55 protein-coding genes and 1 tRNA gene (1 of these 56 running past the window's edge) are annotated in these 57,428 nt (G+C 53.6%); 32 read left to right on the top strand and 24 right to left on the bottom strand.

Annotated elements, in window-relative coordinates; all coding sequences use genetic code 11:
- Window positions 1-65: 65 nt before the first annotated feature.
- A complete protein-coding gene (locus F7R27_RS10165; protein ID WP_151704159.1) occupies window positions 66-1,613 on the top strand; it encodes an IS1182 family transposase in 1,548 nt (515 codons plus the stop codon).
- A 102-nt stretch (window positions 1,614-1,715) separates the two neighbouring features.
- On the opposite strand, the gene F7R27_RS10170 is transcribed toward F7R27_RS10165, so the two are convergent.
- Window positions 1,716-1,991, bottom strand: a complete 276-nt coding sequence (locus F7R27_RS10170) for a hypothetical protein (RefSeq protein WP_151704160.1) — start codon at window positions 1,989-1,991, stop codon at window positions 1,716-1,718.
- A 32-nt stretch (window positions 1,992-2,023) separates the two neighbouring features.
- Window positions 2,024-2,644: a ribonuclease T gene (rnt, locus tag F7R27_RS10175; protein WP_151704161.1), complete on the bottom strand. Its 621-nt coding sequence runs from the start codon at window positions 2,642-2,644 to the stop codon at window positions 2,024-2,026.
- A gap of 191 nt (window positions 2,645-2,835) precedes the next feature.
- Between rnt and F7R27_RS10180 the strand changes: the two genes are divergently transcribed.
- The 11 genes from F7R27_RS10180 to F7R27_RS10230 all read left to right on the top strand — a co-directional run bounded on the left by F7R27_RS10180 (window position 2,836) and on the right by F7R27_RS10230 (window position 16,130).
- Window positions 2,836-3,696, top strand: a complete 861-nt coding sequence (locus F7R27_RS10180) for a flagellar protein MotY (RefSeq protein WP_151704162.1) — start codon at window positions 2,836-2,838, stop codon at window positions 3,694-3,696.
- A gap of 160 nt (window positions 3,697-3,856) precedes the next feature.
- Window positions 3,857-5,083, top strand: coding sequence for an argininosuccinate synthase (locus tag F7R27_RS10185; protein ID WP_151704163.1), 1,227 nt, complete (start codon window positions 3,857-3,859; stop codon window positions 5,081-5,083).
- 153 nt (window positions 5,084-5,236) lie between these two features.
- Complete coding sequence (locus F7R27_RS10190) at window positions 5,237-6,814, top strand: response regulator (RefSeq protein WP_151704164.1); 1,578 nt, start codon at window positions 5,237-5,239, stop codon at window positions 6,812-6,814.
- Between the two features lie 127 nt (window positions 6,815-6,941).
- A complete protein-coding gene (locus F7R27_RS10195; protein WP_151704165.1) occupies window positions 6,942-7,979 on the top strand; it encodes a hydroxymethylglutaryl-CoA reductase in 1,038 nt (345 codons plus the stop codon).
- Window positions 7,976-9,031, top strand: coding sequence for a type 2 isopentenyl-diphosphate Delta-isomerase (fni, locus tag F7R27_RS10200; RefSeq protein ID WP_151704166.1), 1,056 nt, complete (start codon window positions 7,976-7,978; stop codon window positions 9,029-9,031). Before F7R27_RS10195 ends, fni begins: the two co-directional genes overlap by 4 nt.
- Window positions 9,032-9,046: 15 nt before the next feature.
- Entirely contained in the window at window positions 9,047-10,213 is a 1,167-nt protein-coding gene (locus F7R27_RS10205; RefSeq protein WP_151704167.1) for a hydroxymethylglutaryl-CoA synthase, read from the top strand.
- A complete protein-coding gene (locus F7R27_RS10210; RefSeq protein WP_151704168.1) occupies window positions 10,213-11,259 on the top strand; it encodes a mevalonate kinase family protein in 1,047 nt (348 codons plus the stop codon). Before F7R27_RS10205 ends, F7R27_RS10210 begins: the two co-directional genes overlap by 1 nt.
- The gene (gene mvk, locus F7R27_RS10215; RefSeq protein ID WP_240776340.1) at window positions 11,237-12,205 is read left to right on the top strand and encodes a mevalonate kinase; all 969 of its coding nucleotides are present in this window, start codon (window positions 11,237-11,239) and stop codon (window positions 12,203-12,205) included. The genes F7R27_RS10210 and mvk overlap by 23 nt, the downstream gene beginning before the upstream one ends.
- Window positions 12,192-13,184: a diphosphomevalonate decarboxylase gene (gene mvaD, locus F7R27_RS10220; RefSeq protein WP_151704169.1), complete on the top strand. Its 993-nt coding sequence runs from the start codon at window positions 12,192-12,194 to the stop codon at window positions 13,182-13,184. The genes mvk and mvaD overlap by 14 nt, the downstream gene beginning before the upstream one ends.
- Window positions 13,185-13,200: 16 nt before the next feature.
- Complete coding sequence (locus F7R27_RS10225; RefSeq protein ID WP_338088397.1) at window positions 13,201-15,588, top strand: DNA polymerase II; 2,388 nt, start codon at window positions 13,201-13,203, stop codon at window positions 15,586-15,588.
- Between the two features lie 26 nt (window positions 15,589-15,614).
- A complete protein-coding gene (locus F7R27_RS10230; RefSeq protein ID WP_151704170.1) occupies window positions 15,615-16,130 on the top strand; it encodes a retropepsin-like aspartic protease family protein in 516 nt (171 codons plus the stop codon).
- 161 nt (window positions 16,131-16,291) lie between these two features.
- Here the strand turns inward: F7R27_RS10230 and F7R27_RS10235 are convergent, their stop codons facing one another.
- Complete coding sequence (locus F7R27_RS10235) at window positions 16,292-17,158, bottom strand: LysR family transcriptional regulator (RefSeq protein WP_151704171.1); 867 nt, start codon at window positions 17,156-17,158, stop codon at window positions 16,292-16,294.
- Window positions 17,159-17,265: 107 nt separating this feature from the next.
- Between F7R27_RS10235 and F7R27_RS10240 the strand changes: the two genes are divergently transcribed.
- Window positions 17,266-17,928 (top strand): glutathione S-transferase, encoded by a 663-nt coding sequence (locus tag F7R27_RS10240; protein WP_151704172.1) that lies wholly within the window; start codon window positions 17,266-17,268, stop codon window positions 17,926-17,928.
- 46 nt (window positions 17,929-17,974) lie between these two features.
- Here the strand turns inward: F7R27_RS10240 and F7R27_RS10245 are convergent, their stop codons facing one another.
- The 3 genes from F7R27_RS10245 to F7R27_RS10255 are packed head-to-tail and all read right to left on the bottom strand — an operon-like array spanning window position 17,975 to window position 20,861.
- Complete coding sequence (locus tag F7R27_RS10245) at window positions 17,975-18,631, bottom strand: LutC/YkgG family protein (protein ID WP_151704173.1); 657 nt, start codon at window positions 18,629-18,631, stop codon at window positions 17,975-17,977.
- Complete coding sequence (locus tag F7R27_RS10250; protein ID WP_151704174.1) at window positions 18,631-20,043, bottom strand: LutB/LldF family L-lactate oxidation iron-sulfur protein; 1,413 nt, start codon at window positions 20,041-20,043, stop codon at window positions 18,631-18,633. The genes F7R27_RS10245 and F7R27_RS10250 overlap by 1 nt, the downstream gene beginning before the upstream one ends.
- A gap of 11 nt (window positions 20,044-20,054) precedes the next feature.
- Window positions 20,055-20,861: a (Fe-S)-binding protein gene (locus F7R27_RS10255; protein ID WP_206060469.1), complete on the bottom strand. Its 807-nt coding sequence runs from the start codon at window positions 20,859-20,861 to the stop codon at window positions 20,055-20,057.
- Window positions 20,862-20,974: 113 nt separating this feature from the next.
- Here F7R27_RS10255 and F7R27_RS10260 point away from each other — a divergent pair, with 113 nt between their 5' ends.
- The 4 genes from F7R27_RS10260 to F7R27_RS10275 all read left to right on the top strand — a co-directional run bounded on the left by F7R27_RS10260 (window position 20,975) and on the right by F7R27_RS10275 (window position 24,920).
- Window positions 20,975-21,697 carry a FadR/GntR family transcriptional regulator gene (locus tag F7R27_RS10260; protein ID WP_151704175.1) on the top strand — a complete coding sequence of 241 codons (723 nt, stop codon included), beginning with the start codon at window positions 20,975-20,977 and terminating at the stop codon, window positions 21,695-21,697.
- Between the two features lie 127 nt (window positions 21,698-21,824).
- Entirely contained in the window at window positions 21,825-22,826 is a 1,002-nt protein-coding gene (locus F7R27_RS10265; RefSeq protein ID WP_151704176.1) for a Bug family tripartite tricarboxylate transporter substrate binding protein, read from the top strand.
- 94 nt (window positions 22,827-22,920) lie between these two features.
- Window positions 22,921-23,397 carry a tripartite tricarboxylate transporter TctB family protein gene (locus F7R27_RS10270; protein ID WP_151704177.1) on the top strand — a complete coding sequence of 159 codons (477 nt, stop codon included), beginning with the start codon at window positions 22,921-22,923 and terminating at the stop codon, window positions 23,395-23,397.
- Between the two features lie 44 nt (window positions 23,398-23,441).
- Entirely contained in the window at window positions 23,442-24,920 is a 1,479-nt protein-coding gene (locus tag F7R27_RS10275) for a tripartite tricarboxylate transporter permease (protein WP_151704465.1), read from the top strand.
- Window positions 24,921-24,996: 76 nt separating this feature from the next.
- On the opposite strand, the gene F7R27_RS10280 is transcribed toward F7R27_RS10275, so the two are convergent.
- From F7R27_RS10280 to F7R27_RS10290, 3 genes are all read right to left on the bottom strand, one after another.
- The gene (locus tag F7R27_RS10280) at window positions 24,997-25,689 is read right to left on the bottom strand and encodes a response regulator (protein WP_151704178.1); all 693 of its coding nucleotides are present in this window, start codon (window positions 25,687-25,689) and stop codon (window positions 24,997-24,999) included.
- Complete coding sequence (locus F7R27_RS10285) at window positions 25,686-27,275, bottom strand: ATP-binding protein (protein ID WP_151704179.1); 1,590 nt, start codon at window positions 27,273-27,275, stop codon at window positions 25,686-25,688. Before F7R27_RS10285 ends, F7R27_RS10280 begins: the two co-directional genes overlap by 4 nt.
- 96 nt (window positions 27,276-27,371) lie before the next feature.
- Window positions 27,372-28,085 carry a Crp/Fnr family transcriptional regulator gene (locus F7R27_RS10290; RefSeq protein ID WP_151704180.1) on the bottom strand — a complete coding sequence of 238 codons (714 nt, stop codon included), beginning with the start codon at window positions 28,083-28,085 and terminating at the stop codon, window positions 27,372-27,374.
- Window positions 28,086-28,404: 319 nt separating this feature from the next.
- Here F7R27_RS10290 and thrS point away from each other — a divergent pair, with 319 nt between their 5' ends.
- From thrS to F7R27_RS10335, 9 genes are all read left to right on the top strand, one after another.
- Complete coding sequence (thrS, locus tag F7R27_RS10295) at window positions 28,405-30,321, top strand: threonine--tRNA ligase (RefSeq protein WP_151704181.1); 1,917 nt, start codon at window positions 28,405-28,407, stop codon at window positions 30,319-30,321.
- Between the two features lie 66 nt (window positions 30,322-30,387).
- Complete coding sequence (gene infC / locus F7R27_RS10300) at window positions 30,388-30,879, top strand: translation initiation factor IF-3 (protein WP_476739167.1); 492 nt, start codon at window positions 30,388-30,390, stop codon at window positions 30,877-30,879.
- Window positions 30,880-30,984: 105 nt separating this feature from the next.
- The gene (gene rpmI, locus F7R27_RS10305; protein WP_151704183.1) at window positions 30,985-31,179 is read left to right on the top strand and encodes a 50S ribosomal protein L35; all 195 of its coding nucleotides are present in this window, start codon (window positions 30,985-30,987) and stop codon (window positions 31,177-31,179) included.
- Between the two features lie 44 nt (window positions 31,180-31,223).
- Window positions 31,224-31,580: a 50S ribosomal protein L20 gene (gene rplT / locus F7R27_RS10310; protein ID WP_151704184.1), complete on the top strand. Its 357-nt coding sequence runs from the start codon at window positions 31,224-31,226 to the stop codon at window positions 31,578-31,580.
- An 88-nt stretch (window positions 31,581-31,668) separates the two neighbouring features.
- Complete coding sequence (gene pheS, locus F7R27_RS10315; RefSeq protein WP_151704185.1) at window positions 31,669-32,652, top strand: phenylalanine--tRNA ligase subunit alpha; 984 nt, start codon at window positions 31,669-31,671, stop codon at window positions 32,650-32,652.
- Window positions 32,653-32,703: 51 nt separating this feature from the next.
- Complete coding sequence (pheT, locus tag F7R27_RS10320) at window positions 32,704-35,082, top strand: phenylalanine--tRNA ligase subunit beta (protein WP_151704186.1); 2,379 nt, start codon at window positions 32,704-32,706, stop codon at window positions 35,080-35,082.
- Between the two features lie 16 nt (window positions 35,083-35,098).
- Window positions 35,099-35,410: an integration host factor subunit alpha gene (ihfA, locus tag F7R27_RS10325; protein WP_151704187.1), complete on the top strand. Its 312-nt coding sequence runs from the start codon at window positions 35,099-35,101 to the stop codon at window positions 35,408-35,410.
- Complete coding sequence (locus F7R27_RS10330) at window positions 35,382-35,744, top strand: MerR family transcriptional regulator (RefSeq protein ID WP_151704188.1); 363 nt, start codon at window positions 35,382-35,384, stop codon at window positions 35,742-35,744. Before ihfA ends, F7R27_RS10330 begins: the two co-directional genes overlap by 29 nt.
- Window positions 35,745-35,935: 191 nt before the next feature.
- Window positions 35,936-36,012: transfer RNA gene (locus F7R27_RS10335), tRNA-Pro, on the top strand.
- Between the two features lie 123 nt (window positions 36,013-36,135).
- Here the strand turns inward: F7R27_RS10335 and F7R27_RS10340 are convergent.
- The gene (locus tag F7R27_RS10340; RefSeq protein WP_151704189.1) at window positions 36,136-36,483 is read right to left on the bottom strand and encodes an FKBP-type peptidyl-prolyl cis-trans isomerase; all 348 of its coding nucleotides are present in this window, start codon (window positions 36,481-36,483) and stop codon (window positions 36,136-36,138) included.
- A 33-nt stretch (window positions 36,484-36,516) separates the two neighbouring features.
- The gene (locus F7R27_RS10345) at window positions 36,517-36,906 is read right to left on the bottom strand and encodes a hypothetical protein (RefSeq protein WP_240776341.1); all 390 of its coding nucleotides are present in this window, start codon (window positions 36,904-36,906) and stop codon (window positions 36,517-36,519) included.
- 350 nt (window positions 36,907-37,256) lie between these two features.
- Here F7R27_RS10345 and F7R27_RS10350 point away from each other — a divergent pair, with 350 nt between their 5' ends.
- From F7R27_RS10350 to F7R27_RS10365, 4 genes are all read left to right on the top strand, one after another.
- The gene (locus tag F7R27_RS10350) at window positions 37,257-37,841 is read left to right on the top strand and encodes a LemA family protein (RefSeq protein ID WP_151704190.1); all 585 of its coding nucleotides are present in this window, start codon (window positions 37,257-37,259) and stop codon (window positions 37,839-37,841) included.
- Window positions 37,842-37,964: 123 nt separating this feature from the next.
- Window positions 37,965-39,005 carry a DUF3137 domain-containing protein gene (locus F7R27_RS10355; protein WP_168927478.1) on the top strand — a complete coding sequence of 347 codons (1,041 nt, stop codon included), beginning with the start codon at window positions 37,965-37,967 and terminating at the stop codon, window positions 39,003-39,005.
- A 10-nt stretch (window positions 39,006-39,015) separates the two neighbouring features.
- Window positions 39,016-39,501 carry a DUF3592 domain-containing protein gene (locus F7R27_RS10360; RefSeq protein ID WP_151704192.1) on the top strand — a complete coding sequence of 162 codons (486 nt, stop codon included), beginning with the start codon at window positions 39,016-39,018 and terminating at the stop codon, window positions 39,499-39,501.
- Between the two features lie 43 nt (window positions 39,502-39,544).
- Complete coding sequence (locus F7R27_RS10365; protein ID WP_151704193.1) at window positions 39,545-40,786, top strand: NAD(P)/FAD-dependent oxidoreductase; 1,242 nt, start codon at window positions 39,545-39,547, stop codon at window positions 40,784-40,786.
- Window positions 40,787-40,792: 6 nt separating this feature from the next.
- Here F7R27_RS10365 and F7R27_RS10370 read toward each other — a convergent pair whose 3' ends face one another.
- The 3 genes from F7R27_RS10370 to F7R27_RS10380 all read right to left on the bottom strand — a co-directional run bounded on the left by F7R27_RS10370 (window position 40,793) and on the right by F7R27_RS10380 (window position 43,986).
- Window positions 40,793-41,200 (bottom strand): DUF3429 domain-containing protein, encoded by a 408-nt coding sequence (locus F7R27_RS10370; RefSeq protein WP_151704194.1) that lies wholly within the window; start codon window positions 41,198-41,200, stop codon window positions 40,793-40,795.
- A 167-nt stretch (window positions 41,201-41,367) separates the two neighbouring features.
- Complete coding sequence (locus F7R27_RS10375) at window positions 41,368-43,287, bottom strand: trypsin-like serine peptidase (protein WP_151704195.1); 1,920 nt, start codon at window positions 43,285-43,287, stop codon at window positions 41,368-41,370.
- Between the two features lie 144 nt (window positions 43,288-43,431).
- Window positions 43,432-43,986: a TetR/AcrR family transcriptional regulator gene (locus F7R27_RS10380; protein ID WP_151704196.1), complete on the bottom strand. Its 555-nt coding sequence runs from the start codon at window positions 43,984-43,986 to the stop codon at window positions 43,432-43,434.
- Window positions 43,987-44,121: 135 nt separating this feature from the next.
- Here F7R27_RS10380 and lpdA point away from each other — a divergent pair, with 135 nt between their 5' ends.
- Entirely contained in the window at window positions 44,122-45,552 is a 1,431-nt protein-coding gene (lpdA, locus tag F7R27_RS10385; protein ID WP_151704197.1) for a dihydrolipoyl dehydrogenase, read from the top strand.
- Between the two features lie 205 nt (window positions 45,553-45,757).
- Window positions 45,758-48,043 carry a putative bifunctional diguanylate cyclase/phosphodiesterase gene (locus F7R27_RS10390; protein WP_151704198.1) on the top strand — a complete coding sequence of 762 codons (2,286 nt, stop codon included), beginning with the start codon at window positions 45,758-45,760 and terminating at the stop codon, window positions 48,041-48,043.
- 15 nt (window positions 48,044-48,058) lie between these two features.
- Here F7R27_RS10390 and gntR read toward each other — a convergent pair whose 3' ends face one another.
- The 10 genes from gntR to F7R27_RS10440 all read right to left on the bottom strand — a co-directional run.
- Window positions 48,059-49,090, bottom strand: a complete 1,032-nt coding sequence (gene gntR / locus F7R27_RS10395; protein ID WP_151704199.1) for an HTH-type transcriptional regulator GntR — start codon at window positions 49,088-49,090, stop codon at window positions 48,059-48,061.
- A gap of 41 nt (window positions 49,091-49,131) precedes the next feature.
- A complete protein-coding gene (locus F7R27_RS10400) occupies window positions 49,132-49,716 on the bottom strand; it encodes a gluconokinase (RefSeq protein ID WP_151704200.1) in 585 nt (194 codons plus the stop codon).
- A gap of 117 nt (window positions 49,717-49,833) precedes the next feature.
- On the bottom strand, window positions 49,834-50,856 hold the full coding sequence (locus F7R27_RS10405) for a TRAP transporter substrate-binding protein (protein WP_151704201.1): 1,023 nt from the start codon (window positions 50,854-50,856) through the stop codon (window positions 49,834-49,836).
- A gap of 53 nt (window positions 50,857-50,909) precedes the next feature.
- Entirely contained in the window at window positions 50,910-52,187 is a 1,278-nt protein-coding gene (locus F7R27_RS10410; RefSeq protein ID WP_206060470.1) for a TRAP transporter large permease, read from the bottom strand.
- A 10-nt stretch (window positions 52,188-52,197) separates the two neighbouring features.
- A complete protein-coding gene (locus F7R27_RS10415) occupies window positions 52,198-52,737 on the bottom strand; it encodes a TRAP transporter small permease (protein WP_151704202.1) in 540 nt (179 codons plus the stop codon).
- 203 nt (window positions 52,738-52,940) lie between these two features.
- Entirely contained in the window at window positions 52,941-53,951 is a 1,011-nt protein-coding gene (locus F7R27_RS10420) for an oligopeptide/dipeptide ABC transporter ATP-binding protein (protein ID WP_151704203.1), read from the bottom strand.
- Window positions 53,948-54,919: an ABC transporter ATP-binding protein gene (locus F7R27_RS10425; protein ID WP_151704204.1), complete on the bottom strand. Its 972-nt coding sequence runs from the start codon at window positions 54,917-54,919 to the stop codon at window positions 53,948-53,950. Before F7R27_RS10425 ends, F7R27_RS10420 begins: the two co-directional genes overlap by 4 nt.
- Complete coding sequence (locus F7R27_RS10430) at window positions 54,916-55,761, bottom strand: ABC transporter permease (protein ID WP_151704205.1); 846 nt, start codon at window positions 55,759-55,761, stop codon at window positions 54,916-54,918. Before F7R27_RS10430 ends, F7R27_RS10425 begins: the two co-directional genes overlap by 4 nt.
- Window positions 55,758-56,702: an ABC transporter permease gene (locus tag F7R27_RS10435; RefSeq protein ID WP_151704206.1), complete on the bottom strand. Its 945-nt coding sequence runs from the start codon at window positions 56,700-56,702 to the stop codon at window positions 55,758-55,760. The genes F7R27_RS10430 and F7R27_RS10435 overlap by 4 nt, the downstream gene beginning before the upstream one ends.
- 66 nt (window positions 56,703-56,768) lie before the next feature.
- Window positions 56,769-57,428 carry the 3' portion of an ABC transporter substrate-binding protein gene (locus F7R27_RS10440; protein ID WP_151704207.1) on the bottom strand. Its footprint extends 927 nt past the window's final position, so 660 of the gene's 1,587 nt are visible here — the last part of the coding sequence; the start codon falls outside the window, past its right edge; it ends in the stop codon at window positions 56,769-56,771.

The raw sequence follows: 57,428 nt of genomic DNA on the forward strand, positions 1-57,428 counted from the left end.
TTGGCTGACGCGACAGACAAAGGCTAGAATCAGGTAACAGAACTTTACCTCACAGGTGGCAAGGGATGGCGCGGTATAAACACTACGATTACAACCAAACCAAGATGATCCCGCTGCGGTTTGCGGATCAGATCCAGCCTGGCACATTCGAATATACACTCAATCATGTCGTGGATAACGATCTCGATCTGAGTGTGTTTGAATCCCGCTATCGCAATGATTACAACGGTGCCCCGGCCTATGATCCGGCGATTCTGCTGAAGGTGGTATTGTTCGCCTACTCCAGAGGCATCACCAGCAGCCGTAAAATTGCACAGGCTTGCCGTGAGAATGTCCAGTTCATGGCCCTGTCAGCCGATAGCCAGCCGCATCACAGCACGATTGCCGACTTTATTTCCCGCATGGATGAAGTGATTGCACCGCTGTTCATGCATGTTCTGATGGTGTGTGATGGCCTGAACCTGATCGGTCGGGAGATGTTTGCCATTGATGGCTGCAAGATGCCATCCAATGCGGCCAAGGAGTGGAGCGGTACGCGTGCAGAGTTGAGCCGTAAGCAAGCCAAGATCGACCGTGCTGTGGAGCGGATGCTGAAGGCGCACCAGCAGGGCGATCAGCAGGATCAGCCAGTTGACATCACCGCTCGTGAACAGGCCCAGATCGAAAAACTGGAAAAGGTGTCAGCCAAGATAAAAAAGCACTTGGAGACTGCCCCTGAACGGCTTGGCCAGCGGGGTACACCAGTCAAAGGGAATATCACCGATCCTGACAGTGCCAAGATGAAGACATCGAAAGGCGTCATTCAGGGCTATAACGGCGTCGCCGCAGTGGACAGCAAACACCAGATCATTGTTCATGCCGAAGCCTATGGCGCAGGGCAGGAACAGCACACTCTGAAGCCGATGTTGCTGGGCATTCGGCGTCAGTTCAAGCAATGCGCGGGTGATGAGCACATCCTGCAACAGGCCCGGATCACGGCGGACAGCGGCTTTCACAGTGAAGCCAATATGAAGCTGATCTATCGCCTCGGTATCGATGGTTACATTGCTGACAATCAGTTCCGCAAACGTGATCCCCGGTTCACAGACTCCATCACCTTCAATGAGGCTAAAGCCCAGCGCCGCAAAGAGCGTGGCGGTCAGGTGGCGAAGCGCTTTACACCGGGCGACTTTGACTATGATCCGGTGACGGAAACCTGCCGCTGCCCGGCTGGTAAGCCGATGTGGAAACGCTTCAAGGGGCAGATAGCCGAGCAGGACACGATCAGCTTCCAGGGGTATCGGCAGCACTGCGGGGCATGTGCGTTGAGGCATCAATGCCTGCGTCGGGCCGATCAAGTGGATGGACGTCAGGTGCGCTTTATCCTGAGTGATCGCAAGACAGTGCCGGGCTTTATCGAGAAAATGAAGCAGAAGATCGACAGCCCGATGGGACGGCATATCTACAGCCAGCGACTAGGCACGGTGGAACCGGTGTTTGGCAATCTGGAAAGCAACAAGGGGATGAATCGGTTTACTCTGAGAGGCAAAACCAAGGTCAACGCCCAATGGATGATGTACTGTATGGTGCATAATATCGAGAAGATCGCGACACAGGGGCAGCAAAGCCATTAAGTGGCAATTGGTGCTGCTAATGGTGCGTTGAGCGCATCAAGTTCTGAATACAGGCTGTTTGAATGGGTGATTGAGTTTATCAGTTCGAGCAGAAAATAATCATCAGAATAAAGGGCGGGCTGTTGATGCTGGGGATTTTGATTTCAAAATGTCTAATCCGACAGGCTCGTTGGGTACATGCATGAACACGCTGCTGTAGCCCATTTCGTTAATAACTGCCTTCAACAACTCCAGTTCAAATCCTGCCCCGTCCTGCATCTGAATGTAGGGCGGTTTGTCCATGCCAACGAGAATGCTCAGGATTTTGTCCTGCGCAATCGCCAGGGGAGCCAGCAGGCACAGGGTAAAAAAGATGAGTAGTGACCTGAAAACACGCATCAGCTTTCCTCATTGTCGGCGTTGGTGTTTGATCAGTCTCGCGTTTGCAAGACCAGATCCCACCCGCCGAGGTCTTTCCAGCGATTCACAATCAGGCAGAATAGCTCAGCTGTTTTCAGTGTATCATAGAGTGCAGAATGGGCCAGTTTGTTGTCGAACTCGATACCTGCGACGTCGCAGGCCTTGGCTAGAACCGTCTGTCCGAATGCCAGGCCTGCCAGCGTGGCGGTGTCAAAGGTGGAGAAGGGATGAAAGGGGTTGCGTTTGATCTGGCAGCGCTCGGTTGCACGATTGACAAAGCCATGGTCGAATGAGGCGTTATGGCCAACCAGTACAGCACGTTTGCAGCCGTTGGACTTGATCGCTTTGCGGATCGGCTTGAAAATGGACTCCAGTGCGGCGGCTTCATCGATCGCATTGCGTGCAGGGTCATCGGGATTGATGCCGGTGAATGCCAGTGCTGATGGTTCCAGATTGGCACCGGGGAATGGTTTGATATTGGCGCTGTAGCTCTGGTCGACCAGGAGATAGCCGGTCTCATCCATGGTCAGGGTGACGGCGGCAATTTCAAGCAGGGCATCGGTAGTGGCGTTGAAACCGGCGGTTTCGACATCAACAACGACCGGGAGATAACCGCGGAAGCGGTCAGCCATCAGGCTAAATCCGTCTGTGGGAGTCAAACGTAATCCTTAAAAACAGGTAAATGAGTGGCCGATATTGTAACAGTTGCCGAACGGCATTCAAAACCGGATCTAAAGGAACGGGCCGGCCGGCCGATAGTTCGAAGGATGTCGCAAGGTATGATTCAAGGGTTTTCAGGGCCAGGAGTGCAAGTGCGCATACTATGACGAAACTGTGGTTCTTCCGGCTGATGGCTATTGCAGCGCTGGTGCCTGTTCAGGCTGCGAGTGGTGCAACCTTTCGTGCGCCGATTGATGATACCCGCTGGGAGATAGAAGCATCGCACTTCGAGTGCCGTATGATGCATCAGATTCCAGCGTTCGGCTATGCCATATTTGAGCATGAAGCGGGCGAAACACTGAACTTCAATCTGGTACCGACTCAGCAGCAACAGATTCAGGGCACAGTGAGATTGATCGCAGAGGCGCCATCCTGGCAGCCCGGTATCGTTCCGGAAATCATCGGCGAAATGCCTGTTCAGTCTGGACGAGTTCGGGTAAATGGCAGTAGCGCAACTCAGATGATGGCAGCACTTTATCGGGGGCTGAGCCCGACTTTCAGCGGCCAGAACTGGTATCAGTCGGCCCAGCCAGTCAGTGTGGGTATCTCGTCGGTCAACTTCAAATCCGCTTACAGTGACTATATGGACTGTGTGGCTCAATTGCTGCCGGTCAACTATCGCCAGATTGCCCGAACCGCTGTGCTCTTTCCGTCTGCGCAGGTTATGCTGTCGGATGCGACCAGGGATCGCCTGGATCTGATCGTGCAGTATGTACAGCACGATGATACGGTCACCACCATCTATGTCGATGGCCACAGTGACAATGTCGGCAGGCGTCTTCTGAACCGTGATCTGTCCAAGCGTCGTGCTGAGGAAGTGACCAATTACCTGTTGCAGCGGGGTATTGATGAATCTATGATCATTACCCGTTATCATGGTGAGCGTTATCCGGTCGTGGCGAATAATACGCCGGAAAACAGGACCAGAAATCGTCGTGTCACCATACGCCTTGAGCGTGAATAGAGGCGTGCTGGCCCGCTTTCTGTTAAAATTCCCGACTTGTTTGTCGTAAGTCCGAATTTGTAGTCAGAATTAAGTTATCAAAGATAATTAATCCGAATTTAGTAACTCAGATGACCGGCTCCTTGACAGGCCAGCCGGTTTCAGTGATCTGGAGCGTTGTATGTCCGAAATCAAAAAGGTCGTGCTGGCTTATTCCGGCGGCCTGGATACTTCTGTAATCGTGCGTTGGTTGCAGGATACCTATAATTGCGAAGTGGTAACCTTTACGGCTGACATAGGTCAGGGTGAAGAGGTGGAACCAGCGCGCAGCAAAGCTCAGGCGCTGGGTGTCAAGGAGATCTACATTGAGGATCTGCGCGAAGAGTTCGTGCGCGATTATGTATTCCCGATGTTCCGTGCCAACACCATCTACGAAGGCGAATATCTGCTGGGTACGTCCATTGCGCGCCCTCTGATTGCCAAACGCCTGATCGAGATCGCCAATGAGACCGGTGCAGATGCCATCTCTCATGGTGCTACCGGTAAAGGTAATGATCAGGTTCGTTTCGAGCTGGGTGCCTATGCGCTCAAGCCTGGCGTCAAGGTGATTGCGCCCTGGCGTGAATGGGATCTGACCTCGCGTGAAAAACTGATGCAGTATTGCGAAGAGCGCAATATTCCGGTTGATTTCGCAGGCAAGAAAAAGAAATCTCCCTACTCCATGGATGCCAACCTGCTGCATATCTCCTACGAAGGCGGCATTCTGGAAGATCCCTGGGCAGAAGCTGAAGAAGAGATGTGGCGCTGGAGCGTCAGCCCTGAAGCAGCGCCTGATGAGCCGACCTATCTGGTACTGACTTACAGCAAGGGCGATATCGTTGCGATCGATGGCGAGCAGATGAGCCCGGCTACCGTGCTGGAAACGCTGAACCGTATCGGTGGTGCCAATGGTGTTGGCCGTCTGGATATCGTCGAGAACCGTTTTGTCGGCATGAAGTCACGCGGCTGTTATGAAACACCGGGCGGCACCATCATGATGAAGGCCCACCGTGCGATTGAGTCTCTGACTCTGGATCGTGAAGTGGCGCATCTCAAGGACTCGCTGATGCCACGCTACGCCGAAATGATCTATAACGGCTTCTGGTGGTCTGAAGAGCGCAAGATGATGCAGCAGATGATCGACTTCAGTCAGCGTCATGTGAATGGTGAAGTGCGCGTCAAACTCTATAAGGGCAGCGTATCTGCAGTGGGTCGTCGTTCTGATGACAGTCTGTTTGATGAAAGCATTGCTACCTTTGAGGATGATGCCGGTTCCTACAATCAGAAGGATGCCGAGGGCTTCATCAAGCTGAATGCGCTGCGTATGCGGATCGCAGCCAGCAAAGGGCGTAATCTGCTGGATGATTGATCAGGCGCTGCCTGCTTTGAAACAAGCCCCGCTCTCTGCGGGGTTTGTTATTTCAGTCCGATGCCGGTATAAACTGGCTAGTGCTCTGATTTTCATGCTACTTTTTAACAACCTGAGATCAGGGGGCGTTGCAGTCACGTTCAGGTTGGAGTTATGACCAATACCTTTGCCGAACACTCGGTACTGATAGTCGAGAAGAATCTGGAGCAGTTGGAAGAACTCAGGGTGATGCTGAGTGGCTACGGCTTTGTGGATATTCAGGTTGCTTCGTCTGTGAATATGGCGGTCAGTGTGCTGACCTCGACGGTCATCGATGTCTGCTTTATCGCCTATGATCTGGGCTCCCGCGAAAAAAATGGCCTGCAGGTGCTGCAGGAGCTTCATGTTGCTGGCCGGCGCCAGTTCTCCACCTGTTTCGTTCTTGTCATTGATCCTGAGCGCTCAGAACTGCTGTTCGGCTCGCCCGAAAACTCTCCTGATGGCTACATCTCCAAACCCTATGATCCTGTGAGAATTCGCTCTCGGATCGAGAAAATGCTGCGTGCAAAGTCTTATCTCAAACCCGCTGAGCAACTTTTGGATACCGGGAAGTTGCAAGAGAGCTATGAGTGCTGTGACAGAATAGCGCGACAATTTCCGGGGCTGCAGGGGCAGTTGCAGCGTTTGAAGGGTATGATTCTACTGGAAAAAAAGGATTTCGCCGGCGCACTGTCCCTGTTTGAGGAGATGGTGCGCGTCCAAGACAAGCCCTGGGTCAGGGTGGCGATTGGCATCAGCAGTTTTCATACGGGTAACTATCAGCGCTGTCGTGACGAGATGCAGGGTGTGATTGATCAACAGCAGGTGTGCGTTGAGGCGTTTACCTGGATGGCCAGACTCCATTGGCTGATGGGCGAGCGCAACCAGGCACTGACTCTGCTGCGCAAGGCAGTGATGTTGCAGCCGACCGTTCCTCTTCTGCAGGCGGAGCTGGCCAGCATGGCGGCTTACTCATCAGAGTGGCGCATGGCTGCGGATGGATATCGCGCCGCAATCGAATATGCGCGCTACTCACCCTTTCAGCGTGCTGATTACTATATGGGTTATGTACGTGTGTTGCTGAAACAGATAGAGGAATCCAGAGGCGATAACTCAGCACTGGTGGCCGATGCGATCAGGATGCTGGAGCTGGCTCGGCATGATTTTGTGGATAATCTGGGCATCCGTTTCAAGAGTCGCTTGCTGGTATCCGAACTTTATCGCAGCAAGGGCGAGCCTCGCAGTTCTGATCTGGTTGCGTCTGAAGCAGTACGGCTTTTTGAGCGGCTGGATCTGTCCATGCAGGCGGAATGTATGGATCTGCTGGTGGATGGACTGGAAAGAACAACCCAGGATGTCGTCTGTAAGCAGCATAAACAGGATGTGGCGCGTCAGTTGACCACCATGGAGTGGGGGAGGGCCAATATGCGCGGGCTGATGGGGTTTCGCAGCCGTGAGCTGAATGAAGCGTTCGTGCAGTTCAAGTATGCCTACAGCCTTGTGCCCGATAATATTGCTGTGGCACTTAATCTGCTGCATGCTGGGCTGGAGTTGTTGAAATCCAATGCTGATACTGATCCAGAAGTGCTCACCAGTTGTGCAGCTGTTGTGACAGGGCTTGATTTCGGTGCCTTGAGCAGCCGTCAGTTGCAGCGATATCAGACGCTCGCTGAGCGTTTTGCGCTGCAGTTGCGACCGGCAGAGATTGCATAACGCGGTAGGGGTGGATAAAATTTTCACCTGAGGGTTGCAGGGCTTGTGGCCCTTTTTTTGTTTATGTCAGGATGACGCTGTACCCCGTGCACAGGCGTGCATCGAAGGGGTGGTAACTCAAAACCTTATGAAGTCGCATAAAATACTTCAGGCACCTGTACCCATGCGCTGGGTCGGGCCTTTGAAAATCACGGGGCAAACGCTGAATGAAAGCATCAGCGTTCCCCTGGCCACCTATGAAACGCCTTTGTGGCATTCGGTCGGCAGAGGTGCGCGAGTATCGGTGCTGACGGAAGGGATCAATACCAGTGTGATCGACGAGCGGATGACCCGCTCGATTCTGTTGGAAGCAGACGATGCCATGGCAGCCCATCAGGCGGTGACTTCAATTAAGCTGCGACAGGCAGAGCTGGATGCGGTTGTCGCTCAGAGCAGTCGTTTTGCGCGCCTGATCGATATGCACAGCCAGATTGTCGGTAATCTGCTCTATCTGCGCCTTGAGTTCACTACCGGCGATGCTTCTGGCCACAATATGGTGACCAATGCGGCCGACAGACTGATTCCCTGGATACTGCAGCAGTATCCCAATCTGAGATACAGTTCCATCTCCGCCAACTATTGCACTGATAAGAAAGCCAGTGCCGTGAACGGGATACTGGGGCGCGGTAAATATGTCGTCAGTGAAATAGTGATCCCGCGCAGCCTGTGTGAGCGTAGACTCAAGACCACACCGGAAAAGGTGGTGGATCTGAATATCAAGAAAAACCTGATCGGGACGATGATTGCCGGTGGCCTGCGCAGCGCCAATGCGCACTTTGCGAATATGCTGCTGGGTTTTTATCTTGCGACAGGGCAGGATGCCGCCAATATCATCGAGGGGTCGCAGGGTATGGTGCATGCTGAACTCCGAGGCGAAGATCTTTATTTCTCCTGCACCCTGCCTAACCTGATTGTCGGCAGTGTCGGTAATGGCAAGGGTATCGATTTCGTGGAAGAGAATCTGCGCCTGCTCGGTTGTCGCGAAGAGCGCGAACCAGGTGCCAATGCGCGGCGTCTGGCTGCTATATGCGCCGCGACTGTACTGTGTGGCGAGTTGTCTTTACTGGCGGCTCAGACCAATCCAGGTGAGCTGATGGAAGCTCACCTCAAACTGGAGCGTTCATGACCGATCAGACCAATGATCGAAAGATCGAGCACATACAAGTGATTCGAGATGATCCGGCCACTGATCGCTCCAAAGCTTATTTTGATCGCATACATCTGATGCATCGTGCCTTGCCTGAACTGGATTTGAGCCGTATTGATCCCTCCGTCGAATTTCTTGGCAAAAAGTTGCGTTTTCCACTGCTGATCTCCTCCATGACTGGGGGGGATCATGATCTGGTCAGAACCATTAACCAGAATCTGGCGACGGCAGCCGAGCGTTGTCAGGTGGCGATGGGTGTTGGCTCGCAGCGTGTCATGTTTACGCAGCCGGCGGCGCGCGCAAGTTTTGACCTGCGTGGGTTTGCACCGACCACCGTATTAATTGCCAATGTCGGCGCGGTTCAGCTTAACTATGGTTTTGATGCACAACGCTGTCGCGACGTGATGGATGTTTTGGGTGCCGATGCGCTGTTTCTGCATCTTAACCCCTTGCAGGAGGCGGTTCAGCCGGAAGGGGATACCAATTTTTCCGGTATTGCCGATGCGATAGGGCGGTTGCGGCAGGCACTTGATAAACCAATTATTTTGAAAGAGGTGGGTTCCGGCCTCTCTCCGGCAGATATTCAACTGGGGCTGGATCAGGGTATCCGCTATTTTGATATCGCCGGTTCCGGCGGGACCTCCTGGAGCCGTATCGAGCATCATCGACGCTCTGATAAGAGCGCCGATACGAGCACCGATCAAAGCACAGGTCTCGGTGTCCGTTTCCAGGACTGGGGGTTGCCGACACCTCTGGCATTGAAACTGGCAGAGCCATTTCTGGATCGTGCAACGCTGCTCGCCAGTGGTGGTATCAGAGATGGGATTGATATGGCGAAATCTGTTATACTCGGCGCCACGCTTTGCGGGGTCGCAGCACCATTGCTGCAACCTGCCATGGAATCAGCAGATGCGGTTGTGGCTGTGATAGAAAGACTACACCGTGAATTTATTACAGCGATGTTTCTACTCGGTACCCCAGATCTGGCAACCCTGTACAGGAACAAAGCGCTTATCGTCGAAGAGCGTTGAGGAAAGAATCCGGATATGTCTGTTGGTATTGACGAAATCAGCTTTTATACGTCCAACTATTTTCTGGACCTGAGGACGTTGGCTGAAATGCAGCAAACGGATCCTGAGAAGTACTATACCGGTATTGGCCAGGAAAAAATGGCCATGGCCGCGCCAGATGAAGATGTCGTGACGATGGCTGCCAATGCGGCGTTGCCTATTGTAGAACGTATTGGCCCCGATGCCGTGACGACGCTGCTGTTTGCGACGGAAACCGGTATTGATCAGTCCAAGGCGGCGGGTGTTTACGTGCACCGTTTGCTTGGGCTAGGTTCGCGTTGCCGAGTCGTGGAGCTCAAGCAGGCCTGTTACAGTGCGACAGCTGCCGTACAGATGGCCTGTGCGCTGGTGGCGCGCAAGCCTGGCAGTAAAGTGCTGGTGATCGCGTCCGATATTGCACGCTATGATCTCAACACGCCGGGCGAAGCAACCCAGGGGTGTGGTGCTGTTGCAATGCTGATCAGTGCCGATCCCCGAGTTGTTGTGATTGATCCCGAAGTGGGCAGTTACACCGAAGATGTGATGGACTTCTGGCGCCCGAACTATCGCTCTAATGCGCTGGTCGATGGCAAGTACTCCACCAAGATCTATCTCAAGGCGCTGAAAAAGGCCTGGGAATATTTCTGTGAAGAGAGTCGCAGCTCGTTTCGCGATTTCAACTATTTCTGTTATCACCTGCCGTTCAGTCGCATGGCCCAGAAAGCTCATCAGCATCTGGCCAAGTTGTGCCGCTGCACCCTGGATGCTGCCGAGATTGAGCAACAGATCGCCGACACCCTGCATTACAATCAGTTGATCGGTAACAGCTATACAGCGTCCATCTATATCGGACTTTGCTCTTTGCTGGATAATGCGAAGGAGAGTCTGTCGGGTAAGCGTATCGGTTTCTTCAGTTATGGTTCGGGTTGTGTGGCGGAGTTTTTCTCCGGTACGGTGGTGGATGGCTATCAGGAACGGCTGCATACGGCGGATCACACCAGGATGCTGAATGCGCGCCAGGAAGTGAGCTACGATGAGTATCTGAAGCTCTATCACTATCCTGATCCACAGGGTGGCGAGAGTCTGGTGTTGCCTCATTCAACCACCGGTCGCTTCCGTCTGGCGGCGATATCCCATCACAAGCGTGAATACGTGCCCTGCTGATGCCTGCTGCGGTTGCCCCCGGGAAGATCATCCTCAGTGGTGAACACTCGGTTGTTTACGGGGCGCCCGCGCTGGCGGTAGCCGTCCGACAGCATATTCGTATCGATCTGCTTCCCGGTGCAGTGGCCGGTATCAGCTGGCGCAGCCCGAAAGGGCGTCTTGTCAGCCATGATGCTGCGTCCCTGCAGGCACTGGTAGCGCGTCTTGATCAGCATCATCAGCAATTTCTTGAAGGCAATCGCGCCGTTGAATCGATCATGTCGAGCCCGGAGCAACTGCTTTTCTATGCGATTGCACAGGCGCGCAGACTCACCACGGCTGATTCAGTCCTTGATTCAGTCCTTGATTCAGAATTGCTGACCCGCTCTGAAATGATCGTCGATTCGACCTTGCCGCTGGGTGCTGGTATGGGCTCTTCTGCCGCGCTGGTGGCGGCCGCGCTGGTACTCTTTGGTCAACACCTGGATATGACCCACGAGCAGCGGATCGAACTGGCCCACGCGGTGCGCCACTGCGAACGGTTGCAGCATGGTCGTGGCAGCCTGATCGATGCTGCGGCGGTGTGCTGTGGTGGGCGGGTCAGGCTGAAAGCGTCTGTGATCACGCCGGTCGATGGACCTGGTCTGGGTGATGGCTGGTTCTGGATCAATACCGGCAGCCCAGTGGTCAGTACCGGTGTCTGTGTTGAGGCGGTGCGCACGCGTTTTGCTGATGATCAGCCGCTCTGGGATCAGTTTGCAGTGACAACTGAGGCGCTGATTCAGGCCGATACTGATACACAAAGAGCCGCTCTGGTGCAGGAAAATCATCGTCTGTTACAGCATATCGGTGTGGTGCCGTCTGTCGTCAGTGCCTTTGTTGAACAGCTTGAAGCGCATGGCGGGGCGGGTAAGATCAGTGGTGCAGGCAGTGTGCGCGGAGAAGCTGGCGGTTTGCTGCTGGCCTGGTTGCCACAGGGAGATCCGGGCGAGCTGGCGATGCCACAGCACTGGCGCTGGGGAAAACTGGAAGAGGAAACACAGGGTGTCAGTTACATCGGTGATTAGAGTCTCGGCGCCCGGCAGTGTGATGCTGATGGGCGAACATGCGGTGCTGCACGGCCATCTGGCGATTGCTTGCGCGGTGAACAAATACATTCATCTGCAGCTGACGCCGCGCACGGATGATCAGGTAGTGATCGACACTGCGCTGGGTAGTTACAGCGGTTCTCTATCCAGACTTATGTCGCCGGTAGAGATATCTGCCTCACCAGAGGAGCAGCGCTTGAGTTTTGTGCTGGCGGTTGTTCGCCACTGGGCGGCCGATCTGCCGAGTGGCTTTGAGCTCACGATCGTATCGGAATTCTCCCATCAGGTTGGGCTCGGCTCCTCTGCGGCTGTGACCGCTGCGTTGACGGTTGCGCTGTCTGAGTTTTCGCAGCTGCGCCTCACGCTGGAGGAGCGCTTCGATGCTGCGCTGGCGGTGGTGCATCAGGTGCAGCAGGGAAGAGGCTCGGGAACCGATCTCGCAGCGAGCCTTCAGGGTGGTCTGATCGCCTATCGTACCGAACCACGACAGATCACCGCACTACCCGGTGTTCCGCCCATCGCGCTCTGGTATGCCGGTTACAAGATGAAAACGCCGGATGTGCTGGCCTATGTAGAGACGCGTGCGGAGCAGCAGCCAGCCCTCTATCAGGCGCTCTATACGTTGATGAACCAGACCGCAGAAGCCGCTGAGCAGGCGATCCGCTGCGAGGCCTGGCCCCAGTTGGGACATCTGATGAATATCTATCAGGGGCTGCTTGATGCGCTGGGTGTGAATGATGCGACCCTGTCGGATATGATCTATCGCCTGCGTGCGGATAAGCAGGTATTGGGCGTGAAGATTTCAGGCTCGGGTCTTGGCGACTGTATCATCACATTGGGCAGGGCAAGCGTCGATATCCCTTATCAGGCGATACCCGTGGGTATCTCACCGACAGGAACTGAGGTCAGTTATGAACAAGCTTGATGTGATCAATCTGCTGGTCCCCCATCCGGTGCAACCCCGAGCGGTGGAGGAGCAGTTCGCGCCGAGTAATATTGCACTGTGCAAATACTGGGGTAAGCGGGATCGTGAGCTGAATCTGCCGGTGAATGCCTCCCTGTCTGTGTCGCTCAAATCACTGGGTAGTCGTACACGTCTGAGCCCGATAGATGGGCTGGCCGATGAGGTATGGCTCAATGGCGAGCGGCAACGCCCTGAAACCATGTTTGCCAGCCGCGTGTCTGCGTTTATCGATCTGTTTCGTCAGCACAGTAGCTTCTCCCTTAAGGTGGAGACGCACAACAATATTCCCACCGCGGCGGGGCTGGCGTCCTCTGCTTCCGGTTTTGCGGCGCTGGCGCTGGCATTGAATGAGTGTCTGGATCTGCAGTTGAATCCACAGCAGCTGTCGGTGGTGGCGCGCCTGGGTAGTGGCAGTGCCTGTCGCTCGGTTTTTGATGGCTTTGTGGAGTGGCGCATGGGCCAGCGTGAAGATGGCATGGACAGCCATGGTATTCCTCTGGATCAGCAGTGGCCGGATCTCTGTATCGGCTTGATCAAGGTGGATGCTTCAACCAAGGCGGTGGATTCGCGCGCCGGCATGCAGCGCACGCTCGAAACCGCCCACCTGTATCAGAGCTGGCCGTTGCAGGCCGCAACCGATCTGTCACGTCTGCAGCAGGCGATAGAAACACAGGATTTTGCTCTGCTGGGTGAGTGCGCCGAACAGAATGCGCTGTCTATGCACGCCACCATGATCGCCTCCTGGCCGCCACTGCTCTACTGGCAGCCTGACTCCATCACCGCGATGCGCCAGGTGTGGCAGCTCCGACAGGAGGGGTTGCCTGTCTACTTCACGATGGATGCAGGCCCTAACCTGAAGTTGCTGTTTGAAGCCTCTGCCAGGGAGGTCCTGCTGGAGCAGTTCCCCGGCATGGAGATCGTGCAGCCTTTCTGCGCGTGAAACAGAGCCTGAAACGGTGTCTGCCCCCGTACCTGAACCCGTGCTTGAATCAGCACCTGAGGCACAGATGCTGACCGGCTTTCCACTCTCTCGCCAGCAGCGCGATGGCGCGCAGGGGCTGGAGTTGACCTACTGGTTACAGACACCTTCAGGTGCTGAGCGAGTGGTGATTCACGGCGAGCGGGCAGTTTTTTTCGTGCTGCAGGAGCAGCGTGAGGCGGTTGAGCAGGCGTTAAAGGAACTCTCTGGCTGGGAGTGGCGCGATCTGGACCTGTGCGATTTTCAGCAAAGGCCCGTTGCGGCAGTGTACACCCCAACCCTCTCTCTGCTGCATCAGGTTATTGAGTGTTTGCAGGCGGTGCATCTGACTCTGATGGAGGAGGATATCCGTCCGGTTGATCGCTATCTGATGGAGCGGTTCATCTTTTCCGGTGCCACTGTTTATCAGCAGCAGGGCCGATATAGTCTTAGGGCTGCAGACTACCACCCCCGCTTTCGGCTGCTGTCGCTGGATATCGAAACCACCATGAAGGCGGATCGGATTTTATCCATCGCGCTGGAGTCAAAGGGCGTCGAGCAGGTGCTGATGCTGGGCAGGGGCGAGGATACGGATCTGATCCGCTACCTGCCGGATGAGCGTCTGTTGCTGCAGTGCTTTGTACATCGGGTGCGCGAGATAGACCCCGATATCCTGATCGGCTGGAGTGTGATCGGTTTCGACCTGCGTGTGCTGCAGGCCAGAGCCAAGGTGTGTGGCGTGTCTCTGCTGATCGGTCGTGACCAGCAGCCAATCCGGGTGGAACAGTCGGGACTTGGCAAATGGTATGCCCGCATCGGCGGGCGGGTGGTGCTGGATGGGATCGATACCCTGAAAGGGGCGACATGGCAATTTGAGCGTTACAGCCTGGAGTTTGTTTCGCGAACCCTGCTGGGAAAGGGTAAGGCGATTGATCATGTGGATGATCGCGGTGCCGAGATTCAGCGCCTCTATGCCGAAGATAAGCCGGCGCTGGCGCACTACAATATCGAGGACTGCCGTCTGGTCACTGAAATTTTCGACAAGACCGGGCTGATCCCCTACTTGATTGAGCGCAGCCGGTTAACAGGACTGTCGCTGGACAAGGTCGGCGGTTCGGCGCAGGCGTTCGATAATCTTTACCTGCCTACTTTGCATCGCAGAGGCTATGTGGCACCTGAGTATGCCTCCGGTCAGTCGGGGCTCAAAGTGCCGGGTGGCTTTGTCATGGAGTCCCGTCCCGGTCTTTATCAGCATGTGCTGGTGCTGGATTTCAAGAGCCTGTACCCGAGCATCATCCGCACCTTTCAGATCGATCCGATGGGGCTAGCAGAAGGGCTGAAGTCCGGCGTGGCCGAAACGGATCTGGTGCCCGGTTTTCATGGTGCGATTTTCTCGAAACGGTACAATATTCTGCCTGGCATCATCGAACATTTGTGGCAGGCGCGGGATAAAGCCAAACAGCAGGGGAACTCTGCCCTGTCTCAGGCGATCAAAATACTCATGAATGCCTGCTACGGGGTGTTGGGCTCCAATCAGTGTCGCTTTTACGATCAGCGCCTGTCCGCGTCCATCACCCTGCGCGGGCACCAGATACTCACCCAGACAGCCGAATATATCGAGACGCAGCTGGGGCACCGTGTGATCTACGGCGATACCGATTCGGTGTTTGTCTGGCTGGGTGACAACTGGTCGGATCAGGACACGGCAGCCTATGGCGAGCAGTTGGTTAGCCGACTGAATGACTGGTGGCGGCAGCAGATTCAACAACGATTCGGACTGGATACCGCGCTGGAACTGCAGTTTGAGACCCACTACGAACATTTTCTGATGCCGCGCATGCGCCATTCAGAACAGGGCAGCAAAAAACGCTACGCCGGTGTCAAAAGGCTGGGCGAGGGTAAGACCGAGCTGGTGTTCAAGGGGCTGGAGCAGGTGCGCAGCGACTGGACCCGTCTGGCGCGTGACTTCCAGCATCAGCTTTATGGGCGTATTTTTGCCGGTGAGCCATGGCAGCCGCTGGTGCGTAACACGGTTGCAGAGCTATTGGATGGCAAGCGAGATCACGAGCTGATATACCATCGACGTCTGCGCAGGCCTTTGCAGGACTATCAGCGCAATGTACCACCGCATGTCCGTGCTGCACGGATGCTGAATGAAAGATGTCGTGCCGAGGGGTTGCCTGAGGCGCTGCGACAGGGCGACAGTGTCAGCTATCTGATCACCGTGAACGGCCCGGAACCGCAGGAACTGAGACAGTCGCCGATCGATTATCAACACTATCTGGATCGGCAACTGATGCCGGTGGCTGATACGATACTGCCCTTTCTGGGGGAGACTTTCACGGAAACGGTGGCTCCGCAGAGAGATCTTTTTGATCAGGGTTAAGTCAATAACTGAACAGGGAAATGACGATGCAAGATCCAGACAGTACACGACGCACCACCGCGCGCCTGATGACCTACCTGTCCTGGATAGCACTGCTGGTTGTGCTTGCAATGTTCTTCAACCAGTACACCAATAAGCGTGATAATCCTAATCAACTGCTCATCAGCAGCCCTGGTCTGGCTTCGGAAGTGGTGCTCAAGCGCAGCCGCTCAGGTCACTACACAGCACCTGGCCTGATCAATGGTGAACCGGTGGTATTTCTGCTGGATACCGGCGCCACAACCGTAAGTGTTCCCGAAACGGTGGCACAGCGGATCGGTTTGCAACGCGGTGCTCCGGGCAGAGTTAATACGGCTAATGGTGTGATCACGGTATACCAGACTCAACTGCAGTCGGTCAGTCTCGGTGGTATCGAACAGCAGGGTGTGCGTGCCCACATCAACCCCCATATGCCGAGCGAAATCGTACTGCTCGGGATGAGCTTCATGCAGCATCTGGAGATGGTGCAAAGTGGGGATACGCTGACGCTGCGTATTCCTTGATCGCTTTTTAGAACTCTAGTTTTGGAGTTCGAACTGGCTGTATTGATGAAGGATCGTGCCACTGGCCTGTGCCGGGTACCGGGTGTGCCTATCCGGGGTCGGCATAAATCCATCCATGGAGCCTGGACCGCAACATCCCTGTTGCGGACTCCTCCGGATAGTCACCCCCGGCACACCTCAACCAGTGCCTGCAATTTGGGTGGACAGCTTCGTCCTTTCGGATAGACCAGTGTCGAGAAGAAGGGGTAGGGCGTACCAGTCACTGTCTGATGTTTCAGACTCCCCTTTGTCAGATCATCCTCAACGGCACAGCGAGGCAGCAGCCCGACACCCATATTGGCCAGCAGGCAGCGGCGGATCACCTCGACATTGGAGAATGTCTGGCGTGGTTTGAGAGTCAGGCCCTGGGAGCGGAAGTGCACCTCAGCGGCAACCCGGTAACTGCAGGCTGCTTCCGTCGTGATCAGAGGTTCACGGTTGAGTTGCTCCAGCGTGATAGCGCCGGCCTGATGGCGGCTCGGATGGCAGACGAAAATCACATCCTCTGCATGCAGTCTGTGATTGACCCACTCGGGGCTCTCGACCTGGCTGACCAGAATGGCGGCATCCAGTTCACCGCAGCGAAACGCCTCAATATGGTCATAGGGCTCATGTTCCAGCACCACTTCCACCTGAGGGGCTGAAGCCTGAAGAGCATTGATCAACGCAGGCAGGCGATAGATGCACATGGAGCTGGGTGCAAATAGCTTCAGTGTGCCACCGGGTTCGTGGGCAATCGTGCTCGCCTGTTGGCTGATCTCTTCCGACAGGGCCAGAAATGAGCGCAAGCTGGGCAGCAGTTGCTGCGCGGCGGCGCTGGGGATGATACCGCGACCGGCGGGTTCGAGCAGCGCAACACCCAGCTCTGCCGACAGCTCTCGTATCTGGGCAGAGATGCTGGAGGGTGCGAGGTGCAGCTCACGTGCAGCCCGCTGAACACTGCCGACCTCCATCACTTTGAGCAGACTGCGGATCTGGCGCGGTGTCATTGTGCAATTTCTCCGAATAATTTGGTTAAAAATATTCGCTTTTTTTGTGCTTGTCATCTGTTTTATGCTTCATGAACTAACCCAACAGATGGCAGAAGGAGCACATCATGCAGCTTTACATCGCTTATAAGAACTATTCATCCTGGTCTTTACGTCCTTGGATCGCCATGAAAGTTGCAGGAATTCCATTTGATGAAACGCTTTTGCCGTTTGCTCACAGTGATGCGCTGAAGCAGCTCAGCGAGCGCTATCAGATCCCTGCGCAGGTGCCGGTGCTGGTGGTGAATGAGGGGGGAGCTGATGAACTGGTGATCTGGGACAGTCTCGCGATCATGGAGTATCTGGCCGAAACCTTCCCTGATCGCAAACTCTGGCCAGAAGAAAAGGGATTGCGCTCACTGGCACGCAGTGCAGCAGCAGAGATGCACAGTGGATTTTCTGCACTGCGTAGCCATTTCCCGATGAACTGCCGTGTGCAGAAGCAGATTCAGCCGAATGCGGAGGTGCTGGCCAATCTTGAACGACTGGCGCAGATCTGGGCACATTTTGAGCGGGCGAAAAAGCCTGAAGGACCCTTCATGTGCGGACATTTCAGTATCGTCGATGCGATGTATGCGCCGGTGATGTGGCGGGTTCGCGGCTATGGCTTGAAGGTATCGCCTGCGTTTGATCGCTGGGCGCAGGCGATGTTTGAACTGCCCGAGATGCAGGCATGGTATGTCAGCGCTCAGGATGAGTCCTGGACCATGCCGCACTACGAGGTTAATTAACCTCGCTTTTTTCAGAGCAGTTCAGAGCAGATCAGGGTAGTTCAGCTCAGATCAGATAAATCACCAGTTGCCGGGGGCCATGTGCTCCCATCTGCAGGGTCTGCTCGATATCGGCACTGCGCGATGGGCCGGTGATCAGGTTGACCGTGCGCGGCATCTGACCGCCGGTTTCCTCGCGTAGCTGGTTCCAGGCGTCTTCATACACACCGACAATATCTTCACGGCGCAGTACAACATAGTGCGTATCCGGCAGAAAGTTCAGCGTTGTCGGGCTTTCGGCACGGGAGTAGAGCATCAGGGTGCCGGTTTCGGCGATGCCGAGAAACGCCGTGGTCAGGCTGGCGAGATCACCGACTTGTGATACACGTTGCGTGGTCTGCTTGTTCTGCAGCGGCGACCAGTCCAGCGAGGTCAGGCACTTATCCTGTGCCATGATCAGTTCTGTGATGCCAAGTGATTGCATATGCTGATCCAGCGCGGCAGGCAGGTCTGCCAGATCGTTCAGTTCGATCAGCTCAGCGGCGGACTCGCGCGCCATGTTGATGAACAGCGCCAGGCGCTCTGCCGCCGGCAACTGTCCACGGGCAGGAATCAGGTTAGGGGCGTGTGCCTGAATGCGGTTTTTCACGGTGGCGCGTGCTTCGTCTGTGATCTTGCCACCCAGTCCGCGACGGATATTGCCCAGTATCTCTGCTTTGCTCATTAGTGTCCGCTCCGTTGCTTCTCTTGCCACTGCTGCATGAATGTTTTGCCGCTGGGTGCCGGCATATCGCGCCAATCGGTCCAGGCACCAACCATGGGTATCTTGCGAATATAACCCTTCTTGCCAGCCATCAGACGCAGGGCAGCATTGGATAGTGCGCTGAACTTTCGGTACAGCGCCGGGCGTCTGGCCATAAAGGCCCAGCCACCGAGTCCCCAACGAGCGGTTCTGGGCGTCAGGTGCTTTTCAAACTCCTTCTCACGCCAGTGGCGCATCAGTTTCGGCAGTGGAATATGCACCGGGCAGACCGACTCACATTTACCGCAGAAAGTGGAGGCGTTCGGCAGCAGTGCTCCCTGCTCAATACCGATCATCTGAGGTGTGAGTACTGATCCCATTGGGCCAGGATAGACCCAGCCGTAGCTGTGCCCACCAACAGCCCCGTAGACAGGGCAGTGGTTCATGCAGGCTGCGCAGCGGATACAGCGCAACATATCCTGAAAATCATTGCCAACCATATCGCTGCGACCGTTATCGACCAGAACGACATGGAAATTCTCGGGCCCGTCCTGATCACCGGGTCGGCGCCCACCGGTCGACAGGGTGTTGTAAACCGAGCACTCCTGACCGGTCGCGGAGCGAGCCAGCAGGCGCAGGAACAACGTCATATCCTCAAGGGTTGGCACCACCTTCTCGATCGAAGTCACGACGATATGGGTGTTGGGCAGAATCTGGGTCAGGTCGCCGTTGCCTTCGTTGGTCACGATGATTGAGGAGCCAGTCTCTGCCACCAGAAAGTTGGCGCCGGTGATGCCGACATCTGCTGCGGCAAATTTCTCACGCAGACGCTCACGCGCCTCCTGCATCAACACCTTGGGATCTACGGAGCGCGGAGTGTGGTGATGGGCGTGGAAGGTATCGGCGACATCTTCCAGGTTGAGGTGGATGGCAGGGGCGATGATATGGCTGGGATGCTCGCCGCGCAGCTGAATGATGTATTCGCCGAGATCGGTCTCGATCGGCTGGATACCGTTCTGCTCCAGAAACTCATTCAGGTTGATCTCTTCGGTGACCATCGATTTGCCCTTGGTCACGGTTCTGGCATTCTGCTCGCGACAGATTTTCAGAATCGTCTGGCGGGCATCTTCCGAGGTGCGGCACCAGTGAACATGGCCGCCGTTTTCCAGCACCTTGGCTTCAAACTGCTCCAGATACAGGTCGAGATGGGCAATCACATGGTTCTTGACGTCTCTGGCCTGATCACGCAGGGCATCAAACTCTGGCAGGCGTGCCATGGCGGCCGCGCGTTTGCCGGGAAAGCCGTTCTTGACGTTACCGAGCGCCTTCTGCAGCCCGACATCATGCAGGGCGATACGGGCGCTTTCCTTGAATTCCGGGGTACGGATCTGCATCTTGCTACTCCTTATACCTTGGTGGCCAGATCATAGGATGATGAGGCAAGCGGCGGCTGTGAGGTCATGTCGGCCAGCAGTTCGACCACATGACGTACATCGACCCTGATCCCTTCGCGCTTGAGTTTGCCTGCCATATTCAGCAGGCAGCCCAGATCTCCGCCGAGCAGGGTGTCAGCCCCGGTATTGGCGATATTGGTGGATTTATCCGACACCATGCGGTTGGAAATATCAGGGTACTTGACGCAGAAAGTGCCACCAAAACCGCAACAGACTTCTGAGTCTACCAGTTCGGTCAGTTTGACCCCCGGCAACTGTTGCAGCAGTGTGCGCGGTTGCTGTTTGACACCGAGCTCGCGCAGCCCTGCACAGGAGTCATGATAGGTCACATGTCCGCTGAAACGGCTTTCAATGGCTGTGAAGTCGATCACATCCACCAGAAACTGGGTGATTTCGAAAGCGCGGGATTTGAGTGACATGGCCCGTTCAAACCAGGGGTCGTTGCGCTCAAAGAGTTCGGGGTAGTGGTGCAGCATGCCGATACAGGAGCCTGAAGGCGCCACGATATATTCAAAGCCGTCAAAGGCTTCGATGGTCTGGCGCGCTATATCGGCAGTTGTCTGGCGGTCACCGCTGTTGAATGCGGGCTGGCCACAGCAGGTCTGCTGCTCGGGAACCTCGACTTTACAGCCGGCAAGTTCCAGCAGTTTTACAGTGGCGAAGGCGATTTCAGGTCTGTACAGATCGGCCAGGCAGGTCACGAACAGGCCGACGACAGGCGCTTTTGCTGTAGTTTGATTTATTATGGTTTCATTCACTGTCTGGTTTCCCGGAGTGATTCATTGGTCAGGTTGAAGTGATATCAGCATAGCAAGGGTGGGGCTAAAATAAATGCTACACTGATAACTGGTCTGACCAAGGGAGGGCAAGTGTGAAAAATAAGGTATCAGATAATGCAGAATCCAGTGTTGAGAGGGTAGCAGCCGATCTGAGGGGGGCGATTGCCGCAGGGATTTATATTCCCGGCCAGGCGATCCCGTCTCAGAGAAAGCTGGCCGGGCAATGGCAAGTATCACGTGCCACAGTGCGTGAAGCAGTCCTGATGCTGGAGCTCGAAGGGCTGATAGAGACACAGCATGGCGGGCGCAGTCGCTGTGTTAATCTGATGGAACCCTATCTGAATCTGCCGTTGGAGACTTCTGGCGGGAATAGGGAGCTCCAACTGCAGGTATTGGAGGCACGTGCCACTCTGGAGGCAGAAGCCGCCTTTTATGCAGCTACCCGTGCAACGGATGAGCAGTTACAGGCGCTGTCGAGTGAGTATGCCCGGATGCAAGAGCGTAATGCGGGAGAATCGACGCTGGCCAAGGCCAAGGCGGATCTGATGTTTCATATGATGATTGCCGAGGCGAGCCATCATCTGCTGATTATCTCTTTCAGCCAGTTGTTCTATAACCGCTATTTCAACGCCATTTACGGTGTGCTATCGCAGACACTCAGGCGCTATGGACGCTATCCGGAAGGGATAGCGCAACAGCATGCACGTATTCATAAAGCGATCCAGCAACGCCAGCCGGAGGTGGCAAGAGACGCCGCAAGAACGCATATTCTCTATACCCGTCAGCTACTTGAACGCATTGAAACCTGTCCGTGAACAATATGAACTTAATGATTTAAATACTCTTTTTAACCCATTATGCGCTTAAACTTTTCACAGGGTGAGTGTGCTGAATATAGTGCAGGTGTTCCGATAATAAAGTGAATAAACGGAGAACACCTCAATGTTGCCAAGAAAAACCTGGTCGCTGCGCTCTGCTGCGACAGCTCTCACGCTTTCCATCGCCGCTGTCGGCCTCTCCTCTGCAGCCCTTGCAGACTGGACACCCTCCAAACCGGTTGAATATATCGCTCCTGCCAACCCAGGTGGTGGGTGGGATACGCTTGTGCGTACCACAGCCAACACGATTCGCGCAGAAGATCTGGCGCCGGTCAACTTTGCTGCGATCAATATTCCTGGTGGTGGCGGTTCCGTCGCCTGGGCTCAGATCGCACGTGATGAAAAGAACGATCACAAATTGTTTGCCACCAGCCCACCGATCATTCTGGTGCCGCTGTCCGGTCGTTCACGTTTCGATCACAATGATTTCACACCAATTGCGCGTTTGATCACAGATTACTCCATCGTACTGGTGCGTGCTGATTCACCTTATCAGACTATCAACGATCTGTTTGATGCGATGAAAGAAAACCCATCCCTGAGCATCGGTGGTGGTTCAGCAGCCGGTTCCATGGATCACATCGCGGTTGCCGGTGCGGCTGGCGCTGCTGGTCTGAATGCGGCCAGCGTTAACTACATCGCCTTCTCGGGTGGTGGTGAGGTGATGACCAACCTGCGTGGCGGTCATATTGCTGCCGGCGTCACCGGTGCTGGTGAGTCGTCTGCACAGCTCGAAGATGGCATGTTGCGTGCGCTGGCGGTTTCATCCCCTGAGCGTATTCATGGCCCACTGGCGGACGTTCCAACTTATGTTGAGCAGGGCATCGATTACACCTTTGATATCTGGCGTGGTGTGATGGGTCCTAAAGGTATGTCGGCTGAAGCGGTGACCTATTATCAGGATCTGTTTGCCCGCATGCAGGAAACGGATAACTGGAAAGAGTCACGTGATCGCCTGGGCTGGTACGACGCATATCAGAACAGTGAAGAGTTTGGCAAGTTCCTGGATGAGCAGTATGAATTGTTCAGCTCAGTGCTGAGTGACCTGGGCCTACTCGCCAACTAAGGTATAGGGTCAGAGACTATGGAGTCAGGGTCGACAGCTCATTCGTCTGTCTGTCGGCCCTGGTTTTCATTAAGCTTATTCATCGGGTGTTACTATGACTCGTATCAATCATAATCAAGTGCTGGCAGTTATCCTTGGACTTTTTTCGATAGTCTATTTGTGGATGGCCTTTCAGATCCCGACTTTCCCGATTCCTCGTCCGGTGGATTCCGATGCTTTTCCCAAGGCTCTGGGGTCAGCCATTCTGCTTCTGTCGATCTTTCTGTTCTTCGAGAAAGCGGGTGAGAAAACGATAGAGGTGGAGGATAAGGGTCATGTCGGCTTCAGCTTCACCAGTCCACGTATGCAAGTCGTGGTCACATCTGTGGGTGTTCTGGCGTATGCCTTCCTGATCGAGCCTCTGGGTTTTGTGCTTGCATCGTCTTTGTTGATGTTTCTACTGGCGATCTATTACGGTTACCGGGCCTGGCTGACCAATCTGGCCACGACCCTGGGTATCGTACTCTCGCTCTATTTTGTAATGACGCGGGCCGTGGGTGTGCATCTTCCCCCCGGTATCCTGCCGTTCTGATCTAATGCGGAGAGTCAGTTGTGTTTGAATCATTCAGCAGTCTCATGTATGGCTTCAGCATTGCGCTGGATCCGATCAACCTCTTCTACGTATTCATTGGTGTGTTTGCCGGTACCATCATCGGTATGCTGCCGGGTCTGGGGCCTATCTCTGCTCTGGCGCTGATGATTCCGATCACCTTCAGCATGGATCCGTCCTCCGGTCTGATCCTGATGGCGGGTGTTTACTATGGTGCCATCTTTGGCGGCTCGACTTCATCCATACTGCTGAACGCCCCAGGTGTTGCCGGCACGGTTGCCACCTCGTTTGATGGCTACCCCATGGCACGCCAGGGGAAGGCGGGTAAAGCGCTGGCGATTGCTGCCTATGCATCCTTTGTCGGTGGCACGATCTCGGTTATCGGCTTGATGTTGATCGCACCGCTTTTGTCGAAGGTGGCAGTCAGCTTTGGTCCACCGGAGTATTTTGCTCTGATGATTCTCGGTCTGACCGCGGTGGTCAGCCTATCTGACAAGTCGCTGGTCAAGGGGCTGATTGCGGCGGTGTTCGGTATGATGGTATCGATTGTCGGTATCGATCTGCAGACAGGTACCGAGCGTTACACTTTCAACTCACTCAATATGCTGGATGGTATCGACTTCCTGGTGGTGGCTTTGGGTGTGTTCGCACTGGCTGAAGTGTTCGTGATGCTGCTGCGTGGTGATGACAACAAAGGCGAGAAGCGCAAGGCGATCGGTTCACTCAAACTCAGTGGAGCTGAGGTGAAGGAGATCGCAGGGCCGGTCGGACGCAGTTCGGTGCTGGGCTTCTTTATCGGTGTACTGCCTGGGGCTGGTGCAACAATTGGCTCCTTCCTCGGCTACAGTATGGAGAAACGTATTGCCAAAGATGGTGACACCTTTGGTAAAGGTAATATCAAGGGTGTTGCTGCCCCTGAGGCTGCCAACAATGCGGCCTGTGGCGGTTCCTTCGTACCGCTGTTGACCCTGGGTGTACCTGGCTCCGGTACCACGGCGGTACTGCTGGGTGCACTGTTGGTGATGGGTGTCACGCCGGGTCCGATGATGATGGAAACGCGCCCGGATGTGTTCTGGGGGGTGATCGCCAGTATGTATATCGGCAACGTCTTCCTGCTGGCGCTGAACCTGCCGTTTATCCCGCTGATCGCGAAGATTCTGGATGCCCCGCGGCCACTGCTGCTGGCAATGATCCTGATCTTCTGCATGGTGGGTGTCTATGGCATGAACTTCAACATCTTTGATCTGGTGATGCTGCTGGTGTTCGGTCTGATCGGTCTGGTAATGCGTCTGTATGGCTTCCCGGCTGCACCGATGATACTGGGTCTGATACTGGGTGCCTTGATGGAAGAATCCATGCGCCGTGCGTTGCAGATATCAGGTGGTGACTGGTCTATCTTTATCGATAAACCCATCTCCCTGTGGCTGTTGGTTATTGCTCTGTTGTCACTGACCGCGCCAAGCCTGAAAAAGCTTTATCAGAAAGCACGTACTGCTCGCGCATAACTGACTTTCAGCGCAATAAAATTACTATTTTTTGATAGCCTGTGGCGCCTTGCTGCAGGCTTTTTTTTTATGCCAGCTAACTTTTTTTCAGGCGATAACGTCGCTCCGGGCGTCCTACCGATCCATAGGCTACATCCGCCTCCAGCTCACCGATCGTAACCAGATACTCCAGATAGCGCCTTGCAGTCGTGCGGCTGGTGCCGACCTGCTCACCTGCCTGTTCAGCGCTCAGTGAACTGCCCGGTTCTGACTGAAACACGTGTCGGGTCTTATCCAGCGTCAGCCCATCGATCCCTTTCGGCAGGGTAGGGGTTGAATCACTGCCACCGCCATGGCTGCGGGGCATCAACCCATCTACCGTACGCTGATCCAGCGATTGCAAGCGTTGCAACTTGTCCAGATGCTGGCGGTAGGCCTCCAGCGTTTTCTCCAGACGATCAAACACCAGTGGCTTAAGAATGTAATCGAACACGCCATAACGCAGCGCTTCGGTCAGTGTATCCACCTCTTTGGCTGCGGTGATCAGGATCACATCTACCGCGCTTTGTTGGCTGCGCAGCGTGCGCAGCAGTTCCAGACCGTTGCCGAGCGGGAACTGGATATCCAGCAGCAGAAGCTGAGGCTTGAGCACTTCGACCATCTCCTCAGCATCCTGTGTGGAATGCGCGATACCCACTACCTCGCAGAAGGGAATTCGGCTTACGAAACGGTGCTGGATCTCGGCAATCTGCGGGTCGTCCTCCGCAATCACGATACGTATCTGTGTCATCTCTGACCTAACTCCCTCGGTAGATAAACAGTAAAACGGGTGCCGCAGTCATCACCAGCACTGACGGTGATCTCCCCCCTGAGGCGGGTGACGGTGTCGCTGACCAGTTGTAATCCAATGCCGGGATTATGCTCAGCCTTGCTGCTGTAGCCTCGCTCAAAGATCCGGCTGCGCTCAGCGATCGGAATTCCGGGGCCCTGATCTTCCACTTCAAATACCAGATCCTGCCCGAGATCTGTCATCGACAGCGAAATCAGCTTCTGGCCGCTCTCCAGATTGGCATCAAAAGCGTTATCAAGCAGATTGCCAAGGATGGTGACCAGTTGTTCCGGCACAATATGTGGCGGCAGGGCCTCCATATGGCTCTCGGGGTCTATCTCCAGCCGTAAACCGAGCTCTTGAGCGCGGTTATACTTGCCCAGGATGCAGCCGAGCAATACAGGCTCAGCAACGCTGCGGGTGAGGAGTTGGATCAGGCTTTGCTGCTCCTGTGTTTCCTGTCCGATCATCTCCAGCGCTTTATCACTGGCGCCGATCTGGATCAGGCCGGAGATGGTGTGCAGTTTGTTCATATACTCATGCGTCTGACTGCGCAGTGTTTCAGCATATTGGCGCACCTGCGTCAGTTGCTGGCTGATCAGGTCGATCTCATTCTTGCGCCTGAAGCTGGATACCGCCCCGATGATCTGATCACCATCGCGGATCGGAATGCGGTTAGCCACCAGTTCCTCCCCGTTACGGATGATCGGGCGGTCATATTCCGGTTCGCCCGATACCAGCAGCTCCGCCAGGCGGCTTTCAGGCAGCACATCGCGTACCTGACGGCCGATCTGAGACTGGTCGGGTGGCAAGCCAAGGATGACAAGTGCCGCCCGGTTCATGATGGTGATCACGCCATCGGCATTTACGGCGATGATTCCTTCACGGACCGATTCCAGTGTGGCATTGCGCTCCTCAAACAGGCGTGCAATCTGATGCGGCTCCAGCCCATAGATCGCAGCCTTGAAGCGCCGGGCGATCCATATGGCTGCAAGGATTGAGATCAGCAGGATCAGCGTGGACACACTTAGCAGTACATTGCGATAACTGGCCACCGTTTCGCGGACACTGTCGGTCAGATACCCGACCGACACCACACCGATGATCTCTCCTTCATCCCCGAATACCGGCGTCTTGCCACGGATTGACGGCCCCAGGCTGCCCACGGCTTCAGACACATAACGCTGGCCATATACCAGTGCCAGTTCATTGTCATCGCCCTGCATCGGATTGCCGATGCGGTCCGGCACCGGATGAGCCAGGCGTATCCCCTGATGATCCCCGATCGATACGAACGCGACATCGCTGATCTGCATCAACTCGGCCACAAATTGATTCAGTGGTGCACTGTCACGATTGGCCACTGCCTCACGCACCATCGGGATCTGTGCAATCGTTGTCGCCAGATGCAACGCCCGAATTCCCATCTGCTCCTGCAGCGAATTATTCAGATAGCGTGTGGCAAAACCGCCAGTGACCAGCGTCTGCAGCAGAACCAGAAGGGAGATGAACAGAATAAGACGAGTGCTGATCTTGAGTTGAGGCATGGGCGGTATGTTATTTTTTTATTTAGATAACGCACAGTTTAACCGATCCCAGTACAGTTCATAACCCTGCCAGCTCTGGTGTCCGGTATCCGAAAACTATATTTTCCTGGCTTTTAGCCGAACAGCTTCATCCCGGACGACGGCGTAGCATTCGCAGCAGAGTTTTTCGAGCTTAGGGCGATCCAGCACGATGATACGACCACGCTGATACTGAATGGCACCCAGCTTTTGCAGCTTGCCTGCTGCTTCAGTGACGCCCTCGCGCCGCACACCGAGCATGTTGGCAATCAGCTCCTGAGTCATATTGAGTTCGTCGCTTTCCAGGCGATCCAATGACAGCAGTAGCCATCGGCATAGCTGCTGATCAATAGAGTGATGGCGGTTGCACACGGCTGTTTGCGACATCTGAGTGATAAGCAGCTGGGCAAAGCGCAGAGTGAGAATGCGTATTTCTGAATGGGTATTGAACTCCTCCTGCAGATCAGTTGTTGTCATCCGATAGGCAAAGCCCTTGCTCTGTACAACAAATCGATTCGGGGTGCTCGCACCACCCATTACCACAGCGACACCTGCCATGCCCTCTTTGCCTACAACCGATATTTCGGCCGAAGCGCCATCCAGCATCACATAAAGTAGTGAAATAATACAGTTGACCGGGAAGTAGATGTACTCAATTGTTTGGCTGGACTCATAGATCACTTCACCCAGCGGCATTTCAACATACTTCAGTTTCGGGAGTATCCGCAACCGTGCCTCTTCCGATAGCGCGGCCAGTAGCTGGTTTTTCAGTGGGTCAATAATTGTTGTCATATAAAGCTCTCTTCAGTCACTAGGCTTTGTGAGAGCGTTCGTGGTTCTGTGATGTATTGGGCGCCCCAGTTTATCTGTTCGCTTCCATACATAAGAGTAGCATGGAAAAAGAGTAGGTAAGTGAAGACCCGGTTAATGAATCATCAGCCCTGCATGTGCTTCAGAAAGGGTGGGAACAGCGGGTTTCAACTGGTATTTGTCGCGTTGATTGGGTATCATTTCTGCTCTGCCGTACCTGGTTTGTACGGCTTTTTTATTTCCAGCATTTAATTGCTTATGTGGCCTGACGTAGGGGCCACCACTAAGGTAAGGACTCGATATGCCCGTTATTACTCTTCCCGACGGAAGCTCTCGCAGCTTCGAAAATTCCGTGACTGTTCATGATGTTGCTGCTGATATCGGCACCGGGTTGGCTAAAGCCGCTCTCGCCGGTAAGGTCAATGGCACGCTGGTGGATACCAGTTACACCATCACCGAGGATGCGCAGCTGTCCATCATCACCGCTCGGGATGAAGAGGGGGTGGATGTTATCCGTCACTCCTGCGCACACTTGATGGCGATGGCCGTTCAGGAGCTATTCCCCGGCGCGCAGGTAACGATCGGTCCTGTTATCGAAAATGGCTTTTTTTATGATTTTGCCTACGAGCGCCCATTCACGCCTGAAGATCTGATTAAGATCGAAGCGAAGATGAATGAGCTGTCAAAGCAGAATCTGGCAGTATCCCGCTCTGTGATGAGCCGCGATGAAGCAATCGCGCTGTTCGAGGAGATGGGTGAGAGTTACAAGGTTGAGATCATCAACGACATTCCCGGTAATGAGGATCTGTCCTTCTACCGCCAGGGTGATTTCATCGATCTGTGCCGTGGCCCGCATGTGCCGGCAACCGGCCATATCAAAGCCTTCAAATTGATGAAAGTGGCAGGTGCCTACTGGCGCGGTGACTCCAAGAACGAGATGTTGCAGCGTATCTATGGCACTGCCTGGGGCGACAAAAAGGATCTCAAAGAGTACCTGTTCCGTCTGGAGGAGGCCGAGAAGCGCGATCACCGTAAGCTGGGTAAGGCACTGCATCTGTTCCATATGCAGGAAGAAGCACCGGGCATGGTGTTCTGGCATCCCAACGGCTGGATACTGTATCAGCAGATCGAGCAGTACATGCGTACCAAGCTGCGTCGCCATGCCTATCAGGAGATCAAGACACCGCAGGTGGTTGAACGTACCCTGTGGGAGAAATCCGGTCACTGGGACAAGTTCCACGAGGAGATGTTCACCACTCACTCCGAGCACCGCGACTATGCGATCAAGCCGATGAACTGCCCTTGCCATGTGCAGGTGTTCAATCAGGGGCTGCGCTCTTATCGCGATCTGCCGTTGCGTCTGGCTGAATTCGGTTCCTGCCATCGCAACGAGCCATCGGGTGCGCTGCATGGTCTGATGCGTGTGCGCGGCTTTGTGCAGGATGATGCGCATATCTTCTGTTCAGAAAAAGATATTCAGACTGAAGTCGCGTCGTTTATCAACTTCCTGCATGAAGTGTATGCCGATTTCGGTTTTACCGAGATACTGTACAAACTCTCCACTCGCCCAGAAAAACGTGTCGGCTCGGATGAAAGCTGGGATAAAGCTGAGGCAGCGCTGAGCGAAGCGCTGGATGCAGCAGAGCTGGAATGGGAACTGCTGCCGGGTGAAGGTGCTTTTTACGGACCCAAGATAGAATTTTCTTTAAAAGATTGTCTCGGTCGTGTCTGGCAGTGTGGTACTATACAGGTCGATTTTTCGATGCCCGGTCGTTTGGGTGCGCAGTTTGTCAATGAAGCAGGTGATCGTGAAGTTCCCGTCATGCTGCATCGTGCCATTCTGGGCTCTTTTGAGCGCTTTATCGGTATTCTGATTGAAAACTATGCTGGCGCGTTGCCGACCTGGTTGGCGCCTGTACAGGTTGCTGTTCTGAATATTACCGATAAGCAGGCTGGTTTCTGTGAAAAAGTGGCAGAAAAACTGGAAGAAGTCGGTTTCCGTGCTCATCTGGACTTGAGAAACGAGAAGATCGGCTTTAAAATCCGCGAGCACACTTTACAGAAAGTCCCCTACCTGCTGGTAGTGGGTGACAAAGAAGTAGAATCTGGATCTGTTGCTGTGCGCACTCGCACAGGCGAAGATCTCGGTGTCCTTAAGGTTGACGAACTGATAGCCAGACTCAAGGCAGATGTCGAACGCAAAGGACGCAGCGAATAAAAACTCTCAGGAGATACAACTATCAGGCGTGAAACTAAACGCGGTGGTCGTGCAGCACTACCGCCAATCAACGAGAATATCCGTGCAACCGAATGCCGATTGATTGGCGCCGATGGTGCACAGGTTGGTGTAGTAACGATTGAAGAGGCGCTTGAGCTAGCTCAGGCGGCCGAACTTGATCTGGTTCAGATCTCTGATGCCGATCCCATCGTTTGTAAAGTGATGGATTATGGTAAGCATCAGTATGAACTGAAGAAGAAAGCAAATGAGGCTAAGAAAAAACAGACTCAGATGCAGGTCAAGGAAGTGAAATTCCGTCCCGGGACGGAAGATGGGGATTATCAGGTGAAACTGCGCAACCTGATACGTTTCCTGGAAAGCGGGGACAAGGCAAAAATAACCTTGAGGTTCCGTGGTCGCGAGATGGCACATCAGGAGCTGGGTATGCAGTTGCTCAAACGGATCGAAGCAGATCTCGTTGATTTTGGCACTGTAGAGCAGCATCCAAAGATGGAAGGCCGTCAGATGATCATGGTGATCGCCCCGAAAAAGAAATAGTCATACCGACATGAAAGACCCTCGCGCCCGAAGCTACGGTTTCTGGCACAAGGGTCTTTTTATGCTTCGTATGGCTTACAACTAAACGAATGCGTGGAGAAAGTTATGCCTAAGATTAAAACTGTCCGCGGTGCGGCAAAGCGTTTCAAGAAAACTGCCAATGGCATCAAGCACAAGCAGTCCTTTAAGAGTCACATTCTGACCAAGAAGTCTACTAAGCGTAAGCGTCAACTGCGCCCAATGATGCAGGTTCACGATTCTGATGTGAAACTGGTCAAGCGTATGCTGCCAACTCTGTAAGACATTTTGTTCAAGAATTGAGATTAATTTAGGAAGGTAATGCTATGCCTCGCGTAAAACGTGGTGTTGTGGCGCGTCGTCGCCATAAGAAGATTCTGAAACAGGCCAAAGGTTATTATGGTGCACGCAGTCGTGTATTCCGTGTAGCCAAGCAAGCGGTCATCAAAGCTGGTCAGTATGCGTATCGCGACCGTCGCCAACGTAAACGTCAGTTCCGCGCGCTCTGGATTGCACGTATCAACGCTGCAGCCCGTATCAATGGCTTGTCTTACAGCCGTTTCATTGCTGGCCTGAAAAAAGCCAACATTGAAATCGACCGTAAAGTACTGGCTGACCTGGCTGTTCATCAGCAGGCTACGTTTGCAGCAGTGGTAGAAAAAGCCAAAGCTGCACTTGCTTGAGTCACACCCGCCTATTGGTAGGTAATTGATTGAATCAGATAGGGGAAGGGTGCAAGCTCTTCCCCTATTTTTTTGTTTGGAGCCGGAGATGGAAAATCTTGAAAACCTCCTGAGACAGGGCAAGCAGGCGGTTGCAAATACAGACAGTGTGAAAGCACTGGATGATGTACGCGTACAGTACCTGGGCAAGAAGGGGGAGCTGACACAGCTGCTCAAAGGGCTCGGACAACTCTCGGCCGAAGAGCGGCCCGCTGCCGGTGCCAGAATCAATGAAGCAAAAGAAGCGCTGCAGCAAGAGCTTAATACCCGCCGCGAACAGCTTGAGGCTGACGCACTGTCGAGCAAGCTTGCATCAGAAAAGGTAGATGTCACTTTACCGGGTCGTGGACAGCAACTGGGTGGACTGCACCCCGTCACGCGCACCCTGGAGCGTATTGAGGAGTTCTTCTCCAGCATCGGTTTCAGCATCGCTGAAGGGCCCGAAGTGGAGGATGATTACCACAACTTCGAAGCGCTGAATATTCCGGCTCATCATCCGGCACGTGCAATGCACGATACGTTTTATTTTGATGCCCATACACTGTTGCGTACTCACACCTCACCAGTTCAGGTACGCACCATGGAAACCAAGCAGCCTCCGATCCGGATCATCTGTCCGGGCCGTGTTTACCGCTGCGACTATGACCAGACCCACTCGCCCATGTTTCATCAGGTAGAAGGGCTGCTGGTCGACAAGAATATCAGTTTTGCCGATCTTAAAGGCACGCTGGAAGAGTTTCTGCGTGAGTTTTTTGAAGAGGATGTGAAGGTGCGTTTTCGCCCCTCTTACTTCCCCTTCACGGAGCCATCGATTGAGGTCGATATCGATCGTGGTGATGGTCGCTGGCTGGAAGTCCTGGGGTGCGGCATGGTGCATCCGAAAGTATTTGAATACTCGGGTATCGATCCCGAAGAGTACACAGGCTTTGCTTTTGGCATGGGCGTTGAGCGTCTGGCGATGCTCCGCTATGGCGTTAACGATCTGCGTCTGTTCTTTGAAAACGATCTGCGTTTTCTCGGCCAGTTCCGTTAAGCCGACCAACATCAGCCATTTGCCGATCAATCAAGATTTTAGGACAACAGCATGAAATTCAGTGAACAGTGGTTACGTGAACTGGTTCAGCCTGAAATAGGCACCCAGGCGCTGGCCGATCAGCTCAGTCTGGCCGGACTCGAAGTAGACGATGTCGAAGCGGTCGCCGGAAAGTTCAGCGGTGTCGTGGTCGCCGAGATTCTCACGGCAGAGCCTCACCCCAATGCCGATAAGCTGCAGGTATGTACCGTCAGCGATGGTGAAGCCGAATACCAGGTGGTGTGTGGTGCGCCGAATGCCCGCGCTGGTCTGAAAACCGCTTATGCCCGTGTCGGTGCAGAGTTGCCGGGTGATTTCAGAATCAAACGCGCCAAGCTGCGTCAGGTTGAGTCTTTCGGCATGCTCTGTGCTGAAGATGAACTGGGTCTGTCGGATGATCATGGCGGTATCATGGAACTGCCGGACACTGCACCTGTCGGTAAGGATCTGCGTGAGTACCTGGATCTGAATGATCATCTGATCGACGTAGATCTGACACCTAACCGTGGCGACTGCCTGAGCATTACCGGGATGGCGCGCGAAGTGGGTGTGCTGAACCGCGTACCGGTCAAGGATGTTGAAGTACCCGCCGTGGCACCGGTAATTGATGATCGCTTCTCGATTGAGCTGCAGGCACCACAAGATTGCCCGCGCTATATTGGCCGCGTGATCCGCAATATCCGTCAGGGTGTCAGTACGCCTCTGTGGATGCAGGAGAAGCTGCGCCGCTCTGGTGTTCGCAGTATCGATCCGGTCGTGGATGTCACCAACTATGTTCTGCTGGAGCTGGGGCAGCCGATGCATGCCTTTGATCTGGGCAAGCTTGAAGGTGGTATCCGGGTGCGTCAGGCGGTGGAGGGTGAAGCACTGCGCCTGCTGGATGGTCAGGAGGTCAAACTGACTGCCGAGACATTGGTGATTGCCGATGGCAATGGTGCTGTGGCGATGGCCGGTATCATGGGTGGCGAGCCGACCAGCGTGACCGATACAACGGTGGATATCTTCCTTGAGAGCGCCTTCTTCGAGCCGCTGTCGATCGTTGGTCGCGCGCGCCACTATGGCCTGCATACGGATTCATCCCACCGCTTTGAGCGTGGTGTCGACTGGCAGCAGCAGCGCAGAGCGATTGAGCGTGCCACAGCGCTGCTGCTGGATATTGTCGGTGGTGAGCCGGGTCCTGTGATTGAAGCCGTCAGTGAAGCGGATCTGCCGGCTGTGCCGCAGGTGCGTCTGCGTCATGATCGCGTGACATCACTGCTGGCGATTGAACTGCCAGCCGCTGAAATTGAAGGTATCCTGACGCGCCTTGGCATGCAGCTTGATGTCACGGGCGAGCGTGAGTGGACCGTGAAGGTGCCCAGCTATCGTTTCGATATCACCCTTGAGGTGGATCTGATCGAAGAGATTGCACGCGTCTACGGATATGACAACCTGCCGGTACGTACACCGATTGCACAGTTACCGTTGCCTCCGATAGAGGAAGCACGGGTCAATATCAAGACACTGCGCCGCCATCTGATCAGCCGTGGCTATCAGGAAGCGATCACTTACAGCTTCATAGAGCCGGGTTTGTCGGAACTGTTTGATCCTGTGCATAAACCTCTGGCTCTGGCTAACCCTATCTCTGCCGAGATGGCAGTTATGCGCACAACACTCTGGCCGGGTCTGGTCAAGGCAGTTGCCTACAACCAGAACCGTCAGCAGTCACGTGTGCGCATGTTCGAAAGCGGTCAGCGTTTCCTTCAGTTGGCAGATGGTCTGTTGCAGGAGGATGTGATTGCCGGTGTTGTGACCGGTCAGCGCGATCCTGAAGGCTGGACAGGCAGCAAGGACAAGATCGATTTCTTTGATGCCAAGGGAGACGTTGAAAGCCTCCTCAAGCTAGGTGGCAATGCCGGTGCGTTCACCTTTGTGGCAGGTCAGCACCCTGCGCTTCACCCGGGGCAGACGGCGCGTATCGAGCGAGACGGTCAGGTCGTTGGCTATCTCGGTGCGTTGCATCCACAACTGCTGAGCAAGCTGGAGCTTAACGGCCCTGTGTATCTGTTCGAGGTGTCACTGGCTGCCGTAACAGGTGGAAAACTGCCCCGTTTTGCGCCTCTTTCGCGCTTCCCTGAGTCACGTCGTGACCTGTCGCTGCTGGTTGATCAGAAAATCAGCTTTGATGCGATCCGTGAAGTCGTGCTGGAATCGGCTGGAGAATACCTGACCCAGGTCACATTATTTGATCTGTATCAGGGCCAAGGTATTGAACAGGGTAGAAAAAGTCTTGCTTTGGGCTTGACCTGGCAGCATCCTTCACGCACTCTTAATGATGAAGAAATAAACAGCGCAGTCAGTGAGGTAGTTTCGGCACTGACGACTCATTGTGGTGCATCGTTAAGAGAATAAAGACAGGGTGATTGTCATGAGCTCTTTGACTAAAGCGGAAATGGCCGAGCGTTTGTTTGAAGAACTTGGTCTGAACAAGCGTGAAGCAAAAGAAATGGTGGAATCTTTCTTTGATGAGATCCGCCACTGTCTGGCGTCAAACGAGCAAGTCAAACTCTCGGGGTTTGGGAATTTCGATCTGCGTGACAAACGTCAGCGCCCGGGTCGGAATCCCAAAACCGGTGAAGAGGTGCCGATCTCTGCCCGTCGTGTGGTTACGTTCAGGCCTGGGCAGAAACTGAAGGAGCGAGTCGATAGCTATGTCGGAAACCGGAGTGAAGAGTCCTGATCTGGAGCCGATCCCCGGTAAACGCTACTTCACGATCGGTGAAGCGTCCAAACTCTGTGATCTGAAGCCGCATGTTCTGCGGTACTGGGAGCAGGAGTTCGATCAGATCAAGCCTGTGAAACGCAACAATCGCCGCTATTATCAGCGTAATGATCTGTTGCTGATCAGACAGATAAGAGGCTTGCTCTACGAACAGGGTTTTACCATCACAGGGGCAAGACAATGGCTCAGTGGTGATAACGCCGGTGACGACTCCGCACGCTATCGTCAGTTGATCAGGCAGACCATCAATGAGCTTGAAGATATTCTCAAGTGCCTCAAGGCTGCAAAGTAATATGAGATAACCCCGGCCAGCCGGGGTTATCTGTATCTGGGCTTTAGCTGATTTTTTTCATTCCTCACTGGTCTTGAGCTGATCCCTCTCAGGCAGAATATTTGCAAAAAACTGTCTGGAAAGCTTCACAGACTCAATCAGTTAATGTAGTATTTCGGCTCTCTTGAGAAAGCAATCTTCTCGGGGAAAGTCGGGGCGTAGCGCAGCCTGGTAGCGCACTTGCATGGGGTGCAAGGGGTCGCAGGTTCAAATCCTGCCGTCCCGACCAATTTTTACAAAGACTTGGGTCAACTTTGAAAGGTTGGCCTTTTTCGTTTCTGAGCCAAAGGTAGGCTTGGGACGTCTCCCGCACTACCCTTATCTCTTGGCAAACAGCACGAGTGTGCATCATCTACTCGCGATTCAGCACTTCCAGTAGTTCTATCTCAAAAATCAGGTTCGAGTCAGGAGGAATCTTGTCGCCAAAGCCGCGCTCGCCATATCCCATATGAGCAGGCACCAGTAGTTTGCGTTTGCCACCCGCCTTCATGCCTTTGAGTCCTTCGACCCAGGCGGCGATTACCTTCTTGTGGCTCAATATTGTCTGAAACGGCTGGCTCTTCTCATAGGAGGAGTCAAATTCGGTACCATCTTCCAGGAAACCACGATAATGAGCGGTGATCAAAGCACCGCCTTTTTTGACTTCGGTACCGCTGCCTTCGGTAATATCTTCAATCAACAGTTGTTCAAATTCAGCCATGGTTATTCCTGGAAGTGGCCCTGATCAGTCGACTCAATCTAAATCGTCAATAGTTACAACTATGTCGTAGGTTGTGACATCCACTGCCATGAAGGTGTAGCTGTCACCATCCTCATCAACCAGCCGAATATCAAAGATCGGGCTGTTATAACCGGTGAGCGTGACACGTCTCGCATCACCATCGATGATGACTTCGTCGCCCAGGACGTCTTCTTCCCATGATTTGGAAACACCTGGGCTGATATACATGTACATGATGGTGTAGCCCGTGCGGTTGGTGATATCAACGTAATAATCCTGAGCAAATGCTTTAAGTGAAAACGCCACTAAAAACAGCAGTACAAAGATGCTTTTGATGCGCATTATAGTTGTCTCTAAGGTTGCAGGGTGGGTTGCAAAAGGTAGGAAGCTGGTAAGTGGCATAGCACATCCTTGCGCTCGAGCAGTAAACATAGTGCTGATCATGAAGTCTGTCAATCTGTGAATAAAACCATATAATATCCATTTGCCCAGGTTACGGGTGAAGGGAGTGCTATGCGTTGCTTTATACGAGTAAGTGCGTGCATGTAATCAGTTGATTTATTTGCTATGGATGGTGCAGATCTGCCTGAAAACTGGCTCTAACCTCCCGTTCAGATCATTCTTTGGCTAATATTCAGCGCTTGTTTCGTTTGTCGCTTCCATAATGCTTTTCCCGACCCTGCTCAGGCAGCATGGTAGAGTGGTTTTTTGCACTTTGCAGCCCTGTTTCAAATAGCTTTGGAGAGCTTAAGATGGATTTTATTGTATTTGGATTGCCGCTGATTCTATTGGTGGGAGTGTATGTCTGGTATGCGGTGATTATTTCACGTCGTAATGCAGTATTGGATGCTTTGTCGGGGATTGATGTGCAGTTGAAAAAACGCCACGATCTGATTCCGAATGTGCTGAGCATTGCCAAACGTTTCATGCAACATGAACAGCAGTTGCTTGAAGAGATAACCAAAATCAGGTCGGCGGCTGTTTCAGCACTGGAGAAATACGAGCGCAGCCATAGTGCAGTGGATGCCGACGCGCACTTTGCGCTGGAAAATGAGCTGCAGCGTGCCATGGGGCGTTTTATGGTTCAGGTGGAGGCCTATCCGGAGCTGACGTCAGCTCAACCCATGATTAATGCGCAGAATACCTATCTGGAAGTGGAAACCAATATTGCGGCTGCCCGCCGTTTCTACAACACATCGGTACGTCGATTGCGCAACAGCTGCGAGATCTTTCCGGGTACTGTGTTGGCCAGGATGGTGCGGGTCCAGCCTTATCCCTTTTATCAGGCTGATCCTGCTGAAACGCGTCCTGTTGATGCGTCTGCATTTCTCAATTGACACAGTTAAGCTGACTGGAAGCCAGTCGTTCTTTTGCCCAGCAACCCCATGGATCGGCGCAGTAGCATGGTAGATAAAGCAAGTTCACCTTACAGACTTTCAGTTAACGTAAAGCAAACGACAATGTTGTTGCATCTGGTCAGCGCAGAGCTTATTGCCTTCGTCAGGCACACTCTGTTACGCAAGCCAAGACTTGCGCCTTCGCAGCAACTGGACGATGTCCTGGATGATAAGTCACGACAGGCGTTCAACGATGAGTTACAGGTGCTGGAGCAGTTACGTCTGAAGATAAACCGAAATGCCTGGGTGTTGCGGAAAGTTGTTCTACCAGCGCTGTTGGCTTATCTCGTAGTCAGCCTGCTTTTTTTTCCGATGTGGGATCTGCTCAGGTTCTGGGTACTGGCTCTACCAGTGATGCTTATCACCTTGCCCTCACTGGTGATACGAGAAAGCTACCTTGACGATTATGAGAGGTTCAGCAACCGTTTTCGCCACACTTTCATACCCGCTCTTGCAAAAAGTTTTGGCGATATTAAGTACCAACAATATGGCTACATTGAGCCGGATCGCTTCAAGAGTCGTTTGCCGCAGGGGGCTACCTCATTCGATTTAGGGTTGGCCATCGCTAGAGTGGAACAAGAAGATTACTTTTGTGGTTCACATCGTGGCTGTCAGTGGGAGTTGGTAAACGCCAAGCTATTTAACCACAAGCATAAGCGTACTTTTATGGGGTTGATACTGATGTTGGAGCTTCCCAGATCATTTGAAGGCACTACTGTGATCAATATGAGAAATCCGGTCAGCGGATCCAGTAGAGTACACCTTGAGAAAGGCGAGTTTACGGATCTGCTTGTGGTCAGTAGTACCGATCAGATTTCAGCCAGAAGCTGGCTGACCCCGGCAGTGATGGAGCGCTTGTATCAGTTGCGTCAGTTGTTTCAGGGTATGAAAGGCAACCTGACTGGTTCCAGCTTATTGCTGTTGCTGGATACACCTAATTTTTTGCCACAGCCGCCTATCGATGTGCCCTTGACCGAGGCCAAACCCTGCTTGCACTTCGTGGACGAACTTAAAACGCTGTATCTGTTGATCGACACCTTACTGGCGCAGTTCCCGGATCTGCCTACTCAAAGCCCCCCGAAAGGCATTCAGGCGAAACATTAAAGGATTTTCTATGCGCACTGTAATTTACTTGTTAATAGCGCTATTTTTTGGTGGTCTGACCTTATGGCTAGTGAATAGCCGCCTGGACGTATTAGCGGATAGCTTGCCGACGACAGGCGTCATTGTTGACGTGCAAGGTGGTAGTTCAGGAAAAACGTCCAGACCTGTTGTTCGTTTTACCACAGCCAAAGGGCAAGTTATTGAGCAAGCGGTGTTCAGGCTTCAGCACACCAGCACCTGGGACAAGGGGGAAACCTTGCCGATCTTGTATAGGCAAAGTGATCCTCAACATGCGATGGTTAATGAGTTTCGCACTCTGTGGAATATAGAGATTTTTTGTGGTTTGCTGGCGTTGGGCTTTTGGATGCTGTTTTTAAGACAGTTGTTGCCTGCATCCACGTCAGGTGATCAGGGTTTAAAGGATATTAGAGTTCTGTGTTTAGTCCCTGCTTTTTTTGCATTTTTATTTGCAATCAAAATGATGGTGGTGAGTTAAATCCAGCCTTATTGTGATGATGCTGTTGAGCGGAGTGGTTTAAATGTCGCGTGAAGTGATCGTATTGGGTGCCGGTATGGTTGGTGTTTCTGTCGCCTGGCATCTGCAGGAAAGGGGCTATCGTGTAACACTGGTTGATCGTCAGTTGCCAGGGCGTGAGACCTCTTTTGGTAATGCCGGAATTATTCAGCGCGAAGCGGTCCGTCCCTATCCTTTCCCGCGAGATCTTGCCACGTTATTGAGGGTGTTGCCCAATCGCCAGGTGGATATCCGATACCGTCCAGGTGGCCTGTTACAGGCAGCCGGGCCGCTATTTCGTTACTGGATGAACTCAGCGCCATCACGCTATGCGCAGATTGTGCCTGCTTATGCAGCGTTGATTATCCGTTCGATGGATGCGCATGCATCAATGATCAAGCAGGTTCAGGCTGAGGATTTGATTCGCAAGGAGGGCTATTTCGAGATATTCAGAACGGCCAAGGCGATGGATGCCGAGTGTCGGCGAGCAGAGGGCGATCGCGATCACTACGGTGTAGAGTACCGTGTGCTTAATAGTGCCGCACTGGCTGAAGCCGAGCCAAATTTTGCTCCCGGGCTTGCTGGGGCTATCCATTGGACACAACCCTGGACGGTGGTTGATCCGGGCGCACTTGTAGCTGCCTATGCTGAGGGGTTTGTAGCGCGCGGTGGTCGTTTTGTGCAAGCAACACTTCAAGGGTTGTCGCGCCAGGGGCCGCAGTGGCAGATAGCTACTGATAGTGAGTCGCTGTCAGCTGAGCTGGTTGTGATGGCAATGGGCCCGTGGTCTGCTAGCTGGCTGGCGACTCAGGGGATCTCCGTGCCGCTGTTCGTCAAACGTGGTTATCACATGCATTACAGTAGCCGAGGCGCAGCGAAATTGAATCACTGGGTCATGGATGCAGAGGTGGGTTATCTGATGGCGCCGATGCGTGCAGGGATCCGGCTGACGACCGGTGCGGAGTTATCCGGGCAGGAGTCGTCACCCCGTTATCAGCAGTTGGCTGCTGCCGAAGCTGTGGCTCGTCAGCTGTTTCCACTGGGGGAGCGGCTTGATGCTGAGCCCTGGAAGGGTGGTCGCCCCTGCACACCGGACATGAAACCCGTGATAGGGCCGGCACCAGGGCAGCCAGGCTTGTGGCTGGGATTCGGCCATGGCCACCAGGGATTCACCATGGGACCGATCACAGGTAAGTTGCTCGGCCAGATGATCGATGGCGAAACGCCAGAGGTGGATATGGCACCTTACCGGGCTGAACGATTTTGATCTGTATCAGATCAATACGACAAGATGCGTCAGGCATACGATAGCGGTCAGCTTCCAGCGCAACAGGGGATAGCCTTTGGGATAGCGTTTATCTATACCACAGAGCCATTCGACCAGTCTCAAGGCGAGAAAAAGTACCGCCTGAATCAGGACCGCCATGTGTGGTAACAGCGCAAGGCTCAGAAAACTGATAACGGGAAAGCTGACTGCTATGAGTGCCAGGTACTGAGGTGATTTGGTCGTGAACAGCACGGGCCAGAGTACGCCAGACATGAAACCAAGAATCAGACAGCTGTATAGCATGAAGAGCCAGTGAGTTTCACTGCTGGTCATGTAGTTGGGTAGATGTGAGGCCATGGCAAGCCCAACGAACGGAATCAGGCCTGCATAGCTGAGTATACGGATCAGAGGCATGGCATCTCCTGAGTCTGTTCGTTGGGTAGTTGTGTGACACTTTTGCGCGTTGCTGCGTAGTGATGTTGCAGAATACGTGAAAAAAATCAGGATGGATTCACATCACCTGCTCTGTTCAGGTGAGATCAGAGTGAGCTGTCGTAAGGACGACGGCCCACTCTGGTTACTTATTGAGGAGTAAGTGTTGTCTGGAAGGGCGACATACCATCAACAAAGCCGAACACTGAGACGGTGCCATCGGCTGAGAGTGGAGCTGTCAACTCAAAGCGGCCCTGTCCATCACAGGTGAAATCATGCTCGCCATTGGCTAACACCAGACCACATACTGGAACGTTCTGCGTACCTCTGAGGCTACCTGTCAGCATGACTTGATTGTCTTCTGCGACAGTCAGGCTGTCGACCAGAACCGAAGGTGATGGGCGCTGCTCGGATACCAGCAAAACGTTCTGTTTTATCAGATTGGTGGTCGCCTTGATGGTTTGGCTGTATGGGGCAAACCCATCGGCAAAGAAGAGGATGCTGAGCTCGCCATTCTGATCAGTGGGTACATTCAACTCATACTCGCCAGCGCCATTACAGGTGAACATATGCTGTCCGTTGATCAGCATCAGGCCACAGACCGGCGCAGGCAACTGCAGTTGAGTGGTGACCTTGCCACTGACTCTGATGGTGGAATCTGCCAGAAGTGGTGAAGGGTCCAGCCAACGTTTGAGTTCCGGGTACATTTTATCGAAGCGGCCGTAGTAGGCTGGATACTGAACGTTTTCGCAGTAGGGAACTGCACCAGTCAGAACACCCACGAGTTCATTGTTGTTATTGAAAAGGCCGGAACCACTGGAACCAGGCTCCACGGCACCGCTATTCCATAAAACCTGCCAATGGGTGTCACTTCTCATGCCAAGGGGCCAGTCACTTGCAGCGATAATGTTTCCCTTGCTGATCTTTTGATAGTCACCTTTGGGGTGGTGTATGCCTCGAACAGGTGTGTCGGCAGCAACTGGAGTCGTTCTCCAGCCGGCACGTGCTGTGGTTGGTGGCATCTGATTCAGGCGCATCAGTGTCGTGTCTTGCATGTAGCTGTTATAAAGGCGTGTACCACCACCGGTGGTGGTTTGTACTTCAGTACCGGGCAGGGAGCTACCACAGGTTCTGCTGCGGAAAAACCAGTAGAGCTGCATATTGCCTATCTCATAGTGGCTTCTGACACAGTGGTCGGCAGTAATGAACCATGGCTCCTGGCTGCCGATTGTGTCATTTAGCAGCGCGCCGGTGCATAAGCCGGTTACACCACGAGTAGATGTAAACAGATATTTTGCAGTGGTATCAGCAATCGGCAAGCTACTGGTGTCACATGCAATATTGACATTGCAACTGCCGGAACTGCCAGCATCCTCCTGCCGCTTCAAACCCTTGGTGAATATCGAGTCATGCAGGACAGAAACGCTGCGTATGCCAAGGTCTGCTGAAGTGAGAGATAGTGGAGAATCGGTATAGAGCTCCACTCGAGCAATGCCGCCCTCAATAACCGGCGACCAGAAAACGGCATCTTCTTCAAACTGTGCCATCTGCTCTTGAACGCTGTCTGCTGTGAAAGGCCCATAGTGAAACTGCGGATGGTTTGGGCTGTGCAGGTAGAAGGTCAGATTGTCTGGAATACCCAAGGGATCAAACCCCAGACGAAAAGCCATGGAATATTCGGAAAGGCTGATATCCATGGTTGCACGGAAATTGTCACCCTCTGCTTGCCAGTTCAGATCGCCAAGCAGGTAGTCGGGCTGTTGTGCCAACTCAAACCCATCACCGACTTTCAGCGCCATGCCTCTGTCGGACTCACCATACAGCTCTTCAGCTTTGAAGCTGCGGTTTGTTTCAAGGTCATCTGTGTGTTGTGACGGAGTCAGCTCCAGCATGATGCGAGCAGAAGGTGGCGCAAAGGTCAGGCTTTTCGTCACACGCTGATCCGTCGGGATCAGGCTGTCTTGGTTATGCGGGATAAAGGGAGCAGAGATCTCTGTTTCGTCAGCAAATGCGGGAAGGATCAGCGAAGCGAAAACCGCAGGAATCAGAAGCTGGTTTAAACGACCCATCAGTACATCCTTCTTTGTCTAATGTTTTCAACTGGCCAGACAGCCGGGCTGAGCTTGCAGTCTGTCGCTTGAGTTTTCAAGCTGAACTATTACCTTGATCATAAAGGATAGACTGAACTTTTCCAGATATAAATGAAACTGTCGCTATTTTATAGTCTGGATCAGTGCTGTGACGACATCCTCAAAATAGATATGCCTATCCAGCGCACGTGCTCCCATCAGGGCACCATTGAGTGCTGAAAACTGCAGCGATGCTTTGCGCCTTGCATCCTCCAGGCCGAGATCGGGTGTTGATGACAGCACTATATCGCTCAGCCATGCGATATTCAGTTGATAGAAGGCCCTCAAAGACTCAATTACGGCTTCTGGTAGTACCTCTAAATCCGAACCGAGCATCATGCATAGGGGGATGGCCTTGTGCTGCTTCATCTCCCGGCGATACATATCGATATAGCTTTCGAGCCGGGCCGTGGGGGTATCGCCAAGAGTTTCAATGTGGTCAAGCGCACCCTTGAAACGCTGAAAATAGCGGTGCATCACGGCGGTGACAAGATCAACCTTGGTTGGGAAGTGGTAGTGCACACTCGCACTCTTGATACCTATTTCTGCAGCTATCTCGCGAAAGGCAAACCCCTGATAGCCGCGGCTTCTGATCAGGCTTTCGGCAATATCGAGAATCTTGTCTGCGGTGTTCGTCATGGTTGCACATATCGTCTGTTGAGGTGTGAGAGATAGATTATAGGGAAGAGTCTTGTCGATAAGGAAGTGTTGATGGCATACTTACCTATCAGTAGATAGATAAATATGTCATTAATGAGCTGTGTAGGAGTGAACATGTCCGCAATTATCGATACCAATGTGCTTGTTCTTGGGTCAGGCCCCGGTGGCTACTCTGCAGCTTTCAGAGCAGCCGATCTTGGGTTGGATGTGATGATGGTCGAGCGATACGGTACCCTCGGTGGCGTCTGTCTGAATGTCGGCTGCATCCCATCAAAGGCGTTACTGCATGTTGCCAAGGTGATTGCCGGGATCAAGGAGTCTTCTGGTATTGGTGTGAGAGTAGGCGATCCGGAAATAGATATAAACGCGGTTCGAGGTTTTAAGGATGCAGCAGTATCCAGATTAGTGAACGGTGTTGGCAATATGGCTCGTCAGCGATCAGTCAAAACCCTGCAGGGTGAAGGGCACTTTACTGGCGCACATGAACTGGAAGTGACACTGGGGCAGGTTAAAACGCGTATCCGCTTCAAGCATGCGATTATTGCGGCAGGTTCGCGTCCGGTGCAGTTGCCGTTTATTCCGCAGCATGACCCGCGCATCTGGGACTCTACTGATGCGCTGGCGTTGACCTCGATACCGGAGCGTCTGCTGGTGATCGGCGGTGGCATTATCGGCATGGAGATGGCGACTGTTTATCAGGCGTTGGGTAGCAGGATCACAATTGTGGAGTACGCCGATCAACTGATTCCTGCTGCGGATAAGGATCTGGTGCGAGTGTATCAGCGATATAACCAGGAACTGTTTGATGTTCGGCTTGAAACACGCGTGATCCATGTGCAAGCGGAGAAAGATAGTCTGCAGGTTACTCTATCTCCGAACAAGGGTGGGGAAAGTACCGAGTCCTTTGATGCGATTCTGTTGGCTGTTGGCCGTAAACCCAATGGCGGTGATATTGGAGCAGAGGCTGCCGGCGTGTTTGTGGATGAGCGCGGATTTATCCCGGTGGATCATCAGTTGCGTACCAGTGTGCCGCATATTTTTGCAATCGGTGATATTAATGGCGATCCGATGCTGGCGCATAAGGCAACTCATGAAGGGCATGTGGCGGCAGAGGTGATTGCCGGACACAAGGTGTCATTTCAGCCGTTGGCGATACCGTCGATCGCTTATACAAATCCTGAAATCGCCTGGACAGGATTGACAGAAAAACAAGCTAAGGCTCAGGGAGTTTCTTATGCTGTATCCGTTTTTCCATGGAGTGCCAGTGGTAGAGCGATCGGTGAAGCGCGCAGCGAAGGTAAAACCAAACTGATCCATCATGCCGAGACAGGTACCTTGCTTGGGGCAGGGGTTGTTGGAATCAACGCCGGAGAACTGTTAGGTGAGTTGAGTCTGGCTATTGAGTTCAAGGCCAGTGTCGAAGATCTGGCGCTCACTATTCATGCTCATCCTACGCTGCATGAAACGGTCGGCCTGGCGGCAGAGCTGGCCAGTGGAACCATTACGGATCTGCCCAATCCCACAGCCAGGTTGAAGGTAGGCTGACCACCCGTTGGATTTTGCCGCTGCAGCTGATTACAGCGTATCGGCTGCGGCGGGTCATCTCATCAGAAATTTTATGTAGTCAGATCCATATCAGGCTGGCTCAATGATCTATACTGAGATGACTCTTTCGCCCTATCTGGTGGAAAGGAAGCCGACGCGAACACCGCAGTCATGACGATCAATTCAGTAGCTGGCTATCTTGTTTATGGATCAAAACACAGCCATACAACTTCTGAATCAGCGCATCGCCCTGGAGAAGCTGATCAGCCACATCTCCTCCTCGCTGGTAGTCTGTTCACCAGATAACCTGGATGACGGGATCAGGCAGGTGCTTGCCCAGATCGCGGAGTATACGGATACCGATCGCACCTATCTGTTCCAGATACGTGATGATCCACCCTTTGCAGATAACACACATGAATGGTGTGCACCTGGAATTGCAACTCAGATAGATGAGCTGCAGAACCTGCCGTTTACCGACGACTTCCGGATTGCCATGCTTATCCGTCAGCATAAGACTGTCTTTATCGAGGATGTTGCCCTGTTACCCGCTGAGTGGGAAGCAGATAAGGCACTGCTCAACTCCCAGAGTATTCTGTCCATGCTGGCGGTACCGATGCTGTCGGATGCACGACTGGTCGGATTTATCGGGGTAGATGCCGTTCGCAAGAAACGCAACTGGAGTGGGGATGATATCTCGCTGCTCCGGCTTGTGGGTGAGATTATTACCCACACGCTGGAACGAAAACGGGCACTGGAGCTACTTCAGGAGCGCGAATCGCGCTTTCGTTATCTGTTTGAACAGATCCCTTCGATCGCTGTGCAGGGTTATGACAGTGAGCGCCGTGTATTCATGTGGAACAAGGCCAGTGAGCATCTATACGGTTATACCGAAGAGGAAGCCTCGGGACGGTGCATTGAGGATCTTATCATTCCACATGAGGCACGCGAGATGGTCAAGGAGGCGCACAGGCAATGGGTTCAGGCCGGGCAGCCGATACCGGCAGGAGAGGAGCATCTGTTGCGCAAGGATGGCACGCTGATCAATGTATTTTCCAGCCATGTGATGCATCGAACGCTGGCCGGTGAGCATGAGATGTACTGTGTTGATATTGACCTGACCGAGCTGAATCAGGCGATGTCGATAGTCGCGGAGCGTGAGAAACAGCTCGAGAAACTGGCCCACTTTGACCCTCTGACTGGGCTTCCCAACCGCATACTGCTGTCTGATCGGCTTCGACAGATGATGAGTCAGTCCAAACGCAGTGAGCAACTGGTTGCAGTGGCTTATCTGGATCTGGATGGTTTCAAACAGATCAATGACAGCTTCGGACATGAGTTGGGAGACGAATTGCTGCGCAAAGTGGCTGTCGAGATGGAGTCTGCCCTGCGCGAGCAGGATACTCTGGCTCGTATCGGGGGCGATGAGTTTGTGGCGGTTATCGGAGGACTGTCGCAGATCCAGGAGTGTGATCCTATTCTGCAGCGCCTGCTGGCAACGGCGGCCGATATCTACGAGATCAATGGGCAGTACCTGAACGTCTCGGCCAGTATTGGTGTCACCTTTTATCCGCTGGATCCGGTTGAGGCGGATCAACTCATGAGACATGCCGATCAGGCAATGTATCAGGCCAAACAGGCGGGCAAAAACCGTTATCAGCTGTTTGATATTCGCCTGGAAGAGGAGATACGTGAGAAGCAGTCATTGCTTTGGGAGCTGGGGCGTGCGCTGAAGCGTCATGAGTTTGTGCTCTATTATCAACCCAAGGTGAATATGAGCAACGGTGCCCTGATAGGTGCTGAGGCGCTGATCCGGTGGCAGCATCCTGACAGGGGGGTGCTGGCTCCTGCGGCCTTCATGCCGGTGACGGAAGATCATCAGATCGGTATCGAGCTGGGCAAGTGGGTGCTGAATCAGGCGCTCGCGCAGATGGATGCCTGGCGCAGGCAGGGCTTTATCTGTCCGGTCAGTATCAATATCAGTGCCCGACAGATCCAGCAGCGGGATTTCACCAGTCTACTGGCCAGTGCGTTGCAGCACTATCCCGAACTCAATGCGGCTGATCTTGATCTGGAAATGCTCGAAACCAGTGCGCTGGAGGATATCCAGCAGGTGACGCAGGTGATGGAGGAGTGTCATGCACTGGGGGTGACTTTTTCGCTGGATGATTTCGGGACGGGTTATTCATCGCTATCCTATCTGAAGCGCCTGCCGGTTGATTGCCTGAAGATAGATCAGAGCTTTGTGCGTGGCATGCTGGATGATCCGGATGATATGTCGATCATACAGGGTGTGTTGGGGCTGGCCTGGGCCTTTAATCTGAAGGTGATAGCCGAAGGGGTGGAAACTGCCGCGCATGGTCAGCAACTGCTCACGCTTGGTTGTGAGCTGGCACAGGGCTATGGTATTGCCAGACCCATGCCGGCTGATCGTTTGCCTGTGTGGGCGGATCAGGAGCTGGCGCAGGCACTTGAGAGCTTCAGGAAGTAGATAACTGAATTGGATTCAGGCACTTTCCCGCCGCATCAGTTGGAACCCCAGATCCACAATTGCCGGTTCTGGTTGCTCCCCTTTAAGTCGCTTCAACATCATCTCGGCTGCCGTCTTGCCCATCTCATAGAGTGGAATGGATATGGAGGTGAGCGAGGGGTTGATACAGGCTGACTGCTCCAGATCGTTGAAACCGCTGATGGCGATCTGCTGTGGCATGCGCAGATGGCGGCGCTGGCACTCATAGATGGCGCCATAGGCAAGGTCATCGTTACAGCAGAATACCGCGTCGGTATCCGGGAATCGCACCAGCAGTTCAGCCAGTAGTTGTCCACCGAGCTGAACAGAGGAAGGCTTCGGGTTGGCGATGATCTGTTCCGGTGCGTCGGGGCGGCGCTCGCGCAATCGATGACTGAAGCCTTGAATACGATGCTGGGTACGCTCATCCAACTGCGAGGCGATAACACTGATCTGCTGATACCCCTGATCAATCAGATAGTCTGCCATGGCGGCACCGGCATCGAAGTGCGAGATGCCGACGCACATATCCAGCGGCGGTCGGGTATCGGTTTCCATCATCTGTACGATGGGCAGGCCGCTCATTCTCAGGCGCTGCTCCGTTTCTTCCGTCATCTCAAGCCCGGTGATGATAAAGCCATCGGGCATATGCGTCAGAAACTTCTCGATCAGACTCTCTTCCTGCTGCAGCGAGTAGTAGGTGTTGCCGATCAGCATGTCGTAGTTACGGGGAGTGCAGACATCATAGATCCCCTTGATCACATTGCTGAATACGGCGTTGGAGACTGACGGGATGATCACCGCCAGTGTCTGAGTGGCATTGCTGGCCAGTGAGCGGGCGGCACGATTGGGGACATAGCCGGTTTCTAGAATCGCAGCACGGATGCGTTCGCGCAGGGCAGGGGAGACTTTGTCGGGGTCGTTAAGGGCGCGTGAAACCGTGATGGCGCTGACGCCTACGCGCTGGGCGACATCTTCAAGTCTGGCGCGGCCCTTACCACGATGGCCGATTTTCCCCGCTGTCTTCATCCGCGCTGCCTTCATCCGCGATAGTCCTGTTTAGCCAGCCGTCATGGCTTGCCTTTATGCTGATCAGCGCCAGAGCGCTCGGTGAATGATTCTACCGACATCCCGGGTGTGAGTGTAGTGTGTTGATTCTGCAGCCATTGCAGAATACTGGTAAGCATCTCATCAATTGATTGATTGATCGACAAGGTCAGGCAGCGCTCTTCAGGACCTGGTTCTTCAAGGTCATTGAGCTGAGTCTGCAGCAGTGCAATGTTCATATAGTGCCCCTGACGGGACTGCATTCGGTTTCTGAGGGTGGCCTCATCGCCCTGTAGATAGATGAACAGCAGATCGCCAGCCTGTTTACGCAACTGGTCCCGATAGATACGTTTCAGGCTTGAACAGGCCAGAATACACTGTTGATCCTTTTGCGTATGCTGTTGGATCTGTTCGGCAAGCGTTTGCAGCCAGGGGATTCGATCCTGATCATTCAGAGGCGTGCCGGCGGTCATCTTGCGCACATTCTCCGGCGAGTGATATCGATCACCTTCCAGAAACACGCCACCAAGACGGGTTGCCAGATGCTCGGCAAGGGTGCTTTTGCCCGAACCGCACACGCCCATTACAACGATATTCGTTTTTATCATCTTCAGTTCAGCTCGGAAAAAGGACCCTGAAGCGGCATTGCTTCAGGGCCAATCCATGGTGACATGGCTTACAGAGTTAATGAGTTACAGAGTTAACAGTTGGATTCGACAGGCGTGTCAGTTGCTGCTGACACTGTTATCTGTTCTGATCTCGGTCAGCGCTTGCTGCAGGCTGTTCCACAGATCCACACCTACCGCTTCGGCGATGTTCTTATTGACATCGGTCAGTTGCGCTCGCATGCGCTCGACCTCATCACTGCTCAACTCATTCACTTTCATCCCTTTTTCCTGAAGTTCGCTCAGTGCGCGGGCTGCTTCTTCACGGGTATCCTGACGCTCAAAGTCACGTGCCGTGATGGCCGCTTCAAGCAGAATGTCGCGCTCTGCCTGCGACAGACGATCCCAGAAGCGCTTGCTCACCAGTACGATCCAGGGGCTGTAGACATGGTTGGTAACGGTCAGATATTCCTGAACCTCATAGAATTTACTGGAGAGAATGGTGTTGTAGGGGTTCTCCTGACCATCGACGGTGCGGGTTTCCAGTGCAGTGAAGAGTTCTGAAAAGGCCATCGGCACGGCGTTGGCCCCCAGTGTTTTGAAGCTGTCGAGAAAGACATTGTTCTGCATCACACGCAGACGTATGCCATCCAGATCTTCCAGTGTCTCCACCGGGCGGCGACTGTTGGTCAGGTTGCGAAAACCGTTTTCCCAGTAGACCAGACCGATCAACCCTTTCTCTTCCAGTTTATCCATGACCTGTTGTCCGACAGGGCCATCCAGAATCACGTCTGCCTCTTCTGCACTGTTGAACAGAAAAGGGGTATCCCAGATCGCCATCTCGGGCACGATACCGACCAGTGTTGCGGTGGAGCCGACCATCATCTCCTGCGCCCCACCGAGCAGCGCCTGCTGCATCTGCACATCGGAGCCCAGTGTGGCACCACCGAAGGGGCGGATGCGCAGCTTGCCATCCGACAGGCGGCCCACCTCTTCAGCAAACAGTTTGGTGGCGCGGCCCTGGTTGGAGTTTTCATTCAGGCCATAACCGAAACGTATCTGACGCGACTGGATATCTGCGATGGCAGTCGAGGCTACACAGAGGCCAACCAGGCCGGCGATGAACAGGGTTTTTATTTTCATTATTGATTCCTCATTTTATTCAGATGTGTGTTGTCAGTTTTTCGGTTTGTGGATCATGAGAGCCATTTCAGTGGCCAGATAACGATCTGCGGGAACAGGATCAGCAGTCCCAGCAGCACGATATAAGCGGTGATGAATGGCAGCACGCCGCGCACCACCGATTCCATCGGCATCTTGCCGACGCCGGACACCACATTCAGCACAGTGCCGACCGGTGGTGTGATCAATCCGACACAGCCAGCCATGATGAACATCAGCCCGAAATAGACCGGATCGACACCGGCTGCGGCAGCCATCGGTGCCAGAACCGGAGCCAGAATCAGGATGGATGGCGTCAGATCCATCACCATGCCGATCACCAGCAGGAAGAGCACGACGCCCAGCATGAACAGTATCGGTTTATCCAGAATCGGACCGAACAGCTCAATCAACTGATTGGGCAGATCCGCCAGCGTGATCATGTAGGAGGAGGCCATCGCTGCCCCGGCCAGAAACATCACCACAGAGGTGGTCTTGGAGGCGCGTACCATCACCTGATAGACACCAGCCAGATTCAGCTCGCGGTACACCAGCGTAGTGATGATCAGGGCATACACGGCTGCAACCACGGCGGCTTCTGTCGGTGTGAAGATACCGCCGCGCAGTCCGCCGATTATGATGATCGGCAGCAGCAGGGCCCAGATGCTGCGGCGCAGTACCAGCAGACGTTCATGCCAGCTCTGTTTCTCTGCCACCGGCAGATTCTTGTCGCGCACGATCCAGCCCCAGGCCACCGCTATTGCAGCAGCCATCAGAATGCCCGGTACGATACCGGCCAGAAACAGCTGACTGATCGACGTATTAGTCGTGACACCATAGATAATGAAGGGCATGGAGGGTGGAATGATCGGGCCGATGATACCGCCGGATGCGATCAACCCTGCGCTGCTGCCTGCAGGATAGTTCTGGCGCCGCATCATCGGCAGCAAAAGCGTTGCCAGAGCGGCTGAATCGGCAATTGCCGAACCACTCATGGATGCCAGCAGCACTGATGCGCCTATCGCGACATAACCCAGCCCGCCTTTGACATGGCCGAAGAAGGCGCGTGCCAGATCGACGATACGCTGTGACAGCCCACCAGCGGTCATCAACTCACCGGCCAGTACGAAAAAGGGCACTGCCAGCAGCGGGAAGTTGTCAAACCCTGCCTGAACATTCTGTGCCAGCAATTGTGCGTTGAAAAAGTCGAGGTGATACATCAGTGCAACAGCCGTCATCATCAGCGCGAAAGCGATGGGGATGCCGATGCTCATGGCGCTGAAGAGTACGACCAGAAAAATTGCGATAGCCATGATCAGTTCCTCAATGCCGTGCAGAATCAGTTGCAGATGAGTCGGGTGCAGATGACGTGGTGGCCAGCTCTGGGCCACGCAGGGTCTGCCAGCTTTCACGCAGCAGAAGTAGCAGCATGCAGGCCGCCATCAGCAGGATGGCACCGGCGGCCAGCCCGAGCGGATAGCCCAGCACCGGGCTGCGGCTGTTGATGCCAACCATCACCTGATCCCAGGCACCGCTGATCAGCAGACAAAGAACGGCCAGGACCAACACACGACCCGTCCATAGACAGATGATCTGTGCCTTGCGGGGCAGGCGGGTGACCAGCAGATCAAACACCAGATGCTCTTTGTCGGCACTGGCCAGAATCGAACCAACACAGACCAGCCAGACAAACAGCAGGCGGGCGATCTCTTCATAACCGGACAGGCCAGAGTTGAACAGATAGCGCAGGACAACATTAAGGAAAACAGCGCAGACCATGCCGAACATGCTCAGTGCCAGCATCGCTTCGGCGGCGCGACGTATCAGAGAAGCGGGGGGCTTCTGATGAGAGGTGTCAGTCATTGTGGATCTCTTATTTTTATTGATAGCGCTAACATTTCTACATAAAAGCATTTATCAGCTCATTCGTTAGGCTAAAAGTAGTTCCATAGGGATAAGATGTCAACGGTTTGATGGAAAAAATGTTAGCGCTAACATTGAGGGGGGTTAATTTTCCAGACACCTCCATTATTCAACAGTGTGTAATGGAGGCTCCGGTATGTCGGCTAATCGGGCCTGCTGATCGCTCCAGGGTGAAGCTCATTCAATGGGAAATGGCAACGTACAAGGTTAGCGGCGTTGGTATGAGTCTCAAGATCCGGCATAACTCTGGAGCATTGTGCTTTTGCCCAAGGGCATCGGGTATGGAACTCACATCCTGCCGGGCGAGAAAGAAGCGAGGGGGTTTCGCCGATCAGTTCGATGCGATGATGGGTTGCATCAGGGTCCGGTGTCGGATTGGCTGATAGCAAAGCCTTGGTGTATGGGTGAGAGGGTGTATTGAAGATCTCCTCTACACTGCCCACCTCGACCAGTCTTCCCAGGTACATCACGCCGACACGATCAGCAATATGGCGCAGGATGTTCAGGTTGTGCGTGATAATGATAGTTGTCAGGCCCAGGTCGCGTTTCAGATGATTCATCAGAGTCAGTACCTCTCCCTGCACCGACACATCAAGACCTGCTGTAGGCTCATCTGCCAGAATCAGCTTCGGCTGCAATGCTATGGCACGTGCAATACCTACACGACGCGCCTGGCCACCTGAGAGTTGATGTGGATATCGATCCAGGAATCTACGCGATAGGCCTGCCTTCTCCAACAGGGAGATGGCGGTTTGGTCAGGGTCATTCAGAGCGACAGAATGAATCGCAAAGGGTTCGAGTATCAGGCTTCTGACTGTCATTCGAGGGCTCAGTGAACCGGTCGGATCCTGGAACATCATCGCCATTTCGCGGCGTATCTGGGACCAGTCAGGATCTTGGTGTAATACATGACCATCAAATATTGCTTCACCTGAGGCGATAGACACCAAGCCATTTAAAGCACGTGCCAAGGTGGTTTTCCCCGAGCCGCTTTCGCCGACGATCGCAAGGGTTTCGCCCTTATTCAGTTGCAGTGAAACCCCGGCTACTGCATCCACAGAGCGTTTATGCCTGGGTGTAAAGAGTCCTTTGAGCCCGTGATTGACGGGAAAAGTTACTCTGAGATTGTTTAACTGGAGAAGTGTGTCGTTCATTGTGCACTCTCTGCATAATGGCATTTAGCCCAGTGATCTGTACTGACCGCTTGTGCTTCCGGGATCTGCTTCAGGCATTTTTCTGTGGCCAGATCACACCGAAGCCGGAAGATGCAGCCTGGAGGCGGTTGAGTCAGATCGGGCAACTCACCGGGGATAGATGGCAGCACATGACTGCGTTCCTTGATCCGCCCGGGATCACACTCCAGGAGTTTGCGTGTATAGGGGTGGGAGGGGGAGCGAAAGATCTGGCTGACCGGCCCATACTCCACCACTTCACCAGCGTACATGACGATCACTTTTGAACACAACTCGGCAATAACGCCCAGATGATGTGAGATAAACAGGATCGAGCAACCTATCTCAGACTGCAGTTCCTGTAGTAGCCTCAGTACCTGTACTTCAAGTGTGGCATCCAGTGCAGTGGTTGGCTCGTCAGCGATTAACAGCTTTGGTCGCATCATCAACGCCATGGCAATACAGACACGCTGGCGCATGCCCCCTGAGAACTCATGTGGGTAAGCATTGAGGCGCGAAGCAGGATCAGGAATGCCAACTTTCTCCAGTATATTGATCACGCGCTTGCGTTTTTCCGCTTTCGATATCTGCTCTCTATGCTGGATATCAATCATCTGCTGCCCAATGGATATGACAGGATTAAGAGCCGTCATCGGGTCCTGAAAAACAACGGAGATATCACGGCCACGCAGGGCCTGCATATCGCGTTGGCTGATCTGTAACAGATCCTTATCCTGCAGCAAAGCTGAACCAGAGCGCAGGATGGCATTATCTGCCAGCAACCGCATCAGTGATGCGATCAAAGTGGATTTTCCACAGCCGGACTCGCCCACAACACCGACAATTTCTCCGGCATCTATGGAGAAGCTGACATCGCGCAGTGCTTGTAATCTGCCGCGTTGAGTTTCGAAATCAACCGATAGGTTTTGTACCTGTAGAACAGCTTTCATCGCTCACCTCTGAGTTTAGGATCCAACACATCGCGAAGCGCTTCACCGAGGAAGGTAAAACCTATGGTGACAAGAATCAGTGGAATGCCGCCTCCCAGTATCAACCAGGGTGTGGTACGAATATGATCAAAGCCATCCTTCAGCGTCGAACCCCAGCTCGGGGTTCCGGGAGGTACACCGACACCCAGAAAACTCATGCCGGCCTCAATGGTGATTACCACCGGCAGATTGATCGCTACCAGAATGAAGAAGGGCCCCAGGATATTGGGCAGTATATGGCGTAAAATGATGCGTATAGAGGAGGCTCCAAGTGCCCGCTCTGCAGCAATGAATTCGTGCTCACGCAAACTCTGAGTCTGGGTACGGGCAACACGACCATATTCCGAAAAAGAAGTCAGCACGACCACGATAATCACAGTACTCAGACCGCGTGGCATCAGTGTGGCCAGCGCCAGTGCAAGAATTATGGTGGGGTAGGCACGCATGGTATCAAACAGGAACAGAATAGTGTTATCCAGCCAGCGTGGACCAAAACCGGCCAGAGTGCCTAATAACAAGCCTATACCACCGGCGATGACAACAGACAGTATTCCTACCAATAGTGCAATACGGCCACCCTGCAATACACGTGACAGAGTATCGCGTCCGAGATTGTCTGTGCCTAGCCAGTGCTCAAGGCTGGGACTGGCAAAACGGTTGGCTATATTCAGTTCTGCATAGGCATGAGGTGACAAATGATCGGCAAACAGAGCTGATAGTACCAGCAGGACGATGATCGATAGACCCAGGACGGCTAGGGGGTCACGCAGCAGTCTGCCAGCCAGCGTATAACGAAAACTCATTTTTTGCTCCTTAACCGTGGGTCGAGCAGGGCGTTGATAAAGTCAGCGATCAATGTGCAGGTCAGGAAAAAACCTATGGAGACCAGCATGCAGCCCATCACGACGGGGTAGTTTCGGCTGGTGACGGATTCATAGATCAGTTTTCCGATACCGGGTCTGGCAAAAACAATCTCGGCAAACACGGCGCTGGACAGAAGCCCGCCTACACCAACACCAAGTACAGTTACGGCTGGCAGAACAGCGACACGCAGTGCATAGATATATATGATTCTGTAACGTGGAATACCGAATGCGCTGGCCGTTCGAATATGGTTCTCACTCATCACCTCAAGCATCGAGGCACGGACAATGCGGGCAATATAACCTACCCAGCTCAGGCCTATGGCAAATCCTGGCAGAATAAGGTGGTAGAGTTGATCCGGGAGATTGCCTGGCTCACCTGCTCCGATTGCCGGAAACCAGCGCAGCAAGACGGCAAAAACAAGCAGACTCCAAAGTGCGACGACAAAGGAGGGGGCTGCAATGAAAGCGACTGAAAGAATGCCGGTAATGCGATCAAACGCAGTATTCCGTTTTGCTGCTGAAAGTGCACCGAGCAAAATACCCAGAGTTGCAGACCATATGATAGCGGCAGCAATCAGAGCGGCCGTATAGGGTAGCGCCTGAAGTACAGGCTCGGAAACGGGGCGGTTGCGCAGTACATCCTGTCCAAGGTCGCCATTGATAATACGTCCCCAGAAGTTGAGTATCTGGACAATAACCGGATCATTAAGACCCATCTGCAAGGCGTAATTTGCACGCATCTCTTCGGTCGCGCGTGGCCCCAGTAACACTGATGTAGGGTCACCGGGAAGCATCACCATGATGGCATATAGGGCCGATACAGCGATAAACAGTATGGATAACGCCAGCGCAAAACGCTGAAGAAAATAAAGTCCCATGTAGACCTCATGTCAGTAATTTCTGAAACGTCCCGTCCCTCAGGTGTGAAGGACGGGATGGGCTTGTCAGGCTTTTCTGAACAATTGGATGAGAGGTAAGCCATCTGGTCGAGTTGCAGGCACAACATTGCTGACATAAAGATTGGCAGTGCTTTCATGGGTCAGGAATCGGTAGGCCCCTGATTCCTCCATCAGGTTCTGCATGCGGACATACATCTCATGACGCTTAGTGTTGTCAGTTTCAGCCAGCGCATCTTGATGAAGCTGATCAAACTCTTTATTTGAAAAGCGTTCCCAGTTCCATATGCCAACCTGCTCCGTTGTAAACCAAGATGTAGCATAGTAGGGATCTGGCGCCATGGAGAATCGGTTAAGGACAAGTTCAAGATTTTTCCAGCGATCTCCGTCACTCTCTTTGCCCAATGACCAAAAGGAACCGGACTCGTGGGCATGAATCTCAATATTAATGCCGATCGCCCCTGCTGTTGCCTGGATAACCTGTGCGGCACTGGTCCAGACAGAGGTATTGAGAACATCCAGTCTAAGGTTGAGTGTCGATACTCCTGCCTGATCCAGCAGGAGTCTGGCAATTTCCAGATCACCCTCTGGAGGTATCAGAGTGTTATTCCGATGTCCTACCAGACCTGGCGCAATAATACCGGTTGATGATTCTACTGAGCCTGAATATGCAGCGGTCAGTGTTGAAGGTACATCGATAGCGTACTG

Origin of the sequence: Nitrincola alkalilacustris (assembly GCF_008973755.1) — a bacterium.
GTDB classification, from domain to species: Bacteria; Pseudomonadota; Gammaproteobacteria; order Pseudomonadales; family Balneatricaceae; genus Nitrincola; species Nitrincola alkalilacustris.

Bases quoted from the DNA above. Each gene is read 5' to 3' on its own strand.
- F7R27_RS10420 (WP_151704203.1), bottom strand. From the start codon at position 53,951: ATGAACGACACACTTCTCCAGTTAAACAATCTCAGAGTAACTTTTCCC.
- mvaD (WP_151704169.1), top strand. From the start codon at position 12,192: ATGAACAAGCTTGATGTGATCAATCTGCTGGTCCCCCATCCGGTGCAA.
- F7R27_RS10370 (WP_151704194.1), bottom strand. From the start codon at position 41,200: ATGCCTCTGATCCGTATACTCAGCTATGCAGGCCTGATTCCGTTCGTT.
- pheS (WP_151704185.1), top strand. From the start codon at position 31,669: ATGGAAAATCTTGAAAACCTCCTGAGACAGGGCAAGCAGGCGGTTGCA.
- pheT (WP_151704186.1), top strand. From the start codon at position 32,704: ATGAAATTCAGTGAACAGTGGTTACGTGAACTGGTTCAGCCTGAAATA.
- F7R27_RS10375 (WP_151704195.1), bottom strand. From the start codon at position 43,287: ATGGGTCGTTTAAACCAGCTTCTGATTCCTGCGGTTTTCGCTTCGCTG.
- F7R27_RS10190 (WP_151704164.1), top strand. From the start codon at position 5,237: ATGACCAATACCTTTGCCGAACACTCGGTACTGATAGTCGAGAAGAAT.
- F7R27_RS10210 (WP_151704168.1), top strand. From the start codon at position 10,213: ATGCCTGCTGCGGTTGCCCCCGGGAAGATCATCCTCAGTGGTGAACAC.
- F7R27_RS10230 (WP_151704170.1), top strand. From the start codon at position 15,615: ATGCAAGATCCAGACAGTACACGACGCACCACCGCGCGCCTGATGACC.
- F7R27_RS10165 (WP_151704159.1), top strand. From the start codon at position 66: ATGGCGCGGTATAAACACTACGATTACAACCAAACCAAGATGATCCCG.
- F7R27_RS10330 (WP_151704188.1), top strand. From the start codon at position 35,382: ATGTCGGAAACCGGAGTGAAGAGTCCTGATCTGGAGCCGATCCCCGGT.
- F7R27_RS10205 (WP_151704167.1), top strand. From the start codon at position 9,047: ATGTCTGTTGGTATTGACGAAATCAGCTTTTATACGTCCAACTATTTT.
- F7R27_RS10355 (WP_168927478.1), top strand. From the start codon at position 37,965: ATGTTGTTGCATCTGGTCAGCGCAGAGCTTATTGCCTTCGTCAGGCAC.
- F7R27_RS10180 (WP_151704162.1), top strand. From the start codon at position 2,836: ATGACGAAACTGTGGTTCTTCCGGCTGATGGCTATTGCAGCGCTGGTG.
- F7R27_RS10235 (WP_151704171.1), bottom strand. From the start codon at position 17,158: ATGACACCGCGCCAGATCCGCAGTCTGCTCAAAGTGATGGAGGTCGGC.
- F7R27_RS10410 (WP_206060470.1), bottom strand. From the start codon at position 52,187: ATGGCTATCGCAATTTTTCTGGTCGTACTCTTCAGCGCCATGAGCATC.
- F7R27_RS10425 (WP_151704204.1), bottom strand. From the start codon at position 54,919: ATGAAAGCTGTTCTACAGGTACAAAACCTATCGGTTGATTTCGAAACT.
- F7R27_RS10195 (WP_151704165.1), top strand. From the start codon at position 6,942: ATGAAGTCGCATAAAATACTTCAGGCACCTGTACCCATGCGCTGGGTC.
- F7R27_RS10340 (WP_151704189.1), bottom strand. From the start codon at position 36,483: ATGGCTGAATTTGAACAACTGTTGATTGAAGATATTACCGAAGGCAGC.
- rpmI (WP_151704183.1), top strand. From the start codon at position 30,985: ATGCCTAAGATTAAAACTGTCCGCGGTGCGGCAAAGCGTTTCAAGAAA.
- lpdA (WP_151704197.1), top strand. From the start codon at position 44,122: ATGTCCGCAATTATCGATACCAATGTGCTTGTTCTTGGGTCAGGCCCC.
- thrS (WP_151704181.1), top strand. From the start codon at position 28,405: ATGCCCGTTATTACTCTTCCCGACGGAAGCTCTCGCAGCTTCGAAAAT.
- ihfA (WP_151704187.1), top strand. From the start codon at position 35,099: ATGAGCTCTTTGACTAAAGCGGAAATGGCCGAGCGTTTGTTTGAAGAA.
- F7R27_RS10365 (WP_151704193.1), top strand. From the start codon at position 39,545: ATGTCGCGTGAAGTGATCGTATTGGGTGCCGGTATGGTTGGTGTTTCT.
- F7R27_RS10380 (WP_151704196.1), bottom strand. From the start codon at position 43,986: ATGACGAACACCGCAGACAAGATTCTCGATATTGCCGAAAGCCTGATC.
- F7R27_RS10170 (WP_151704160.1), bottom strand. From the start codon at position 1,991: ATGCGTGTTTTCAGGTCACTACTCATCTTTTTTACCCTGTGCCTGCTG.
- F7R27_RS10275 (WP_151704465.1), top strand. From the start codon at position 23,442: ATGTATGGCTTCAGCATTGCGCTGGATCCGATCAACCTCTTCTACGTA.
- F7R27_RS10390 (WP_151704198.1), top strand. From the start codon at position 45,758: ATGGATCAAAACACAGCCATACAACTTCTGAATCAGCGCATCGCCCTG.
- F7R27_RS10435 (WP_151704206.1), bottom strand. From the start codon at position 56,702: ATGGGACTTTATTTTCTTCAGCGTTTTGCGCTGGCGTTATCCATACTG.
- F7R27_RS10240 (WP_151704172.1), top strand. From the start codon at position 17,266: ATGCAGCTTTACATCGCTTATAAGAACTATTCATCCTGGTCTTTACGT.
- F7R27_RS10185 (WP_151704163.1), top strand. From the start codon at position 3,857: ATGTCCGAAATCAAAAAGGTCGTGCTGGCTTATTCCGGCGGCCTGGAT.
- fni (WP_151704166.1), top strand. From the start codon at position 7,976: ATGACCGATCAGACCAATGATCGAAAGATCGAGCACATACAAGTGATT.
- F7R27_RS10245 (WP_151704173.1), bottom strand. From the start codon at position 18,631: ATGAGCAAAGCAGAGATACTGGGCAATATCCGTCGCGGACTGGGTGGC.
- F7R27_RS10280 (WP_151704178.1), bottom strand. From the start codon at position 25,689: ATGACACAGATACGTATCGTGATTGCGGAGGACGACCCGCAGATTGCC.
- F7R27_RS10285 (WP_151704179.1), bottom strand. From the start codon at position 27,275: ATGCCTCAACTCAAGATCAGCACTCGTCTTATTCTGTTCATCTCCCTT.
- F7R27_RS10265 (WP_151704176.1), top strand. From the start codon at position 21,825: ATGTTGCCAAGAAAAACCTGGTCGCTGCGCTCTGCTGCGACAGCTCTC.
- F7R27_RS10405 (WP_151704201.1), bottom strand. From the start codon at position 50,856: ATGAAAATAAAAACCCTGTTCATCGCCGGCCTGGTTGGCCTCTGTGTA.
- F7R27_RS10270 (WP_151704177.1), top strand. From the start codon at position 22,921: ATGACTCGTATCAATCATAATCAAGTGCTGGCAGTTATCCTTGGACTT.
- F7R27_RS10250 (WP_151704174.1), bottom strand. From the start codon at position 20,043: ATGCAGATCCGTACCCCGGAATTCAAGGAAAGCGCCCGTATCGCCCTG.
- rplT (WP_151704184.1), top strand. From the start codon at position 31,224: ATGCCTCGCGTAAAACGTGGTGTTGTGGCGCGTCGTCGCCATAAGAAG.
- F7R27_RS10400 (WP_151704200.1), bottom strand. From the start codon at position 49,716: ATGATAAAAACGAATATCGTTGTAATGGGCGTGTGCGGTTCGGGCAAA.
- gntR (WP_151704199.1), bottom strand. From the start codon at position 49,090: ATGAAGACAGCGGGGAAAATCGGCCATCGTGGTAAGGGCCGCGCCAGA.
- F7R27_RS10345 (WP_240776341.1), bottom strand. From the start codon at position 36,906: ATGCCACTTACCAGCTTCCTACCTTTTGCAACCCACCCTGCAACCTTA.
- F7R27_RS10415 (WP_151704202.1), bottom strand. From the start codon at position 52,737: ATGACTGACACCTCTCATCAGAAGCCCCCCGCTTCTCTGATACGTCGC.
- F7R27_RS10360 (WP_151704192.1), top strand. From the start codon at position 39,016: ATGCGCACTGTAATTTACTTGTTAATAGCGCTATTTTTTGGTGGTCTG.
- F7R27_RS10290 (WP_151704180.1), bottom strand. From the start codon at position 28,085: ATGACAACAATTATTGACCCACTGAAAAACCAGCTACTGGCCGCGCTA.
- rnt (WP_151704161.1), bottom strand. From the start codon at position 2,644: ATGGCTGACCGCTTCCGCGGTTATCTCCCGGTCGTTGTTGATGTCGAA.
- F7R27_RS10350 (WP_151704190.1), top strand. From the start codon at position 37,257: ATGGATTTTATTGTATTTGGATTGCCGCTGATTCTATTGGTGGGAGTG.
- F7R27_RS10430 (WP_151704205.1), bottom strand. From the start codon at position 55,761: ATGAGTTTTCGTTATACGCTGGCTGGCAGACTGCTGCGTGACCCCCTA.